Origin of the sequence: Prevotella melaninogenica, from assembly GCF_018127925.1 — a bacterium.
In the GTDB taxonomy this organism is placed as follows: Bacteria; Bacteroidota; Bacteroidia; order Bacteroidales; family Bacteroidaceae; genus Prevotella; species Prevotella melaninogenica_C.
On sequence record NZ_CP072348.1, the window covers coordinates 295,858 to 353,528 of the forward strand.

A 57,671-nucleotide genomic window follows, 5' to 3' on the forward strand; every position below is an offset into this window, starting at 1 on the left:
AGAAGGCGATTATGAAGGTATCGGCTTCTGTATTCTTGGTTACGCAGCAAAGGAAGGCAAGACCTTATCACGCAAGGAAAATCGTATTTTCTATGTGAAGTAAGGAGTTGAATCAGTGCTACCTGATAAACATAGGTTGTTCTGTCTTAAGACATTCCCTTGAAGCGTATGTCTTTCTGCATTCTGTCTTCATTCTTTGAAAAGTTATTCAAAGACCCTACCAAAAAGTTCGCGAACTTTTTTTGATTTATTCTTGATTAAAGCTAATCCTTTCCCATAAATAATTTGTGGAGAGAGGAGAAGCCTCTCAACTCCCCCGAACGAGGAAGAGCCCCATTTGCAGAATATTCGCCATAAGGCTTACATTATAAGGTTTACGCTAAAAATCTTTGCTGTATGCCGTTTGGTTTATCATCCACAATAATGCATTCAAACATGTGGGGGTATCTCGGTGTTCACTCCCCTCTCCAATAGGAGAGGGGTTGGGGGTGAGGCTGCTTCCTACTCTGGCACTGGTCCAGGATTCTTTCCACTTCCCTCGTCTTTATGAGAAGGTTTTGGACTGGACTTTTCCTCCTTCACTGTTTCATACGAGTTATTACGCAGCGCAGCTTTCAGTTCTACACCTGGCGTAAACGTTACACGTGGCTTAATCGTCTCGGTCTTAAAAGCCTTTTCCGTCGCAGTTCCCTCGCTTGATAATGTCAGGCGCATCGTGCCAAACTCGCCCAACTGCACGCTAAAGCCGTCACGAAGATAATGAGGCAGGCAATCCATAAAGTTTGCCAGCACGTTCTCAATGTCACCACGTGTCAGCGAAGAACGCCCCGCAATGTCATGCGCAATATCTCGCAGGGTCTTTTTCCCTACGTTCACAGGACTTGCATAAAACTTACCCGGTCCAGTCTTTGTACCCGGCTTTCTTCTTTCAATCAATTTGATTTTCATTGTGTTTAAGATTTTATTAGTTATTACTTACTTGTGCTGCACATTGCAGCAACACGTTTTTCATTAGTTTCTTTCTTTTACCCAGTTTGATAGGCTCAATCAAAGCGTGTTTGTTCACTATTCAAAAGAAATAAAAACCTCCGCAAAGCTTTGAAAATCCGCACGATGCAAAGGTTTAAAACGCATATTTGGTCAGAGTAAAATTTCTAACGGGTCGGAAGAAAATTTCTAACGGGTTAGAAATTTACGGGGAACGTGTTAGCGAGAAATTTCTAACGGGTTAGAAATTTTCTTGCAACCCGTTAGATTTTCTCTTATCTCTCATCCTCCCTTTATCCAGTTAGGCGCCCTCCCCTTTCGGGGAGGGTCGGGGTGGGGCTTTTAGGACTACTCAAACCCGCCGACCCTCATCCCGTAGTCGCGGGTGAAGCCGTTCACGCTGACGTTGCCACTGCCGAAGCCCAGGAAGTATGCGAGGGTGCGGCTCCCTGGGAAAGCACTTGACGACCAATAGTTGCCGCCGTCACGAATGTAGTACAGCTCACCAGAGTAGTAGTAACCCAAGGCAGGAAGGTAGAAGTAATTACCTGCATCGGCGGCGGAAGGGATGCCAGAGTTGTTGATACTATTGCTGCCGTTGATGTAGTACTTCCATGTTGTACGCAAGTCGGTTGAACCGTCGGCAGATTTCTCGGTGTCGTAATGATGCTCTGTCAGTAGAACAGACTTCTTCTTAAACCACATACCACCTTTATATAAATGACCCATAGTTGTCCATAATTCATCTGTATCCCAACGTGGATCGCCGTACATGCAATACCAAGACAGCTCGTTAGCGTTTGGAAGGTCTTTGCATGATGCGTGAGTGGCATCGAAGCGACCTGAACCGCCGCCCTCGTGGTAGTAACGAGAGTCAGTGTTGCTCTTGGGGTAGTTTGGATTAGCTGGCTGTGTCGTAAGTGTTGGCTGCCATGGAGCTGCGCTATTCCATTCATGACCTGCCCAATAATTCTGCTGAGCATCCCACATGTAATACTTTGTTCCGTCGTAATCACGTACATTAAGGTTTGCAGTGATATTATAATATTTGTTTTGGTCGTAGGTAGCTGATGATAATATCTTGGTTATAGTTCCCTCTACGTTTGTTGCAATGTCCTTCACCCAATAACGTATCTTGAGTGTATGGGTGCCTGGCTTTATAACTACGTAAGAACCATTGGTAGCGGCGCTTGTGGAGTTGTTAGTTAAAGGGAAACCGTTAGGGTATGCTCCGCTACCACCTGTTGAAACAATAATTTGCTTACCTGTACCTGTGCCTGTGAGTTTGCCTGTTGTTGGGTCAAGGGTGTAAGTATCGGTAATATCATTGTCTGAATTTACCTCTACTTTGGTTAGGTAACAATTATGCAAAATAGTGTTGCTCGTGCGTGGCAAGAGGAGGAGATATGCAGCCTTATGGTCAAGGGTAAAAGCGAACTGCTGTTTTCCTGATACTTTAGTTGCTGTTGCCATACCGCAATCGCCTGCTGCACCGAAGTGAGATGTAGTGTTTGGCTCTGCTTGACTTTGAGAAGCAGTGATAACAGCTTGGTCATTGCTACCGCCTTGACCTGGATAGTAAACCTCGTATGACGTGTGGGCTGTGTAAATGCCAGGCACTTTGAACTTAAAGTTATCTGTCTTACCTGTTGGTGAGTTACTACTTGCGTGCCATGCACCGTTATCGTCCTTTACATAAATCTTGTCGCCTGCTTCCCAAAAGAACTTGCCGTCGCTCTGCATTGAGGTGCGCGTTGAGGGGTCACCCGCTGTGAAGGTCGTCAGGTTCTTGTCGTTATCTGTGTTGTTTGGGTTCTGCACTACGTCTTCATTAGCACAGGATGCAAACGCGAATGTGAGCCCGCAGAAAGCTGCGAATGAAAGCAAGCGGGTCTTGAATAATTTCTTTTTCATTGTCTGTTTCTTCTTTTTGTGTGATTTTGTTTTCTTTACTTGGTTAATAACTCTCTCTGTTAGTCTTCCCATGAAGAATGCTCTGTCTCTTCTTCACTTTCTGTCATCCAGTTTGGAGCCTGCTTGGCATCACCAAAACTTCCGCCTGGCTGGGCTGGATTGTGCTGACCGGGGTAAGACGTGTCCATCAAATAAGTGGTTTCGCTTACTTGGATTATCATGCAACGTGGTGCAGAATAATCCTTCTTTTCTTGTTTCTTTCTCATTGCTTTTTTGATTTGATTAAAAATAGTTGCTATCTACTCTCTATGTGGCTTCGTTGCTCACCTTTTATTATATACATCCTGATAACCTTATTATCTATTCCTCCTAACCGCTTGCCTTCCCCCTCTACAGGCAGACAGCGTATCACTGCTGCCTACCCGAGAAATCAACGAGAGAAAACAAACTATTATCAGAGAATTACAATTATTTGTTACGGTAATTTCAGTGCTTAAAACGTTCTTATTTTGCTTTCTTGACAGCTCGCAAACGGGCACAAAAAAGCGAACAAAGGAAACTCCGTGAAGTCCTTTGTTTACAAGGGTTACGGCACGCTTCGCGCGCGCGTAGGATGGAAGAAAAAAAGTATGATTAAACGCTAGGTGCGCCTGTGTGTGTGTGTGTGTGTTAGCAAAATATCTGAGACTACCAAATATAAAGCTCTAAAAAAGGCAAAGAAATCAAAGTTTCTTTGCTGTGCTGGATTGGTCTGATATGTCATTGCTAATTGTTTCACGGGTGCAAAGGTAAGACATCTTTTTAGAATTGGCAAGAAAATCTTAAAAAAACATATAAATTAGACAGAATAACCGAGAAAAAGAAAAGGTAACAGAAAGATAAAAAGGAGGCAGAAAGAAGGAAAGAGTAACAAATGAACTCTTTCTCTTTACTTTTAACTGAAATCTATTATTAGAGGCTGAACAGATTTTATTTGGTTTGGTCAGAATGCATAATATGATAAGATTAATAAGATTATTGTGGGATAATAATCGATTTGAACTAAAATTTTATAGCATAGCAATAATAGAGTGCTAAAAGTAAAAGTAGCCTCAATACATAAGAATGCTTGATGGCATTTCAAATGTATTGAGGCTATTTTCTATCTTTCAGAAGATGAAAGACTTTAATCCTCTATGGGATAAAAAGGGCTAATGATTATTCTCCCTCCTCTTCCTTCTTCTTACGAGTTGCTCTACGCTTCTTAGGCTTCTCCTCTGTCTTGTCAACCTTTACACCAGCCAACTCTGGGTCGATAAGAATACGACCACAGTACTCACAAACGATAATCTTCTTGTGAATCTTCACATCCAACTGGCGCTGAGGTGGAATCTTGTTGAAGCAACCACCACAAGCATCACGCTGTACGTAAACAATACCCAAACCATTGCGAGCACCACGACGAATACGCTTGAAGCTACGGAGCAATCCTGGCTCAATCTTAGTCTCAAGCTCTGCAGCCTTCTCTTTGAGCAAACCTTCCTCCTCACGTGTCTCCTGCATAATCTCGTCGAGCTCGTTACGCTTCTCTTCTAAGGCGTGCTGACGATCCTCGAGCAATGCACGGTTGGCTTCCAAGTCCTTACGCTTCTCTTCAACCTTAATCTGAGCCTCTTTAATCTTCTTGTTGCAAAGCTCAATCTCAAGTGTCTGGAACTCGATTTCCTTTGTCAATGTGTCGTACTCACGGTTGTTTGCAACAGAGTCCAACTGCTTGTTGTAACGCTCCAAACTTGCCTGAGCATCAACGATGTTACCCTTCTTCTGGGTAATAGCATTCTGATAATCCTTAATGTCCTGCTCTATCTTCTCAATACGAGTGTGCAGACCTTCCAACTCGTCTTCCAAGTCGCGTACCTCAAGTGGTAACTCACCACGCAATGCACGTTTCTCGTCGATTCCTGACAGGGTTGTCTGTAACAGGAAAAGGGCCTTCAATTTCTCCTCTACTGGTAACTCTTTTGGATCTTTCTTTGCCATAGTTCTTATGTTTGTTTAATTCAAAATTCAGAATTCAAAATTCATAATTATGATTACTGTTGTTTTAGGAGTTTAGGAGTGAGAGGAGTTAAGACAACACCACAGACTCCATTCGTCCAACTTCTTAACAATTAACTTGTTTACTTGTCCAACTTGTCAACTCGTCCACTAAAAATACCCTATAGGATTCGTATTAATCTCAGACAAGTAGCACTTTACGCTTGGGCATTCTCGTTCGATAACGTCACGTAACACCTCAGTGGTGAACTGCTCACTCTGATAATGTCCGATGACACAAATCTGTATCTCTTGCTCATAACCAAAGAACTCATGATAACTCATCTCACCTGTCATAAAGGCATCTGCGCCTGCTGCAATAGCATCCTGCAAGAGGAATGCTCCCGAGCCTCCACAGAGAGCAATGGTACGAATCTCACGACGTAGTAACTCATTGGTTTGAACACACTCTGCATCAAACTTCTTCTTCAATAACAGTATCAAATCGTCTGCTGCTAAAGGCTCCTCAAACTCGCCGATGACACCATCGCCGCCTGTTACGGATTTGCCGGTCTGTGGATTCACCACTTGCTTGTTTCGGCCAAAGAAACGTAGGTTCTTAAGTCCTAACTTCTCTGCTATCTTGTAGTTGACACCGCCCACAGCTGAGTCTAAGTTTGTGTGCATAGCAGCGATGACGATATCGTTCTTAATAGCCTTTATCACTGTGCGCTGCACATAGTTGGCGTCTGTCACTTGTGCTAATTTACGGAAGATGAGTGGATGGTGCGCAACAATCAAGTTACACCCCCGAAGGATAGCTTCGTCTACCACTTTCTCTGTCACGTCAAGACACAATAAAGCCCCTGATACTTCCGCCTCTGTCAATCCAACTTGTAGGCCAGCATTATCATAGCTTTCCTGCAAGGGCAAAGGCGCGAATCGTTCAAGGGCATCAATTACTTCCTTTATTTTCACGCTACGCATAAGTTTTAGGCTGCAAAGATAAGAAAATTATTCGATTTTCACAACCTTTGCAGCCTAATTTATTTTCTTTCTATTTCAAAGTAGATTTACTCTTGGATGATCAGATAGCGCGACACATTCCAAAACTTCTCTGGGTCTGTAATGGTGAGTGTTGTCGTTCTGTCTTCATTCTGCGTGAGTGTATAACTACCTTTTGGGTTCTGGGATAAGAGCTTTGGACTCGATGAGTTAATTGTCAGTGTCTTCAGTTCTTTGCTGTTAGCCTCTGTAAACAGATCTTTTGTTACATTGTTATTATCCACTTTCTTAGAGAAAAGTGATGTCTTCAAAAGACCTTTCTCCTTCAGAGTTTCTTTGTTAGCAATGATATAGTAGACTTTGTCTGACTCCTTATCTTCTTTAATTCTTTGCTTCTCTTTAGTTTTCAGTTGAGCATATTCGCGCTCCAAAGCTGCCATGTTGAACCTGTAACGCATTGCATCAACGCTGTTAGCTTGGTTCATAACGATGTATTTAAGCTGGTCTACAGTGACATCCTTGCGACTTGCAACCTGCTCTAATTGGGTTACACGATCCCCTTTCTCCTTCAGCTGTGATGAAAGGAACTCTATTACCTTGTAAAGGTTTTCTACAGTGGGATTAGACTCTGCTGGTGCATCCACTTTTTTTACCTTCTCGTTCAGCAGTTTATCAATCTGGTTTTGCTTCTCTCTAAGCAGTGAACCAAGTCCCCTAATCTGCTGAATAATCTTCGATTTCTTGTCCGTATGCTCAGTAGTCTTGCAGAGCATTGCCTCTTGAGAAGAGATGGCGTCAAGGTTAGCTGAAATCTCATCTATTGATGCTGTCAGCTGACTTATAGCCTCTGCCTCTCTTGACGGAGGAGTTACATTGATACGTTCTCTGACAGGAGTCGGACGCTTCACATCCTCACAAGATGTGAAAGCTACAACACCTACAAATGCTATCAGAGCTGTTAATTTATTACGTTTCATCTGTATAATCATCGAATGACAGTGCAAAGATACTCTAATTATGCGAAGAAACGTCATATTAAATATTAAAAATACTAATAAAAGGAGAAACTTATGCTGCTCCTTCTTTTGTTATGCTATTTCTTTGATAAACAGTTGAATTTTATCTTATAATAACCTTATGTGTTTTGCCATTCGTTTCCTTGATTATATTCACACCATGTTGTATATTTTCAAGACGTTTACCAGATAGGTCATAAATCGTTTTTGTGCCTTCCTTCTGCTGCTTATAAACGCTAATACCTGTTGGGTTGTCTTCTTCCCAAATAAACGTTGTTGTCACTCCTTCCTCTCCTGACTGTATGTCCTTTTCTACGACACCACTTGCATTCTGGTTATACGTAATTGTGAAATTATCATCACTTGTCCAGCCAAAATAGTCTTTATCTATCTCCGTATAGCGCACAGCAGTCACTGGATGCTGGAATACTTTACCAAAGTATCCTGCTAAAAGTTGTCCGTATGGTGAGATACCTTCATAATTGGCAATTGAGGTAATTGGATTAACAATTAGAGATAGATATTTGTTGGTGATGCTTTTGTTGTATTCATAAGCTACCTGTCCTACTTTTTTATTATCTCGGAAATGCTCTACAAGTGTTATATCTCCGTCGATCCATGTCAATTTATACTCTGTGCCTGTACGTTCATTGTTTGTTATTACAATCTTTGTCAGTTCCCCAGCTGTATTATATGTGTAGTTATAGTCTGCCCAATATTCAGGCTCTCCTTCATACGGAATTAAGTTTATTTTTTCTGAAACAACTCTATTATTCTGGAGAACAGTTGTTCGGATATCTTTATTTTTGATATTTTCATTCTCATAGAATGTTTGAACGACCTTGTCATTACTATACGTATACTTGCTACTACGTTTTAAGTGGTCATCAGCAATATATTCAACAGACTCTATAAGTCTTCCTTTTTCATCATACTTTAATTCAAAGTAAGAATTGTCATCGGTCATCTTCAACAATTTCTTATCGTTCTGTGCACTTATGGTCTGACCAAACACAATGATGGTAATAAGTAATAAGTAGATTCTCTTCATATACAATATATTTAAAATTTATAAATAGTCATTCTTTTATCAACTGCAAAATTAATGAAAAAACGTTAAATAAGAATCTATTACCTATTAAATTAAAACCAATAGAGATTTAATGTTTCTTGTAGTATCCAATGATCCTAACTTATCTGATAGTTATGCTCCTTGAAGTAGGGGGCAAAACAAGTATTGCAAAGCTTCTTTTGCTTTCCTAATTCTGTTGAAGAATTACCGAATTTACCTATGTCTGCGATTTTTTATCGTGAGAGGAAATATTTTTCTTCATGAAAAGAAATATTTTCTTTCATGAACATAAATATTTCTTTTCATGAAAATAATTTGGTGTTGTTTGTCTTTTGATTTATCACAATTGCTTTATAGGCTTCGTGTCTATATACAATTCAGGCTTATTAGTCCAATAACTTAATCGAGTAATGAGGGCTAATAAGCTTGAAGGGGTTTATCCTAATGCAAGGATACGTTCTAAGTCTTTTTCTTCACCTACTACCCATAGGACGTCACCTGTCTGCAGACAGCGGGAAGGAGTGATGAGTGTGAGGTTCTTCTGGCCTTCATCAACACCCACAACCATGCAGTTGTATTCATCACGAATACCGCTGTCTTTAAGCGTCTTACCAATGAAAGGACTTGTTTTAGAGATAGTGAAACTGCGGAGTTTCATTTCATGTTTCTCTATGTCCGTAATCGTTGGCTGTAGTTCAGCTTTCATTGCTTTTGAAAGTTTTGTAAGCTGTTCGTCATCACCAATGGCTTGCAGTTTGTCGCCAGGGAAGAGAATCGTACCACCATTCGGAATATTGATACGTTGAGAACCACGAAGAATACTACTGATATGTACACCAAAGCGGTTACGTAGCTTTAGGCTATACAATGTCTTACCTGCCCATAGAGAATCATCAGGCAGTTCAAGATTGGCGATATGAATATCTCGGTCTATCAGATGGTCGGCAAAGAGTGGTTTCTTCTTTCCTTGTATCTGTGCCTCTATATCACGACTTCGGAGGTTCTGGATAAAGAGACGTTCCAAAGTAATACTTCGTTTCTTGAGCCAACGAGATAGTAGTATCAATATCAATAAGCCCACCGCAACAGCAATCATCAATGCATTCTTAAAACGTGTGAGATAGTTACATACGTAGAAGATGAAACTAAGTGCAATGAGTACACGTGCAAGAATGGTTGCAGTGAGAGGTAGACGATTGATACGGCGGTCTGTCCAAAGTGCTTTAAACGCTTCTGAATGATTCTGTTTCATTACAATAGAACGTAGGAATGGTGCGATGAAGAGGATTGTAAGGAATCCACACACAGCATTTCCAATCCAGTGACTGCCTGTCCATTTTATGGATAAGTTTCTACAGATAGGTAGGGCAGCAGAGAACATGATAGCGATGACAGCTGCAGAGAGAATACCATAAATAAGGGTGTTGAATATCATCTTCTTCATTAGAACCTTCCATAGATTATTAGTCGACGCACTCTCTCCTGCACTATTTGTTTGGATATGGGTAAGACGACGTACCCATTTTTTTGGAAGATGCTTAACGAGGACGTTATAGCATGGTTCTGCCGCACGAATCATATACGGAGTGAGGAAGGTTGTGATAACTGATACGGCTACGACAACCGGATAAAGGAATTCGCTGATAACACCTAAGGACTTTCCTAATGTTGCAATAATAAAGGCAAACTCGCCAACTTGTGCCATTGAGAATCCACAGCGCATAGCATTCTTGAGGGTCTGTCCACCGAGAAGATAGCCTAAGGTTCCAAACAGCGCCTGTCCGACGAGGATTGTTATGACAAGTAAGAGAATTGGTATAGCATATTCTACAATAATTTGAGGCTTTACCAACATACCAACAGAGACGAAGAAAATCGCTCCAAAGAGATTCTTTACAGGATCTACAAGTCGGATGATTTTATCAGCCTCAACCGTCTCTGCTAAGATACTTCCCATGACGAAAGCACCAAAGGCTGCACTGAAACCTACCTGTGTTGATATAACAGCCATAAGACAACAGAAGCCTAATGACACAATAAGCAAGGTCTCGCTGTTAAGGATTTTGCGGACAGAACGAAGGAAGAGTGGAATGGCAAAAAGTCCAACAACAAACCATAAAACGAGGAAGAAACCAATCTTCATGATGCTTCCAAGAAGTTGTACGCCGTCAGGGCTGTTACCACTGGCAACAGTACTGAGCATCACCATCATCACAATGGCAAGGATATCCTCTAAGATAAGCACACTCATCACGGTAGAGGCGAAGCCTTGCTGTGTGAGTCCCATATCTGAGAAGGCTTTGTATATAATGGTTGTGGAACTCATTGCGACCATACCTCCGAGGAAGATACAGTCCATCTCTTTCCATCCGAAGCTGTGTCCTACAATGACACCTAAGACCATCATACTGAAGATGATAGTACAGGCTGCGATGATGGGGGAGGCTCCCATCTTGAGAATCTTCTTAATAGAGAAGTCTAATCCCAATGAGAACAATAAGAAGATGACACCAATGTCTGCCCATGTTTGTATATCGTCTTTGTCGACAACGCTCATGGTATAAGACATGTGGGGTGATACAAGAAAACCTGCTACAATGTATCCTAATACCAATGGTTGCTTGAGTTTCTTGAATAGAAGTGTTACAAATCCTGCTACAACGAGAATAAGGGCAAGGTCTTGGACCAATTCGGGTAGTTCTGACATAAATCTTTTATGGAGTTAGAGGAGTTAGTGGGGTAGTTGGATGTTAAACCAATACCTTATTATGAGTAATCTTGTATGTGTTGTTTGTGGGAGAGGTTAGCTATAATTGAAAATCTCATAGTTAAAAGAAAAGGAGTTAAACCAACATAAATATATAGTTCATAAAAGTGTTGGTTTAACTCCGGTACGATATCTTTAACTAATTGATTTTCTGTAGTTAATCATTAAACTCAGCCGTTAGGCGGCAGATGTTAATGATAACCTGCATCGCTTTCTCCATTACCTGAACTGAAACAAATTCGTATGGTCCATGGAAGTTTACGCCACCTGCAAAGATGTTTGGACAGGGAAGACCCTTGAATGAAAGCTGTGCACCGTCCGTACCGCCACGGATAGGCTGTACCTTTGGAGCTACATTTGCCTGCTGCATAGCCTGCAGAACTAACTCAATAACATGCATGTTAGGATCAATCTTCTCCTTCATGTTATAGTACTGGTCGTTCATCTTCAGTTCAACAGTTCCTTCACCATACTTCTCATTCATCTTCTTCACGCAGTTCTCCATGAAGCGCTTGCGGTCTTCGAAATGCTCACGGTCGTGGTCACGGATGATATAGCTGAGTTTAGCTTCTTCACAGCGACTCTCAATACCTATGAGGTGATAGAAACCTTGATAACCTTCAGTCTCTTCTGGAATCTCTGTCTCTGGAATCATGTTATTGAACTCACATGCTAAACGACTGGCGTTTACCATCTTCCCCTTAGCATAACCTGTATGAACGCTTACGCCATGGATAAATACCTTAGCACCAGCAGCATTGAAGTTCTCATATTCAAGCTCACCGAGGTCGCCACCATCAATGGTATAGCCCCATTCGCAACCAAACTTCTCTACATCAAAGTGATGTGCACCCATACCAATCTCTTCGTCTGGGTTGAAAGCTATACGGATGTCACCATGTTCAATCTCGTCATGGTCGCGGAGGAAGCACATAGCCTGTACAATCTCTGCAATACCTGCTTTATCATCGGCACCCAATAGGGTTGTACCGTCTGTTACGATGAGATCTTCTCCCTTATGCTCTAAAAGCTCAGGGAACATGCGTGGAGAGCTGACCATGTTAGGGTTAAGTTGTATGTCACCACCGTCATAGTTCTCTACAACACGTGCTTTGATATTAGCGCCACTGGCATCAAGTGCTGTGTCGTAGTGGGAAATGAAACCGATGGTTGGAATCTTCTTCTTTGTATTGGCTGGGAGAGTGGCATAGATATAGCCCATCTCGTCCATTTCTACATCTTTCAATCCTTCACGCTCAAGTTCCTCCTTGAGATATTTCGCAAAGATGAGTTGCTTCGGTGTACTTGGCACTGTCTCTGAATCTTCAGCCGACTGTGTGTCAAACTTGGTGTAGTTGATAAATCTTTCTACTATTTCCATGATGTTACGGATATTTAGTTGTATATCTTTTTGCTGTGTCAGTGCTGCTAATTGCAGTCTGTCATCTGCAAAGATACTATTTAATTTTGAGAATGCCTAATGATAGAACATCTGCTGCTTCTTTTTAGGATTTCTTATTATGCTGAATAGGATATTACTATACATTCCATGAGTTTAGTTTTAATTCCTTTTGCTGTCATTTTAACATTTGGTGTGAACTTGTTGTAAACTAATTAGTTATACCTTTATCACGACTGACAGAAGTGACAGCAACTCTTGTTTATATAGTTTTATATCCTAAACCTCACACGCTATTGAATTTCTTAAGCAAGAACAGATGATTCTTTTTTCTTTCCAAAGAATTTATTGACTGCAAGGGCTATAGCTCCATCGCCTGTTACGTTGCAAGCTGTACCGAAACTGTCCATTGCTATGTACAAGGCAATCATTAATGCCTGTGCCTCTTCGTTAAAGCCTAATATACTTGACAAAGGTGCTAAGGCTGCCATAATTGCTCCACCAGGTACACCAGGAGCTGCTACCATAATAATAGCAAGCATGAGGATAAAGTAAATGAATAGTCCTGGGTCGTGTGGTAGGTCTGTTAACATGCAGATTGTCAAAGCACAAGCTGTGATCTTCATTGCACTACCACTGAGGTGAATTGTTGCACAAAGTGGTACGACAAATCCTGCTACCTCTTCGCTGACGCCATTCTTCACTGTTTGCTTCAGTGTTACAGGAATTGTTGCTGCAGACGAACTTGTACCTAACGCAGTCAGGTAAGCTGGCAACATGTTCCACAGTAGTCTGAAAGGATTATGCTTAATGATAGCACCTGCAATGCAGAACTCATAGATAAGGATGAGAACATGAAGGACGAGGATAACAATGATAATCTGTGAGAATACCAAGAGCACCTGTCGCGCCTGTCCGTTATGGGTCATGCTGAGGAAGACTCCAAAGATATAAAGGGGTAGGAGAGGGATAATAGCCTTCTCTATCACTTTCTCAATAATGGTCTTAAACTCATTAAAGAGGCTCTCCATAGTACGAAGGCCACCGTATGCAATACCCAATCCAGCTATGAATGAGAATACCAAACTACTCATCACATCAACCATGGCAGGAATATTGATAGTAAAGTAAGGGGTAAGTTCTGTTGCCTTGTCGATATGTGGCATTGCTCCTCCTGTGGAAGCAATCATAGAAGGGAATAACCATGTTCCTGTTCCGTAGGACAAGCCACCTGCTACGATGGTGTCTACATAGGCTATCGCTACTGTAGCAAGCAATAACTTACCCGCTTCTTTTCCAATTCCAGCAATAGCAGGCGTTACCAATCCAATGATAATCAGTGGTATCATAAAGCCAAGGAACTGACTGAAGATACTATTGAATGTCAGAAATGCCCTTACTGCTGGGTCTGGGAGATAATAGCCAAGGAATAGGCCAAGTAGTATGGCAATGATAACACGTGGTAGTAGTCCAATTTTGATTTTCTTTTGCATACTCTATTCTTTTAAGATGAATTATTCGATTTCTGAGCTAACGCGGTTGAACAAAAAAAGGATGAACAGTAAACAACCATACATCCTTTGTTACAATCTATGACTCCATCGGGAGTTCTGTTTCTTCTTTTTTGTGACTCCTTTGGGATTCAAACCCAAGATCTTCAGAACATTTTTCTGACCTCATTCGGCTAAATGTCATCAAAGAACCGTCACTTTTCGTGACTCCTTTGGTATTCAAACCCAAGCCCTTCAGAACATTTTTCTGACCTCATTCGGCTAAATGTCATCAAAGAACCGTCACTTTTCGTGACTCCTTTGGTATTCAAACCCAAGCCCTTCAGAACATTTTTCTGACCTCATTTGGCTAAATGTCATCAGATAATCGTCACTTTTTAGTGACTTTATTAGAGAGGTTTGCCACTTTTTCGTGACTCCGTTGGGATTCAAACCCAAGACCTTCAGAACCGGAATCTGACGCTCTATTCAGCTAAGCTACGGAGCCTAATGATTGTGCAAAGATACAGTAAAGTTTGCATAATTCCAAATGAACAGTAAACATTCTTGTTAAAGTTTATGATATAGAAGTGATGTTCTCAGAGCTTAGTAATATTCTTTATAACGAGTGGGAATATCAGATGTAAGCTATCATAAAGTTGTAATTTGTAGAGAAAATATGTTATTTTGTAAGATTAAAGTGGTGTTTGTTTCTCAGTTTGATAATAAATATATACCTTTGTGTGTAATTGCAACTGATAAACTATAAAAAGAAAGGAACAATAATGAGCCAACTGATAAAGCCAGAAGGATATAAAGCAGTACTTGGCAAGCGCCAGACCGAGCAGGGAATCAAACTGATAAAGGAGTTCTTCCAGCAGAATTTAGCTACTGAACTGAGACTAAGTCGTGTTACGGCACCGTTGTTCGTGTTGAAGGGATTAGGTATCAATGATGACTTGAATGGTGTTGAGCGCCCTGTTTCCTTTCCGATTAAGGACTTGGAGGAAGCTGAGGCTGAGGTAGTACACTCTCTGGCAAAGTGGAAACGATTGACGTTGGCTGATTATGACATTCAACCAGGCTATGGTATCTATACAGATATGAATGCTATTCGAGCCGATGAGGAGTTAGATAATCTTCATTCACTTTATGTTGACCAGTGGGATTGGGAGGTGGTTATCACCGAAGGCGATAGAACACGTAGTTTTTTAGAGAATGTCGTTCGTCGTATTTATGCTGCTATTCTTCGTACAGAGTTCCTTGCTTGTGAGACCTATCCTCAGTTGGAACCTTTCCTTCCACAGACGATTCATTTTATTCATGCACAAGATTTGTTGGATATGTATCCTACACTGACAGCCAAGGAGCGTGAAGATGAGGTTTGCAAGAAGTATGGTGCTGTATTTATTGAGGGTATCGGTTGCAGATTAAGTAATGGCGAGAAGCATGATGGTCGTGCTGCCGATTACGATGATTGGTCAACTGTTGCAGAAGATGGTAAGACTGGCTTGAATGGTGATATCCTCATTTGGTATCCTATCTTAGGTCGTAGCATTGAACTTTCGTCTATGGGTGTTCGTGTGGATAAGACAGCCTTACTCCGTCAGTTGACGATAGAGAAGCAAGAAGAACGTGAGCAACTCTTCTTTCATCAACAGTTACTCTCTGATAAGCTGCCGTTATGTATTGGTGGTGGTATCGGACAGAGCCGTCTTTGTATGATAATGTTGCACAAGGCGCATATTGGTGAGATACAAGCAAGTATCTGGTCAGCAGAAATGAGAAGAGAGTGCGAAGAGGCTGGAATGCCGTTGATCTAACGCCTCACCTCCTCGACTCCTCTCCTGAATCAGTGGTCACTGAACGAAGGGTAGTAATGGGAGAATTATCTGTTTTGTAGGAAAAGAAGATCAAACCAACAATGGGCGTTATAAGCGACTAATCATATTGATAAAGCAAAAAGAGCCATATCAAACTCTAAAAACGAGTTTGGTATGGCTCTTTGGGTATCATAATGCAACGCTCAATCCATATCTAGCCTATGTGTTGGTGCTCAGCACGTGTGGTGCTCATGGTCAACACCAATGGTGCGGATGGCATATTAAGTTCTAATATCTTATTGGATAGGCTCTATTTATTATCATATTCCGTATGGAAGGAGGTATGTTTAAGTCCTATCGAGCAGTAATCATTAATAAAGAGAGAATCTCTTATTCTGTTAGGACTCCCTTTTCCATTACTTCCCTTAGGTCAATGACCGTTGGTTTAGGAGAGGGGTAGGGGGGATTCCCCTCCTTTGGAGGGGTTAGGGGAGGTTTTTAGTCGATAAACCTTTTAGTTATTTCCCCATACTCATCAATTCTTCTGTCACGTAGGAAAGGCCACCAACGGCGTACATTCTCGCTATGGTCGAGGTTGATGCTGAGAATAACACTATCCTCATCGTTGTCACAAGCGCGATAGAGTAGTTCTCCCTGTGGTCCAGCAACAAAACTGCTTCCCCAGAACTGTATGCCTTGAGTTTGCTCACTTGGGTCAGGTTCGTGACCGACACGGTTTACAGCGATTACTGGTAAACTGTTGGCAACGGCATGACCTCGCATGACTGTTGTCCATGCCTCACGCTGACGCTGTTTTTCCTCGTCAGTATCACTACTTTCATAGCCAATAGCTGTAGGGTAGATAAGCATATCTGCACCTTGCAATGCCATAAGGCGGGCTGCTTCAGGATACCACTGATCCCAGCAAACAAGTACACCAAGACGTCCTACGCTTGTGTCAATTGGGTGGAATCCGAGATCGCCTGGTGTGAAGTAGAACTTCTCATAGTAAGCTGGATCATCTGGAATATGCATCTTACGATATTTACCAGCAATACTACCATCCTTCTCTATCACTACGGCAGTGTTATGATAAAGTCCTGGTGCACGTTTCTCAAAAAGTGATGTCACAATGACAATACCCAGTTCGCGTGCCAACTCACCATAAAAGCCAGTAGAGGGACCCGGTATCGTCTCAGCCAAGTCAAACTTGTTTACGTCCTCTGTCTGACAGAAGTAAAGTGAATTGTGCAGTTCTTGGAGGATAACAAGTTCCGCACCACGTTGTGCTAAGTTTGTAATCCCCTCAGCCAATCGCTCTATATTGTTTTTGATGTCCTCAACATTATGTTGTTGTAGGAAGCCTATCTTAAGTTCTCTCATAATAAAGGTGTTAGCCCTGTTTATGTTTATTGTTCTGTGTTCTTTTATTACTATTCCATCTTTTATCAACTCAAAAGATGGGTGGTTTTATCTGTTTAATGGTAGCTGCATCGTCAGACAGTGTATAGAACCATGCTGTCTGATAATAGTGCGGCTGTCAATACCTATGATTTCACGATCAGGGAAAGCCTCTTGAATTGTGTCCAAAGCTACTTTGTCCTTTTCGGGCTGGTTGTAGGTTGGGACAAGTACAGCTCCATTGATGATAAGGAAGTTTGCATGTGTTGCAGGCAAACGTTCGTCATCATCATAGATAGCATCAGGCATAGGGAGACGAAGTAGGCGGTAAGGCTCACCGTCCATTGTGCGGAGCTGTTTTAGCTGTTCCTCTAAGAGTCGGAAATCCTCATAATGCTCATCTTCCTTATCGTCACACCCTATATATAATAAGGTGTTATTAGGTGCGATACGTACGATAGTATCAATATGTCCGTCTGTATCATCGCCTGCTAACTGACCATAATCTAACCATATAACTCGCTCTACATTTGGGAAGAATAGGCGCAATTGTTTGTCTATATCCTCTTGTGTGAGAGGCTGATTACGATGTGGTGCTATCAGACAACTCGTTGTTGTAAAGAGTGTACGGTCTCCATCGCTCTCTATTGAACCACCCTCCAATACAAAATCCTTGTGGTTTTCTAATACTCCTTGGAGGAGTCCTGCCTCGTGAAGCTGACGGTTGATTCTATTATCCTTTTCTGCTCCAAACTTCTCACCCCATCCGTTGAAACAGCAGTCAAGTAGACGAAGGGACTGGGAACTATCCTTCGATGCTTTGTTTGCTATGAGCGAAATCGGTGCAACGTCTCGTGCCCAAGTGTCATTATTGTCACAAGTGAAGAGCGTTATACGTTTCATCTGTTCCTCTGTCAGCCTTTCTTTCAGTAAGGAACCTACCATTTCTGTATCACGTGCTGTGATAAGCAATGCTTCGTATCGGGTAATAGCATCTGCCATCTGGAGATAAACCTCAGTAATCTCCTCAAGATAAGGACGCCAGTCTGTATCTTCGTGTGGCCATATCAGTATAACTCCGCTTTGTGGTTCCCACTCTGCAGGTAATCGAAAGCTATGATTTTCCTTTGTGTTCATAGTGCAAAGATAAGAAAAGAAAATGTGATACTTGTCTTTCTGGCTTCTTTTTTATTATAATATATTCGTTTAGAGGATGTTGATATAAAGGCACGCATGGGTTGATATATGTCAAATAGCGGGATTGATACGTGTCAATCTTATTGACGCAGGTCAAAATTTAATGGAAAAACGATGTGAAAGTGTAGGTTTCCTTTGTTAGATTTTGGAAAGTGTACTAACTTTGCAAGCACAAAACAACACAAACGGCACCTCAATAGGATAACAAAGAGGTAGCCACTGAAAGGGCTTCAATCTTAATAGGAGCATAGGTAAAAGATTGTATAACTCAATAGAGGAAAGGAAACGTTATGAAAGAGAAAGTAAAGAATATGAGTGTTATGCGTAAGATGTTTCATTATATGACAAATGTCATCCGTGAATACAATATAGGTCGTGTAAACTGTTTGGCATAAATCAGAAACAGACTTATTCTTGCGCGATTCGCATGTAGTTAAGAAAGAATAATTGAGAGAATATAAAAAAGAATCGGGTTAGAGTCAATAGACTTTAATCCGATTATTGTTTATGGAAGTTTCTCGGTTTATTTGACTTTGTTTATGAACTTAGGGAAGAATGTATAAAGTTTTGTGATTGTTTTAACATGTTAAAGATTCCCTATTGTTTTTGCGGATAGATGAACTAATATAGGTTTACTCGCTTTTCTTGGTTTATTTGTAAATGTTATATTTGTTTAAAATGTAATGTTTTTGTTTGTGATAGAAAGAAAAGTTTTTCTTTAGCTTGTATATTTAATCTAAATTACTTAAATTTGTCCTCGGTTAAGTAATAGCTGAAAACAATAACCCGTTTGTGAAGAGGTGTCACTTAAGACTTCCCCACCATAGTAGCAACGTGGTTCAAATAATAAAACAAAAAAAATGCCATGGGGAGTCGGCTCAAAAAAAGTTATGGAAGAGATGAATACTCCTAAGCCAAATAACAATTTGGCTCTTGCGATTTTCACAACTGTTTGTTGCTGTTTGCCAGCAGGTATCTATGCAATCATTCGTGCAATGAAGGTGAACGAGTTCTACATGATGAAGCAATACGATGAAGCTGTTTTAGCTGCTAATGACGCTAAGAAGTGGAGTCTTATTGGTATTGTTGCAGGTGTGATTGGCACTATCCTTTACCTTGTTTGCTGTGGTGGTTTTGCTGCATTGAGCGCAATGACAGGAGCTAACTAAGCCCTTGAAACGTACTATAAAGAATATAGGTTGGCTCTGTTTGGTAGCCTTTCTATTAATTCTATATTATTTCTATAACCCTGTTACGACTTTATGGGCGTCTAAATGTCTCCTTAAGGGCGTAACAGGGTTTCAATGTCCTGGTTGTGGCATTCAACGTGCGTTGCATGCTTTATTGCAAGGGCGGTTTTCAGAAGCAATTCACTATAATTATTTTCTTCTATTTTCTGGACCATACATCTTATCATTTGGAGTACGCGCCTTACTTCCTAAAGGGAAGGCTAAGGACAGTCTCACAAAGGTAATAGAAGATAAGCGGCTTATATGGTTGTATATAATTCTCTTTTTCATTTGGTTTATTGTGAGAAATATCCTAAAGATATAGTGGATATGGGTTTGGGGAACATGTAAAGTTATATAAATTATTAAACCTAAGGTAATCATTATGGAATCAGATAAGGTGAATCATATATTGATGATGCTTTCATCAAAAATCCCTGCAGGAAGTATTCCGAGTGTTCGTACAAGATTAGAGAACACTGATATTAGTGAGTCAGAGATATTAGCTCTCCACTCTCAGATGAAAGATCCTTTGCTATCAATTCTTTTGTCAATATTTATCGGGACACTCGGTGTTGACCGTTTTTATATTGGTGATGTTGGTTTAGGTATTGGTAAGTTGTTGACAGCTGGTGGTTGTGGTATCTGGTGGCTTATAGATATCTTCTTGATAGTAGATGCTACTAAGCAAAAGAACTTGGAACTGTTGTCATACTATCTTCGCTAAGAAAGATTAAACCTGCTGGGTTAAATAAGATATCCTTGTATAGTTATTTCTTGCTGGAATAACTATACAAGGATGTTGTGCAATTTAATGTTTCATTATGTAGGCTTACAATAAGTCTACAGTTTCTATCTTAACATCTTCTGTTGGACGGTCGTTGCGGTCTGTATTGCAGTTTTGTATACGTTCAACGATATCAAGACCTTCCTCCACCTCGCCGAAGACGGTGTACTGATTATCGAGGAAAGGAGTACCACCAACATTAGTATAAACTTCTATTTGTTCTTCTGTAAAGGTAGGCTTACCTTGTTGCTTACAAATTGTTTTTGTTTGTTCTATCAGTTTGTCTTGTAGTTCTTGTAGTCCTACACGGTCACGATTACGTCTTAAATTCATTATCTCCTCGTGATGTTCTCTTGTAAGCTGATTGAATACCTGCTGCTCTTGTTGCATTGCCATCTGATGCTCCATTTGCTTCAGTTCTGCAGGCTTAAAGGTCTTTCCCCATACAATGTAAAACTGACTACCACTGCTTTCTCTCTCAGGGTTAACTTCATCACCAGTACGGGCTGCACTCAAGGCACCACGTTTGTGGAAGTATTGTGGATAAACAAACTCTGCAGGAATGGTATAGTCTGGTCCACCTGTACCTAACATCTTACCCTTCGGAGCATTCTTACTATCGGGTTCTCCACCTTGTATCATAAAATCCTTTATTACTCGGTGGAAGAGTGTACCATTGAAATACCCTTCCTTTGCGAGTTTTAGAAAGTTATCACGATGTTTTGGGGTCTCGTCATAAAGGCGAATAATGATATCACCTTCTGTTGTTTTTATTTTAAGTCTTGTTGCCATAGCACAATTTATGAATGTTTCTTAATAAAGATATTTGTTGTGAATTTATTAGCAATTACTTGTCAATTATAAACCTGTCCACTTCCCTCACAGTCCTCTTGCCTTATAGATTCTTTCTTTGGCATCGTTAATCTCCTGGAACTTCTTTTCAGCAGCCTTTCGGATATCGTCTCCAAGCGTAGAAACACGATCAGGATGATGTTTTAAAGCCATCTTGCGGTAAGCAGCCTTGACTTCATCATCAGTTGCTGATGGAGATATGCCTAACACCTTATAAGCATCTTCAATGTTGCTACTTGCTTTTGCTCCACTTTCTAAGTTGAGCATGGACTCAACGTCTTGCGCAGAAAGTCCAAGATATAAGGCAATCTCTTTTAGTGCAACAACTTCTTCTGGACTTACTATGCTATCTGCTTTTGCTATGATGACAAGGTAATTTAGTAATTGTAGTCGTTGACTATCACTCGTATGAAAACGTATCTCTGTGCAGCTCTTACGGATTGTTTCTTTAAATTGGTAAGGTCCTTGTTGCTTCTGTAAGTCAAATAACTTTAGCAGAATTGATTCTCCTTGGCTTACAGCCTGTTCACCGAAGTTATGACGAAGGAATTGGCGTACATATTCCATCTCAGAGTGCATTATCTTTCCATCGGCTTTTATAATGTAGGAGGAAAGGACAAGCATAGAGAATAAAAAGGAGTTGCGGTCTTCTTCAAACGGACGCGTGCCTCCAAAATGACTTTGCTCGCCATATCCGCTCTGTCTATTACCATCTCTATTATCGCCTGCAAATGCTTCGTCAAGCATTGTTCCTATACAATAGCCAACTAAACCACCCAGCATACTTCCGCTAAGTATCCAGCCTAATGCGCCACCAATCCATTTTCCTATTGCCATATCATCTTCTATTTATATGAAATAACACCTGTTTTTAGTTTCATACTGACCTATAGACAAAGATAGTGCCAAAGTATGTTGGCTTATTGATTGTAAAGATTAATTAGAAGGCTATATGAGGATTATACAACTGTATTATTAAATGTTTTGATAGTCTGGAATTGTCTCAAGGAAAGCGTATGTTTGATTCTCATAATCCATTTTACAGATATAAGTATCTAAGCCATTTGATACAATCAGATAATCAACATGGAGTAGGAGGTTGTAAACAGATATCTGTTCAAATACTTTCTGTGTTAATGGTATGGTTGGTGCTTTGTATTCAATAATCATTCTCGGACGAAGCTGATTATCGTAAAGCACACTATCAGCACGGACTTTCTTCTCGCCAACTTGTAGTGGAACCTCGTTAGCAAGTAGGGTAACAGGGTAGCTCTTGTGTTCGATGAGGTAATGAATAAAGTGCTGGCGCACCCATTCCTCTGGAGTGAGTGCTATATACTTCCTGCGGAGTACATCAAAAATCTGCTTTCGTCCGTTTACCTCTCTTACTCTAATCTGATAAGGAGGGAGGTTAAGCTGCATCATATCTAAATATCTTATATATAATAAGGTGTAAGGTGTATAGTGAAAGTCAAATGAAAATTTTGTTTTCTATCTCTTTTCTATTAACTTTGCATGAAAGACCATACTGCAAGATATAGGGAGGTATGTTTCCTAAGATAGTTTTCTATCAATATAGGACTTATAACCTCAGTATTCTTGCCTCTATATATGGTTTATCTTTTATGCAAAGTTAATAAAAAAGTAAATGCCAGCAAAGCAAGGACCAACATTTCAGAGTATTATGCAGGATCTGAAGAATAAGAAGTTTGCTCCCATCTATATGCTGATGGGGGAAGAGTCTTATTATATCGATCAGATTTCTGGCTATATAGCAGAGCATGTTCTTTCTCCAGAAGAACGAGATTTTAATCAGACTATCTGTTTTGGATCAGATGTTACAGCTGTACAGGTAGCTGATATGGCACGACGTTATCCTATGATGGCGGAGTATCAGGTGATAATAGTCAAAGAGGCGCAGAATATTCGTTCCTTGGAAGCATTGGAGAAGTATCTCAAAAATCCCGTAAAATCAACCATCCTTGTATGGTGTCATAAAAACGGGAAAATTGACGCACGTAAAAAAGCTGTAGGATTGGCACAGGCTGTCGGTGTCGTTTTTGAGAGTAAGAAGTTGCGCGACTATCAGCTACCTGATTTTATCCAAAGTTATTTGAAGGAGAGAAAAGTTAGTATCGACCCAAAGGCCTGTCAGATAATAGCTGATCATATTGGTGCGGATTTAAGTCGCCTCACTTCTGAGTTGGATAAGGTGCTTATCTCTCTTCCTGCAGATAATCTTCGTGTCACCCCAGAAGTTGTGGAGAAGGAGATAGGTGTCAGTAAAGACTTCAATGCATTTGAACTTAGAAATGCGGTTGTACAGAAGGATTGTTTTAAAGCAAATCAGATTGTGAAATATTTTGACAATAATCCAAAAGCTGGTTCTCTTTATTCTTTCCTTCCATTACTCTTTTCTTATTTCCAAAGTTTGATGATAGTTCATTATTCTCCTCGAAAAAATACGGAACAAGATATCGCCGCTGCTTTAGATTTGCGTAATACATGGGGAGCTAAAGATTTTGTAATAGGGCAAAAGAATTATTCTGCTCGTAAAACGATGGACATAATTTCTAAGATTCGAGACATCGATGGAAAGAGTAAAGGATTAGATAATCCTAATACTGGTACAGGAGATTTGATGAAAGAGCTAATTTTCTACATACTTCACTAAAAAATAGAAGGATTTTTGATGCTTTTGAAGCATAAAAATCTCCTGTTTTTACCAGAAATCATGATTTTTTAAGCTAAAAGGAGCACTCTGAAAAGGGTGCTTTTTTTATGTTTTCTATTGAGTAATAGAGTAGTTAGCTCATTTTACCCTCTTCATTTTTCGCGTATTTTTCGTCTTCTTTATCCTTATTCGTAAATACTTTAAGCACGCAAAAAATGGCACTTTTTCGTAATAACTGATTTATATTTTACATTCTTTTAGTTTTAGCTTTGTGAAATAAAAGATAACCACTTTTTGGTCTTTACATTTGTATATGTTGAATAATAAGGATAATTTTTATATTGAAAAATGCACATACAAAATTATATTTGCAAACTAAAATTAGAATATTTGTATTTACAAATTAATATGTATTTTTATACACCAAGCAGTTTTAATATATAATATATTGTTAATCAGTTTTTTATTATGATTTGTTGATATTTATATTAGCTTAAACTCTTGTTATTTCCTTCTTTGTTGCATATTTGCCTATTTTAGGTTTGTATATGGTAATAAAGGTTGTTTATAGCCAGTATTTTAGAGTTTTCTGCTTATTTATTCCTTTGATATCATATAGGTTTGTATATATCGTTTTGTAAATGTGTATCAGGATTGCACATATTTAGTTCTTTGCGTTTGTAAAATGTAAATATCAAAAGTTAGATATACAAATGAAATATCATTAGTTCATTATTTTGAGATTTAAAATATTATGTTTACCTTTGTAAAGTTATTAGAGAGGTGCCTAATCAGCTTAAAAACTCCTCTATTTGCTAACGAACGATAGAATTTGGATATGAAAGATCGAATCAGACAGCTTATGGAGAGTCAGCATATGACTCAACAAACTTTCTCAGATTTCATAGGAATCTCATCAGCATCTCTCAGTAGTATTTTTACTGGAAGAACTAAACCGACTCTAAATACGGTTGAAGCTATCAAGAGTAAGTTTACAAAGATTAATCTTGATTGGCTTCTGTATGGACAAGGACCTATGTTTAAGGATCAGGTTACTGAACCTAATTCTTCACCTGGAGAAGCCGAGATCGTATCTCCTGGAGTCTCTGAGGGTATGCTTGACTTTCCTTATCCTACTCCATCCTCACAGCCAGAGACGGAACAGATAAGCTCTCCATATAGTGATAATATGTACAAAAGTCCGTCTCGTACAGAGGTAAAATATATTAACAAATCGCAACGTCGTATCACAGAGATTCGTATCTTCTTTGATGACCAAACATGGGAGACTTTTGTTCCAAAGAAGTAAGTCTTTGGAATACGAAATTGATATTCAAAGAATAGCACTCGGAAGTTTGTAAACGTATTCGTTAACTTCCGAGTGCAAAGTTAGATTAGAATCTCCTTAAAACAATTTCTAAGTAGCGTACATTATTCTATAAGAATCTATGTAGCCCTTCTTATAGGTTTTTGTTTTAACCTTGATATATTTGTCTTTGCTATCAGTTAGGCGCTTATAGCCTCCAAATGTACTTAAAAAACACAATGCTCTTTCTCTTATTACTACTATTGGTTCTTATGTTTTTATCATGTTTATCCAGAGTTTTGAAGTGATAAGATAAGCTTTTTTAAGCGATTATATACAAATCTACTTTTAATTTAGTTTGCTGTCATTTTAACATTTAGTACAAACTCCTTATAAACTAATAAGTTAGAAGCTCTATTTGGATGACAGTAGTGACAGGAAAGTATAATTCGAGTAAATCGTTTATTGGAGGTGGACTATTTACATATACTTGATAAAGCTATTGAATAGTGTCTTATCTCTCTTTTCTTACTCTTCGAACTTTATTTTTGTGATAATCTTGTGTTTCATTCTCTTCAGTTGTAAAGTACTACATGTTTTTGGTTGCTTTTCTTCTCTCATAGCGCTACACTGTGATACAGATTGTTTTTTACAATATGAAGAAGTTATAAAACTCCTACGAATATTTAGACTCCACAGGATGTCTTTGCAAGTATGTTGCGGTAATTTGGTATGATTTCTTTCTGTTTTTTTCTTCAATCAGCCTATAATCGGGATATTTTATCTATATTTGCATAGTTTTAAAAAGCAAAGCAAAGATGAAGAAGTATGTCCTCGACTTGAAGGTATCTTCTGTGGAGCGTGTCAATGCAAGGAATGTCCTTATTAAGCTGACAGATGAGAAACCGCTTCCAGAGATGCTGCCTGGTCAGTTTGTAGAGGTGAGAGTGGACGGCTCACCTTCTACCTTTCTTCGCCGTCCTATTTCCATTAATTTCTTTGATAAAGAGCGTAATGAGTTGTGGCTGCTTGTTGCAACTGTAGGAGAAGGTACGCATACGCTTGCACGTCTACATGAAGGCGATATGTTAAATTGCGTGCTTCCTTTGGGTAATACGTTTGCACCTTTGGCAAGTCCGTCAGAAAGTGTATTGCTTGTAGGCGGTGGTGTTGGCGTTGCTCCGCTACTTTATTTCGGCAAGCAGATAAAGGAGGCTGGTGGTACACCTATCTTTTTGTTGGGAGCTCGTACAGCAGCCGACTTAGCAGAGGTATCGCTTTTCGAGAAGTATGGAAAGGTATGTATAACAACAGAGGATGGTTCTGCAGGTGAGAAAGGTTTTGTCACAAATCACTCTATCCTGTCCACAGAGCGTTTTGATCGTATTTCTACATGTGGTCCTAAGCCCATGATGATGGCAGTGGCACGTTATGCTCATAAGGTATCAATTCCTTGCGAAGCATCGTTAGAGAATATGATGGCATGTGGTGTTGGTGCTTGCCTGTGCTGTGTAGAGAAAACGACAGGGGGGAATCTCTGTGTTTGTACAGAGGGTCCAGTCTTCGATACACGTAGATTGATGTGGGGAGAATAAATCAGAAAAGAGTGGTTGAAGCTTAGTTTTCTTTTATTACACCTATTATATTAATAGTGCTAAATAGGAAGAGGAAGCATACAATCACATAGTTTTGTAAAAATAGATGATTATAATATGGCTGATTTAAGTGTAAAGATAAATGACTTACAGCTCAAGAATCCAGTAATGACAGCCAGTGGTACCTTTGGCTATGGTTTGGAGTTTGCTGATTTCGTACCATTGGAGGAAATTGGAGGTATTATCGTCAAGGGTACGACACTGGAACCACGTGAAGGAAATGACTATCCACGTATGGTAGAGACACCTCAGGGAATGCTTAACTGCGTAGGTTTGCAAAATAAGGGAGTAGATTACTTCATCAAACATATCTATCCTCAGATAAAAGATATCGACACGAATATGATTGTCAATGTCAGTGGTAATTCGCCCGAGACGTATGCAGAGACCGCAGAGAAACTTGACGCATTGGATGGGATTCCAGCTATCGAGGTGAATATCTCATGTCCTAACGTGAAAGAAGGTGGAATGTCGTTCGGTGTCACTTGCTCTGGAGCAGGTTCTATAGTGAAGGCTGTTCGCCAGCATTACCACAAGACCATGATTGTAAAGCTCTCTCCTAATGTCACCGATATAGCCAGTATAGCACGTGCTTGCGAAGATGAGGGTGCTGATTCAGTATCACTGATTAATACGTTGATGGGAATGGCGATTGATATAGAGCGTCGTCGTCCAAAGTTGAGTATCCGTACGGGCGGCTTGAGTGGCCCAGCTGTAAAGCCTGTAGCGGTCAGAATGGTCAATGATGTGGCAAAGGCTGTGAAGATACCAGTCATCGGTTTGGGTGGTATTTCTACTGCTGAAGATGCTATTGAGTTCCTTATGGCAGGCGCTACAGCAATCCAGATAGGAACTGCGAATTTCCTTGATCCACAGGTTACGATAAAGGTGCGTGATGGCATTAATGACTGGCTCGACCGTCATGGCTGTAAGTCTGTAACGGAAATCATCAACTGTCTTGTATAGACTTTTAAAGCAAGAATGGGTAAGAGAAAGTTTTATTTTTTCGACTTGGTTTACTTTGTTGGAGAGCGGTTACATCAGCTTTTCCCAGGGCGTCGTAGTATTGATGGAGTGTTACTAATACCTTTAGGGATTATGTTCCTTTTGGGGTATTGCTTAAATTTGCTGAATATCACACTGCTTCATTTTACTGGATGGAAAGAAAAAACTGTAATCAGTGTACCTATACTTTTATCGTATATCATTGTATATTATATATATCAGGTGCGAGGACATCATAGTCGTGTAATGACTCATTATCGGGGATCTATTTATGATAGTCCGCCTACGCTTTTGTTTGTTTTCTTTGCTTGGATGATTATTCCTAATATATTGTTATTGCTGCTCATAAATGTTGTAGAATAAACAAGGTTTTATGAATTCAGTATTTTGATTAATAGGGAAGTGCCGACATCGTTTTCCTCTTTTCAGAGAGTGATGTCGGCACTTCTTTTTTGTTTCCTGTTTGGAAAAATGTTTACATCTTTAAGGCTTCTTATCCTTCAATAAAGGCATATAAATAGTTGTTTTTAGCGCGCTTGTAACTGTTATTATATCAGTTAGTTATAAAGCTGTGCAAGAAAAGGTGCTTAGTAAGGGCTCAAAAGGGCGTTAGTAAGCCGCCAAAAGGGCACCTTTTGCAAGCTTATTGGGCGTCTTTTAGAAGCGAAAAGAGCATCAATAAAAATTGAGTTTATGAAAAATAATTCTGTGTTTTGATAAAAGTACTAACAAACCTTAAACACTTTCAAAGTATGCCTCATAGTCATCAGAGAGTGTATAGATGCTGTCCCTCTGCCCCATAATCTCTCCCAATTTCATCATCATCAACCATGCGGGAGAGTAATATTCGAGTTCAAGCTGATGCTGGATCTCCTTAGCCGACAGTACCTGCTTGATGGATGTCATCATGTGCGCAGTAGAGAACCAATCATACAGCGGTAGTTTGCTATGTTCCATAACGGTACCCTTTGTCAACGAGATTCTGTTGCCACAGTTCTCACATTGAAAGGATTTCCTTCCAGGCAGCCATTTATACTTTGTAGCTCCACACTTAGGACACACAACACCTATTTCCTCTCGAACAGCTCTAAGGTAGTTCTCGCAGCTATCCTCATCAGGGAACATCTGGAAGAAGTCTTTCAATAACATAGGTCTCATATTTGTGACAAATATAATTGATTTTCAGATTTTTACAATGGAGCTATATTGAAATTAACATACCTTAGTACTTTTATCAAAACACAGAAAAAAATAAGAACAAAGTGGAGTAAGGCTTAATCTCTCCTTGCACGAGGAGTGAATAGTTCTACCTTATTTATTAAGTCTTTTGAATGGATCTTCAGGATTTTGAAGTGATAAGGTTTTCCACTTAAGGTTAGGTTTTTAACAAAATGTCACACGGAGAAAAGGAGAGGACGGAGGATTATTAAAACAAAACAATGGAAGTCACGGAGGCACCGTCGGTGCACAGAGCGACGGAGCTTGTTTGCCAATACTATTAGCAATTTATATACAAAGCGTTTACCCCAAAATAGTTATCAAGAATCTGTACGCTATACCTCCGTCGCTCTTTGTGCCGTCGGCACCTCCGTGACATTGCGTTTACCTCCGTCCCCTCCGTGACTCCGTGTGCCTATTATATAAGACTTTTAGTTTAACACTCCATATTTCGGAAGAACCTCTTTTTTGTTATGTCTTACGTTCTCTCCTCGCTCTAAGTGAAAAAACAGGGGTTTAGCATGATTTGTTTTACATTTTTTTGCACAAAGTCTATTTATATGCGCATTATTATAAGGTGTGTGTTTTAAAATACATTAAAATAGGGGTCGTTCGCTTGCGGTATTATTTTCCTTTTTATTATCTTTGTAAGATAGAAATAAGAATATATAAGTTTACTTTTAAAAGCAATGTTTGAAAATTTAAGTGATCGTCTTGAACGCTCCTTTAAGATTCTCAAGGGAGAGGGAAAGATAACAGAGATAAATGTAGCAGAAACCCTGAAGGACGTGCGCAGAGCGCTTCTTGATGCCGATGTTAACTATAAAGTTGCAAAAACCTTTACTGATACCGTAAAGCAAAAGGCATTAGGTATGAATGTACTCACAGCCGTTAAGCCTGGACAACTCATGGTTAAGATTGTACATGATGAGTTGGCTGAGTTGATGGGTGGTGAGGCTGTTGGCCTGAATTTATCAGGTCGTCCTTCTATCATTCTTATGAGTGGTTTACAAGGTTCTGGTAAGACAACATTCTCTGGTAAACTGGCAAACATGCTCAAGACAAAGGAGCATAAGAATCCTTTGTTGGTTGCTTGTGACGTCTATCGTCCTGCAGCTATCGACCAGTTGAAGGTTGTTGGTGAACAGGTAGGTGTAGCTGTCTATAGCGAGCCTGAGAACAAGAATGTGAATGAGATTGCTGATCACGCACTTGCTGAGGCAAAGGCAAAGGGGCACGATGTTGTCATCATCGATACCGCTGGTCGTCTGGCTGTTGATGAGGAGATGATGAACGAGATTGAGAGTCTCAAGAATCATGTTCATCCTGATGAGACACTGTTTGTTGTTGACTCAATGACAGGTCAGGACGCAGTGAATACAGCCAAGGAGTTCAATGATCGTTTGGATTTCAATGGTGTTGTTCTCACAAAACTTGATGGTGATACACGTGGTGGTGCGGCATTGTCTATCCGTACAGTCGTTACAAAGCCTATTAAATTCATTGGTACGGGCGAGAAGATGGAGGCTATTGATGTGTTCCATCCAGGTCGTATGGCAGACCGTATCTTGGGTATGGGTGACGTTGTTTCGCTTGTTGAGCGTGCACAGGAGCAATTCGACGAGGAAGAAGCAAAGCGTCTGCAGAAGAAGATTCAGAAGAACCAGTTTGATTTCAACGATTTTTATAATCAGATACAGCAAATCAAGAAGATGGGTAACTTAAAGGACCTCGCTTCTATGATTCCTGGAGTAGGCAAGGCTATCCGTGATGTCGATATTGACGATAATGCTTTCAAGGGTATTGAGGCAATTATCCAGAGTATGACACCAAAGGAACGCACGAATCCAGAACTGCTCAATAACTCTCGTCGTCAGCGCATTGCTAAGGGTTCTGGTACCAATATACAAGAGGTAAACCGACTCATTAAGCAGTTTGACCAGACTCGTAAAATGATGAAGATGGTTACTGGCTCGAAGATGGCTGGTATGATGAGCAAGATGAAGGGTATGCCAGGAATGCCAAATATGCCGAAGATATAAAAGACACATATTTATCAAATAATATCATTACTATGGAATATCAGTTAATAGACGGAAAGGCAACTGCAACCGCAATAAAGCAGGAGATTGCCGAAGAAGTGAAGGCGATTGTTGCCGCAGGTGGTAAACAACCTCATTTAGCTGCCGTTTTGGTGGGACATGATGGGGGAAGTGAAACCTATGTTAAGAATAAGGTAATTGCTTGTGAGCAATGTGGATTCAAGTCTACGCTCATTCGTTTTGAGGCTGATGTGACAGAAGAAGAGCTTTTGGCTTGTGTGGATAAGCTGAATAAGGATGAAGACGTTGATGGCTTCATTGTTCAGCTTCCTTTGCCAAAGCATATCGATGAGCAGAAGATTATTATGGCTGTTGACTATCGCAAGGACGTGGATGGTTTCCATCCTATCAATGTGGGTCGTATGGCTATTGGTCTTCCTTGCTTTATCTCTGCTACGCCATTGGGTATTCTTACCTTATTGCAGCATTATCATATTGAGACTTCTGGTAAGAAGTGTGTTATCTTAGGTCGTAGCAATATTGTTGGTAAGCCTATGGCACAGTTGATGATGCAAAAACAGTATGGCGATTCAACTGTAACCGTGTGTCACTCTCGTTCAAAGGATTTGAAGAAAGAGTGTCAGGAGGCAGATATCATTATCGCTGCTATTGGCAGACCAGAGTTTGTAACAGCTGATATGGTGAAGCCAGGTGCAGTGGTTATTGACGTCGGTACGACACGTGTTGAAGACAAGGCACGTAAGAGTGGCTTCAGACTATGTGGTGACGTGAAATTTGATGAGGTTGCTCCTCTCTGCTCTTTCATTACGCCTGTCCCAGGTGGTGTTGGTCCAATGACCATCTGTTTACTGATGAAAAATACACTTGCAGCAGGCAAGAAAGAATATTATAAGTAGATGACAGCAGAAGAATATTTCCAACGAGGTAATGAGTGCCGACAGAGAGGCGACTGGCAAGAGGCCTTAGCTAATTATATGGAGGCTATCGAGTTGGACCCTAATTCTCCAGCAGTAATCGCAAAAGAGATGGTGGAGAATATTCTCAACTTCTATAACAAGGATGCGTATAATCCTTAAAATACAAAAACTATGAGCAAGATGAAAGGTGCCATTGTAGTAAACACAGATCGATGCAAAGGATGCCAGTTGTGTATCGTTGCGTGTCCGAAAGATGTTATTGCATTGGCTCAGAAAAAGGTAAATGTCCACGGCTATCCGTATACAGAGTCTGCACGACCAGATGATTGTATTGGTTGTGCTGCTTGTGCTACGGTTTGTCCTGATGGCTGTATCACAGTCTATCGTAAAAAAGTGGAGGAATAATTATGGTAGAACAAGATGTAAAACTAATGAAGGGTAATGAGGCTATCGCTCATGCAGCTATATGCTGCGGTACCGATGGCTATTTCGGTTACCCTATCACTCCTCAGAGTGAGATAATTGAGACACTTGCAGCATTGAAGCCTTGGGAGACAACGGGTATGGTTGTTCTTCAGGCTGAGAGCGAGGTGGCTTCTATCAATATGATTTATGGTGGTGCTGGTGCTGGTAAGCGTGTGCTGACAAGTTCCTCATCACCTGGTGTAGCTTTGATGCAGGAGGGTATCAGCTATATGGCTGGTGCAGAACTCCCAGGCGTCTTCGTTAACGTTCAGCGTGGTGGTCCAGGTCTTGGAACTATCCAGCCAAGTCAGAGTGACTACTTCCAAGCAACACGTGGAGGTGGTAATGGCGATTACAATGTGATTGTATTGGCGCCAAATTCTGTACAGGAGATGGCTGACTTTGTTGACTTGGCTTTCGAGTTGGCATTCAAGTATCGTAATCCTGCAATGATACTTTCTGACGGTGTGATTGGTCAGATGATGGAGAAGGTTGTCCTTCCTCCACAGAAACCACGTCGTACAGAGGAGGAAATCCGTAAGGAGTGTCCTTGGGCTTCAATGGGTCGTACAGCTGATCGTAATCCTAATATCATTACCTCTTTGGAATTGAAGCCAGAGATAATGGAAGAAAGAAACCTCCACTTACAGGAGAAGTATCGTCAGATTCGTGAGAATGAGGTACGCTTTGAGACCCAGCAGTGCGAAGATGCAGATTATATTATCGTTAGTTTCGGTAGTGCTGCACGTATCGGAGAGAAGGCTGTTGAGTTAGCTCGTGAGGCAGGATTAAAGGTCGGTTTGTTCCGTCCAATCACTTTATGGCCTTTCCCAAGCAAGCAACTTGCAGAGCTGTGCATGGGTAAGAAGGGTGTATTGGTAAGCGAAATCAATGCTGGTCAGATGGTACAAGACGTGCGCTTGGCTATCAACGGAGCTTTACCAGTAGAACACTTTGGTCGCTTAGGTGGTATCGTTCCTGATCCTGAAGAGATTGTTAAGGCACTCAAGGAAAAGTTAGTAAAGTAAGAAGGGAGGACGTATATTATGGCAAATGATATCATTTCACCTGAGAATCTGGTGTATAAGAAGCCTACTTTGATGAACGATACGACAATGCACTATTGTCCGGGTTGTTCACATGGTGTGGTTCATAAATTAGTTGCAGAAGTAATCGAAGAGATGGGAATGAGTGATAAGGCGATTGGTGTATGCCCTGTTGGCTGTGCCGTGTTTGCTTATCGCTATCTTGATATCGACTGGCAGGAGGCTCCTCATGGTCGTGCTCCGGCTGTAGCAACGGGTATTAAGCGCCTTTGGGAAGACCGTTTGGTCTTCACTTATCAAGGTGATGGCGACCTTGCTTGTATTGGTACAGCAGAGACAATCCATGCTTTGAACCGTGGTGAGAATATTTCTATCATCTTTATTAATAACGCCATTTATGGTATGACAGGTGGACAGATGGCGCCTACAACGCTTATGGGTCAGAAGACAGCAACTTGTCCATACGGTCGTGAGCCAGAACTGCATGGCTATAATCTGAACATTACGGAGTTAGCAAGTCACTTGAAAGGAACCTGCTATGTAACTCGTCAGAGTGTTGACACCGTTGCTTCAATCAATAAAGCAAAGCGTGCTATTCGCAAAGCGTTTGAAGCAAGTATGCAAGGAAAGGGAAGCTCGTTAGTAGAGATTGTTGCAACCTGTAATAGTGGTTGGAAACTTACTCCTGTAAAAGCCAACGAGTGGATGCGCGAGAATATGTTCCCTGAATATGAAAAGGGAGATTTGAAAGACACTACAGGTCTTTAAGTCGTCTCCCATATAAATTAAGGTGTAATATGAAAAAAGAGATAATAATTAGTGGCTTCGGTGGTCAGGGCGTACTCTCTATGGGTAAGATTCTGGCATATTCGGGACTAATGGAAGATAAGGAGATAACATGGATGCCAGCTTATGGTCCAGAACAGCGTGGTGGTACAGCCAACGTTACTGTTATTATAAGCGATGACCGTATCTCTTCTCCTATTCTCAGCAAGTATGATGTAGCGATTGTTTTGAATCAGCCTTCATTGGATAAGTTCGAACCAAAGGTTAAGCCAGGCGGTTTACTTATCTATGATGGTTATGGAGTCTTCAATCCACCTACTCGTAAGGACATCACAGTCTATCGCATCAATGCAATGGATAAGGCTGCTGAGATGAAGAATGCAAAGGTGTTTAATATGATTGTCTTAGGTGGTCTGCTCAAGGTTTGTCCTGTTGTCAGCACCGATGGACTCAAGAAGGCGCTCTTCAAGAGTCTGCCAGAACGCCACCATAAACTCATTCCGCTGAATATGGAAGCAGTGGAGGAGGGTATGAAGATTATTGCTCAGCAGTAATCGAATTCGTACTACCGCAGAATCCTCTGTGGTAATGATGAAAGTGAACCTGATTTTTTATAACTCTCTAATTTGTTAAAGGGACCTAAGCAGTGATGCTACGGGTCCCTTTTTTCTTTGCTTATAGGTAATAGCATGTCATTCTAAATTGGTTCTATCCAGTGAATATCTTCCATAGTAAGTTAATCATAAGTCGCTTGCTATAATATAATGAAGTATAAAGATTCTCTTTGACTATATTTATGGTTCTTCCGTTAAATGCGTAGATTGTTAATAGAATGAGATTAATTCACATACATGGTATGATTGCCCCCAATTAGGTGGTTTTACAAGGGAGAATAAACTACATAATAAACGTAATTAGGTGCGATGTCTATTTGTCTTCTACAAACAACTTATTCCCTTATTAGTTGAGATTTGTAAACTATTTTTTCTGTGTTTTGATAAAAGTACTAAGATATGTTAATTTCAATATAGCTCCATTGTAAAAATCTGAAAATCAATTATATTTGTCACAAATATGAGACCTATGTTATTGAAAGACTTCTTCCAGATGTTCCCTGATGAGGATAGCTGCGAGAACTACCTTAGAGCTGTTCGAGAGGAGATAGGTGTTGTGTGTCCTAAGTGTGGAGCTACAAAGTATAAATGGCTGCCTGGAAGGAAATCCTTTCAATGTGAGAACTGTGGCAACAGAATCTCGTTGACAAAGGGTACCGTTATGGAACATAGCAAACTACCGCTGTATGATTGGTTCTTTACTGCGCACATGATGACGTCCATCAAGCAGGTACTGTCGGCTAAGGAGATCCAGCATCAGCTTGAACTCGAATATTACTCTCCCGCATGGTTGATGATGATGAAATTGCGAGAGATTATGGGGCAGAGGGACAGCATCTATACACTCTCTGACCAGATAGAGCTCGACTTGTCATATTTCTCAACTTCCTTCATTTCAGAGGAGTGCGGAGAAAAGGTCCTTAAGAGTAAGAAAACTCCTGTGTTGGTAATTGCACAGAGTAAAGATGCAGGTTCAATCCTAAACGAATACCTATCAGACAATACTGACACAGAACGATTTAACAAAGCCTCTAAACTTATGAAGCAAGCTAACAGAAGCAAAGTGAAGAAAGCTGTCCGTTATATCAAAATGTATGCATTGCCTGATAGTAAATACAAGACACTGGCGCCTTATGCTCAGAAGTCTGTGAATCAGGATTCAAAGATACATTCTGACGGAGGACATAATCTCATGGGGTTGAAGAAGACTCTGACAGGTCTTGTTCAGCATATTGAGACTGAGAGCACCCCTCACGAGGTTGTTACCAAAGTCTTGCCATGGGTTCACATCGTTACAGGAGAATGCCGTAGTGGTATTGATGCGATTCACAAAGAAATCGATGAGCATTTTCTCCAATTATACTTGAATGAGTATTGTTGGAAATTTAATCGTCGTTGGTTTAGGGATAGTAAAAAGCCAGAATATGACTTGTTCAGACATCTGATGAAGATAGCAGTACAATATAAATCCAGCATAAAATGACATGACTATGAGGCATACTTTGAAAGTGTTTAAGGTTTGTTAGTACTTTTATCAAAACACGTAAACTATTTTTATGCGGTACAAAACTAATACATGCTCTTTTGACTTCTAAAAGACGCTTAATAGGCTTGCAAAAGGTGCCCTTTAAGACGCTTACTAACGCCCTTTTGAAGTCCAATGAAGCATCTTTTATTTTACTACTTTATAACTAATTGACTTCCTTATGGTTACAAGCCTGCTCCTTGTATGTGTTTTTGCCGTTATTTATAGATGTCTTATTTGAAAATATGTAATGATATTTCAAGCTCTTGTATGTAGATTTTCGAAGTCTTAAAATGAAAAGGTTTTCTGTGTCAGAGGCTGATGATAGGATAGATAGTTGACTGTCTTAGCTATGGTTTTGTTTAATGAGTAACTTCGGTTCTTCCGTTAAAGCAATACGAAAAGCGTCCACGCATTTAACGGAAGAACCATATTTATTCTATGTATTATATCTCCGCACGTATTGTGCTATTGCTCCGCACATGTTGTGTTGTTGGTCAACACTAATGGTGTTGAGCATTAATTAACTTGCAATATAAAATAGAGGGAAGTCTTATTTGTTTTTATTGAAAATCGGTGTAAGGTTCGTAACAAATAAGTCAACTTATATGATATGTTTACTTACGCTTACAAAAGACTATAGAATGTTCTCCTTTTCCAAAACTGTTCCTTAACGAGAGAGAATATGTAATTTAAGTTTTATAGGATAATAATAACTTTATAAAAATTTTGGGAGAAAGCCCCTACAAGGTGCAGTTTTGCTTTATTTCCTTATTTATTTTTGTATTATAAAGACGAAAAAAATATAAACATTGTTCTTTATTTCCTCCTTAGTGGTTGTTTTTGCTCATTATATAGGGGACTGTGCAGATTTTTCCCCTAAAAAATTTGGTTGTTTCATTATTTTTTTATTACTTTGCACCGAGTTTAAAACATTGACATTATACATTTTACAAATATTAATTAATTCAGAGAAACAATGAAAAAGTTAGTTTTAATGTTAGCTGCAGCTTCTATGGCAGCATCTGTTTCTGCTCAGACTGTAGCAGAAAGCAAGACATTTGATAACATCTACGTTGGTATTAACGGTGGTGTTGCAACAAAGACAACTGGTCATAAGTGGTTGAGCGACCTCGATCCAAACGCTGGTATCCGTGTTGGTCGTTACTTCACTCCAGTATTCGGTCTTGCTGTAGAGGGTAACGCATACTTCTCAAACAAGCCTTGGGGTTCTACAGGTACAGTAGTTCGTGCTACTAATGCAAGCTTGCTCGGTACTGTAAACCTTAGCAATTGGTTCGGTGGTTACAAGGGTGAGCCACGTACATTCGAGGTTAGCGCACTCTATGGTCTTGGTTGGATGCACATCTTCTCAAACAACAAGGAGTTCAAGGCTGCTACATCTGAGAATCGTAACCGTATGACTTCTAAGGCTGCTCTTGACTTCGCTTTCAACTTCGGTTCAGCAAAGCAGTTCCAGTTCTATGTAGAGCCTTCTATCAACTTCGCATTCTTGGGTCAGTCTAACTCACACAACGTATCTGTTAGTCCATCAGGTCCTGTTTACACAGAGGTTCATGCAGACTATCGTCACAAGGCAACTGGTCAGGCAGGTCAGCCAGCTTACAACATCAACAACTCATTCGTTCAGTTGAACGCTGGTTTCATCTACAAGTTTGCTAACTCTAACGGTACACACAACTTCACAATCGTTACTCCACGTGACCAGGCTGAGATCGATGCTTTGAACGCTCAGATCAACGAGCTCCGCAACCGTAAGCCAGAGGTTATCACTAAGGAGGTTGTTAAGGAAGTTCCTTCTGTTAAGGTTAAGGAGTTCACTGTATCTGACCTCGTATTCGTAACATTCGCTCAGGGTAAGTCTGCTCTTACAAACGACGCTAAGGCTGCTCTTAACAACGTTAAGGAGGGTGTTCACGTTCAGGTTGTTGGTACAGCTTCTCCAGAGGGTTCTAAGGAACTTAACGATCGTCTCTCACAGGCTCGTGCTGACGTAGTTGCTAACTACCTCAAAGGTCGTGGTGTTATCGTTGACGAGGCAACTGGTAAGGGTGTACAGGGTGTAACTTCTAACCGTCTTGCAGTTGTTTACGTAAAGTAATCTAACCGAATAGGTTAAGAAGGGTTATCCTTCGAACAATAAATATTGGGGATGCATCTTTTAGGTGCATCCTCTTTTGTTTTCTTTCTATGTGTAGTTTTTCTTAATAAGGTTTATTAATAAGGATGACATTTTAGTTTTCCTTGCAAATAATAGAATAATCTCACAGATTCTCCGTTATATATAGAATAAGCCAAGTGGTATAACTGCTTGTAATAACTTGTTAGTGTAAAAAGAGTTATATGGAAAAGTTATCAAAGATAGGTAGATATGAGTTTTTGGCGGAGCCGTTTCATTGCGACTTCTCCAATTATTTGTTTATGGGGAATTTAGGCAATCATATGTTGAATGCTGCCGATTTCCATAGCAATGACCGCGGTTATGGTATGAACTATCTCAATACAGTTAATAAGACATGGGTGTTGAGCCGATTGGCTATTGAGATGGAAGAGATGCCGAAGGCATATGATAAGTTTTTTGTAGAGACTTGGGTCGATAGTGCTTTGAAATCCTTTACAAGCCGTAACTTTAAAGTTGTCAGTGAGTCTGGTCATGTTTATGGCTATGGTAAGAGTGTCTGGGCAATGATAGACCTTGACACACGTCAGCCTGCAGACATTCTTGCTGTTCGTGGTGGTTTGATAACTGAGTATATAGAAACAGAGTATTCTTGTCCAATAGAGAAGTCTTCACGTGTGAAGATGTCAGCTGATGCCACTCCTGTACGTTCAATAGACACTTATTATAATGATGTTGATATCAATGGACATATTAACTCAGTCAAATACATAGAGCATGTGTTAGACCTGTGGGACGTGGCTTGGTATAAGCAACATCGTATTAAACGTTTTGAGATAGCTTATGTTGCAGAATCACATCAAGGTGATAAGCTTCACTTCTATCGGGAGCAGCGAGAAACGGAGACAGACTTCAATGTAAGAATAACGAAGAGTAATGTGGAAGGAGAAGAGATGGAAGTGTGTCGTTGTAGGGTACAGTTTGGTTAATTCAAATCAGTTGTTAGTAAACAATACCTATAATACAGCATTATACGTATTGTAATCTTAATAAAATTTGGGTTTAAGAGTTGCTGTCACTCGTGTCACTTATTATAGATGTATAATTACTTGTTTTATAATGAGTTATCTCTATATGTTAAAATGACAGCAAACGTAATTTAAAATAAACTTGTTAGAAGTGTAGCGATTCTGTTCTTGTTTTAAGCCTGATCAGTTCAAACTTTAATGAGTTGATGAAGATTTTAGTAGCCTTTATATCTGTCTCTGAAAGAAAAAATAGTTTAGGGTAGAAGTAAGAAACTTCCATCCATAAGGATTTCCTCTTCCAAAACCATTTCTCGCATTACTTGTTGTACAAGATCCCAATCGTCATTTAACTGTCGAATCTCTGTTATAGGGTGCTTTTGACCATCTGCTAAGAAAGTTAGTAGCTGTTCTCTGATAAGCTCTTTCTCGTCCGTATCATCCTCTTGGGTATGTGAAAGGCAGACATCACATTGCTCACAGTCTTTTGACTTCGTTTCCCCGAAGTAAGATAGTAGTTGTCTGCTGCGACATACTCGTTCATTCTGTGCATAATTAACAACAGAATTGATACGCTTTATGAATTGCTCCTTTCTGTCCTCATACACACTCTTGTTAAGGATAACGTCAACGCCATCAACACGGTCTTGTGTGTAGCTGATTAGTGGTGTGTTCTTACGTGGAATGAAGTTGATAATACGCTTCTTGCTTAGATTAACCAATACCATATAGGTTTGGTTTCTGTCAAGTCCAGCTTCTTGTGCGATATAGCTTTCATCAATATATCCACTGTCAGAGAATAAACCACCATAGTTGCGGAGTAGGGCAGTGACGACATCATTCTCTTTGTCGGTAAGTGAGTCCAGTCGGTAGAGATCGTCTCTATTCAACAGGAAACGGACACGTGCCTTAGTGTCTGGATTCTGCTCATAATCAATATAGCCAGCTCGTTGAAGAATTGTTAGCGCTGCATTTACACGAATGGGAAAATGTTTGAAGGTGTTGCAAAACTTGTCAATAGGAAACTCAAAGATACATCCATAGCCACTTCCAACACCTATCTGATAGAAGTAAGCTAAGTGTTCGTATACTGTCTGGATATAGTCTTTAGGAGGGAAGGTATCTTCAATGCGTTTCTGCAGCGTACGGTTGTCGTGCCCATTGTAAAGGAGTACAGCATATGCCTTATTGCCATCACGTCCCGCACGTCCCGCCTCTTGAAAGTAAGCCTCCAAGGAACTTGGACTATCGATATGAATAACCACACGTACGTTAGGTTTGTCAATGCCCATACCAAAAGCATTTGTAGCAACCATAACGCGTATCTTATCGTTCTGCCAGTCGTTCTGCCGTTGGTCTTTAACGCCAGGTTCTAAGCCTGCATGATACCATGTAGCTGAAATCCCATGTTCTGTGAGTATTTGTGCAATCTCCTTCGTGCGTTTTCTGCTACGGCAATAGACGATAGCCGTCTTAGGTATAGATTGCAGGATATGCACCATCTCTGCATCTTTATCCTCAGTCTGACGCACGACATAAGCTAAGTTCTTACGCTCAAAGCTCATTCGAAAGACATTCTTCTCTTTAAAATCTAAACGGTCTTGGATGTCATCAACAACTTCTGGTGTGGCAGTTGCAGTTAAAGCGAGGATAGGTGCATCGGGAACTAACTTTCGAATGTCTGCAATCTGCAGGTAAGAAGGCCGAAAGTCATAGCCCCATTGGCTGATACAATGGGCTTCATCAACAGTGATGAAACTTACTTTTATGTGTCTTAATTTAGCCTGAAAGATATCAGAACCTATACGCTCAGGAGAAATATAAAGAAGTTTTATCCCTCCAAAGGTACAGTTCTCTAAGGTAGTAATGATGTCATTATGGCGCATACCTGAATAAATCGCAGCAGCCGTGATACCTTGATGACGAAGATGGTCTACCTGATCCTTCATTAGTGCAATAAGAGGAGTAATGACTAAGCATACTCCCTCTTGGGCTAATGCTGGCACTTGGAAGGTGAGAGACTTTCCTCCTCCTGTTGGCATTAGTCCTAAGGTATCCTTTCCTGAACCGATACTTTCGATAATATCTTTCTGTATACCACGAAAGTCAGGATAGCCCCAATATTGATGAAGAATGTCAAGGTAGGACATTTGAACTTTGAACTTTGAGGTTTGAACTTTGATGTTTGAACTTTAGGGGTTTGAAGGAAGCCTATTCGTTCGAGTACTAATAAAATTCAATCAATTGTCAAGACTCCTCAGTTGGTCTAATATCCTCTATCTGTAATTGGACTGCTCCACGCTTAAAGACATTATCCTCAATGGTGTAAGCTATGTCAAATGAGCGCTTTGACTTGATATAGCGGGCAGATGCACTCTGTCCAAAGGCTATACCATTCATTACGTTATTGGATTTAGAATCGACCAGTTCTAATTTGATATGCTCTTGCTCACGTCCAACAACCTTGCTGGTTCCGAAATCGTAGACATCTAACGTACAGAAGAGAGGTTTTGGGTTTCCTGGACCAAATGGTGCGAAGCGTTTCAAATCAGTATGCAGTTTCTTTGTGATATCCTTAAAGTCGATAACAGCATCAATATCCAAGATTGCTTCACGTTGTTCTGGTTCAATATGCTCTTCCACATATACTTGGAATCGTTTACGAAACTCCTTTACATCTGCCCATTTCATGGTTAGTCCTGCGGCATAAGTGTGTCCACCGAAGTTTAATAAGAGGTCACGACAACTCTTAATAGCTGCATATACGTCAAATCCTGCTACACTACGTGCAGAGCCTGTTGCAAGGTTCTCGTCACGTGTCAAGACTACTGTTGGACGGAAATAGATTTCTGTCAGACGAGAGGCTACGATTCCTATGACACCTTTTTTCCAATGCTCATCATAGAGAACAATGCTCGACTGATGCTTCTGACTTTCCAAGCGAGCCACAATCTGGTTAGCTTCTTCTGTCATCTGACGGTCTACATCCTTTCGCTGTTCGTTGTATTCGTCAATATGCTTTGCTTGATCAAGAGCCAGACTGTATTCTCTTTCAACAAGTAAGTCAACACTCTTCTTACCATTCTCCATACGTCCGCTGGCGTTGATACGTGGTCCAATCTTGAAGATAATATCGCTCATTGACAACTCACGACCATTCAGACCGCAAATATCTACAATAGCTTTCAGTCCAAGGCTTGGATTTTGATTCAACTGCTTTAGTCCGTGGAAGGCAAGGATACGGTTCTCATCCACGACAGGAACCAAATCCGCTGCTATGCTGACAGCACAGAAGTCGAGTAGGGGAACGAGACGAGAGAACGGAATATTATTGTTCTTTGCAAATGCCTGCATGAACTTAAAGCCTACACCGCATCCGCAAAGATTTTTGAAAGGATAAGAGTCATCTGGTCGTTTAGGGTTAAGGATTGCCACAGCGGGCGGCATTACCTCGTCAGGAACATGATGGTCACAGATGATGAAGTCTATTCCTTGCTCTTTAGCATAGGTTATCTCTTCAATTGCTTTGATTCCACAATCGAGGATGATGATAAGTTTTACTCCTGTCTCTTTAGCAAAGTCTATCCCTTTCTTACTAACTCCATATCCTTCGTCATAACGATCGGGAATGTAGTAGTCGATATTTGAATAGAACTGACGTAAGAATTTATACACCAACGCTACAGCCGTACAGCCGTCTACGTCATAATCTCCGTAGACAAGAATGCGCTCCTTATGGCCCATTGCATCATTGAGGCGATCAACAGCAGCATCCATATCCTTCATTAGGAAAGGATTGATGAGGTCTGCTAATTGTGGGCGGAAGAACCGTTTAGCCGCACTCTCCGTTGTTATACCACGACGAATGAGCAGCGAAGCGAGAATGGGACTAATCCCCAATTTCTCCCCTAAGTCTTTATCCGCATTGACCTGAGTATCTGCAGGTGGAGTGTAGTTCCATTTAAATTGCATTTTAAATTGTTTTTATTTCTGTCCGTAAAGGTACAAAAAAAATGGCAAATGAGAATGTTATGTGGCGTATTATTTGGTTCTGTGTTTTTATGATATTAGCCCTATTAGGCTAATTAGCCCAATTGATAACAACAATCCCGCTCCAAATCATTAGAGCGGGATTGATTATGATTTATAGATTGTTGAAATGATGATATCAGAAATGCTTGTTCTTTATTATCAATTCAACTTGTCTTATTCTTTTAGAGACCCATCTTCTTGCGGATGTCCTTAGGAATAGCGTTCTTGTTTACCATGTAGTCCATGGTGTTAGCTGCAATAAAGTTCTTGGTCATGTACCAGATACCCTTGTAGTCACCAGTCTCACCCCATGAGTTCTTTACCATATAGTACTCCTTACCATTCTGGTCTTTAGCGATACCGAAGATAAGCATACCATGGTCATCAGTAAGCTCCCAGTTGTCGAAGCGCTCCTGACGCTGCTGCTGTGTAGGAATAACCTCTGGTACGTTTACACCGAGTGAATCGATGATGTCTTTCTTCTTTGCAGCAGAAAGACCAAGCCAGTGAGCCATATCACTACCCTTCATGCTTTCAACCTTCTTACCATCAACCATATAAGCCAAACCCTTACGAGTGAAACCTGGCTCACTAACGTCGCCACCCCATGCTACAGTGTAGCCGTTCATGATAGCGTTATCAATGATACGCATCATCTCATCCATTGGGAGGTTATAAGACAATGGGAAGCGCCAGTTGTCCTGTACCTCAACGGCAAACTGTGAGTACAATGGGTGATGTGTGTAAGAAGTAATGGTTACATAGTCACTCCAGTTCAAACCAAGGCTTGCAGCGAAGCTCTTTGGAGTGTACTGCTTGCCTTCGTAAGTGAATGTCTCTGGACACTTGCCAAGATAAGCATCGAGGATACCCTGTAAGCCCTTCTTCCACTGACCAGAAATCTTGTTTGCCTTGTTGCGTGCAATACCATTTACGTATGGCTCTAACAAAGAGAAGAACTCATTGAAGTTGTTCAATGAATCGCCATAGAGTGAGCCTGGGAATGGCATAGCACTCTCTGGACAAATACCATGAGTCTCAAGGGTGTGCAATACATCGTATGCAGAACCACCTTGAGCAAACTGGCAATCACCATGGAAACGAACGACCTGAATAGCACGCTCCATATATGTCTTGTTAGCAACGAAACTCTCACAAAGGTCGTATGTCTTACCAGTCTTCTTCAAAATCTCAGCCTCGAAGTAGCTAAGAGTTGAGTAGTCCCAGCATGTACCTGAACGATTCTGGTCCTTAATACTTGTAATTGGAATCTGCTTTACTACAGTAAAAACAGGCTTGTTAGAGGTTGCACCCTCTTTCTTGTCTGCGGCATTAGCACCTATCGCAAGCAAAGCGAATAATGCTACTACTAAAGTTTTTTTCATAAGTTTTTCTTATAAATGGGGTTGCCGTTGTGAGTGATACTCTTGCGGCAACCTTGATGTAAATATTAATTATTAAAAAGTTCTATTATTTATCGGTTTGCGGCAATGAAGTCTTCAACATCCTGTGGATGATAAGGGATAATATCTTTACCTATGAATCGGCAACCATCCTTGGTGATGAGAAGATCGTCTTCAAGACGGATACCTCCGAAGTTCTTGTACTCATCTAACTTATCGAAGTTGAGGAAGTCGGCACAATGTTTCTTTGCACGCCACTCGTCAATCAATGCTGGGATAAAATAGATACCCGGTTCATCAGTAACAACAAAGCCCTCTTCCAAGCGACGACCCATACGTAAGCAGTTAGTACCAAACTGTTCAAGATTAGGACGTGTCTCTTCATCGAAGCCAACATTAATTTGATCGAAAGACTCCATATCGTGAACATCCATACCCATCATATGGCCAAGGCCATGAGGCAGGAACATAGCATGTGCACCTGCAGCTACAGCTGCATCAGTGTCGCCCTTTGCCAATCCGAGTTCTTTCATACGATCAAAGATAATACGGCAAATGGCAAAGTGTACGTCCATATACTTAACACCTGGCTTAGAAAGCTTTAGTGCTGCATCGTGGCACTCTTCTACGACCTTATAAATCTCCAATTGTTTCTGAGTGAATTTACCACTTACAGGAAATGTACGGGTATTATCAGAACAGTAGTGATTGACAGTCTCAGCACCACAGTCACAGAGAGCAAGGCGACCAGCCTCCAATACTGCCATCGAAGGATTGCCATGCATAATCTCACCATGCTGAGAGAAGATGGTTGGGAATGATACCATTGAACCATATGAGTTAGCGATACCGCTAACCTGACCACCAACGAACTGCTCTGTTACACCTGGCTTACCCAATATCATAGCAGTTGTGTGCATCTTGTAGCCGATAACAGCAGCACGCTCCAACTCCTCAATTTCTTCCTGTGTCTTTACAGAACGCATCTTGACAACCGCACGGATAAGTTCCATACTTGCTGACTCCTTCTGTTGATTAGGATGAATACCAAAGAGGTCGAATATTTGAATCTTAATATCAGCACGATAAGGAGGTAGGAAATGAATCTTACGATGCTCACGCAAGGCATTGTTACAAATGGTCTTTAGACCCTTCATGTTGACAGTATTGGCTACCCCAACAGCATCAGCCATATCTTTTACAGAGTCAACGCTACCGTACCATACAATGTCGTCGATATCAATGTCATCACCAACAAGTGTTTCTGTGTCATTGTCAATGTCAATAACACCAACTAATCCGTCACGTTTCTGACCAAAATAGTAGAGGAATGATGAATCCTGACGGAAAGGATAATATCCATTCGCAGGGAAGTTTGCAGGCGACTCATTGTTGCCAAAGAGAATAATAATACCCTCTCCAACAAGCTTCTTAAGCTCTGCACGGCGCTTTACATAGGTTTCTTTGTTAAACATATTTCAATTATTAGTTGGTTTGAATGCAAAGATAGTTATTTTTGTTTGAAAGTTATTAACTTTGCAGTTGTTTTTTAACGAGATTTTATGCAAATAGATGGGAATACGGGTTTAGTGTTAGAAGGTGGAGGGATGCGTGGTGTATTTACCTCTGGTGTTTTGGATGCTTTTATGAAATATAAGCTCTATTTTCATTACATTGTTGCAGTATCTGCAGGAGCGTGTAATGGTTTGTCGTATGCCAGTCGTCAACCACGTCGTGCTCGTATTTCCAATATTGATATGCTTGCCAAATATGATTACATAGGCTTGCGCCATCTCGTTACGCAGGGATGTATTTTCGACCCAGATTTACTTTATCATCGTTTCCCTTATGAGCTTATTCCTTTTGATTATGAAGAGTATTTCCATAATTGTAGGAATGGAGATATCTTTGAGATGGTGGTAACAAACTGTCAGACTGGTTTTGCAGAATATCTCTCAGAATCGTCAGGTGATACGCATCGTCTTAATGCATTGGCACGTGCATCTTCAAGTCTTCCTTATGTTAGTAAGATTGTCGAGGTGGATGGTAAAGAATTATTGGATGGTGGTATTGTCGACTCTATTCCTATACTGCGTTCTATAGAGACTGGACACGAGACAAATGTGGTCATCAGTACGCGTAATAAAGGTTGGAGAGATTCTGGGCGTGACCATAAACAACCCAAGTTTATCTATCGTAACTATCCACGTTTACGTGTTGCATTGAGTCGTAGAATAGAAGCATATAATCGTCAGCTTGACTTAGTGGATGAACTGGAAGAGCAAGGGAAGATTCTTGTTATTCGTCCAGAAGAACCTATTGTTGTAGGACGAATGGAGAAAGATGTTGATAAGCTTGAGCATCTCTATGAGGAAGGCTTCCGATTAGGCGAACGATTTGTGAAGGAGCACCTTCCTTATCTTCTCTAAAAATGACGTAAATATCTATTGTACAAATGAATATTTAGAAGAATGGGGACTGTCTATAGTTTTGGTAGATAGTTCTCATTTCTTATTGTTATTTTGCTTATTCCTTCTTTTGCAATCATAATCGTATCCTCCATTATATCCTTTTTAATACTCGAAAAGTCACCGACAACGCCTTGAAAAATCATTACATAATTTCAAATAAAACATTCATAAATAACGCCAAAAGTATAAACAAGTGGTAGTTTTGTAACAATCAGATAATCAAACAGTTATAGAACTACAACATAAAAGGTGCTTAATTGGACTTCAAAAGGGCGTTAGTAAGGGTCTTAAAGGGCACCTTTTGCAAGCCAATAAGGCATCTTTTAGAAGCCAAAAGAGTATGTATTGGTTTTGAGTTATGTGAAAATAGTTTACAAATAGCTAATGATAGAGGCATAAGTTATTTATAGATTACGAATAGCGATAATATCTATTTGTCTTTTATAGTGCAGTTATCCTCCTTTGTGAGACCAACTAATTTGAGATAGTAATACCCTACAAGAGTATAACTCTTTATTCTATTTCTAATCTATGCATTTAACCGAAGAACCAGAAAAATAGGGAATCTAAGTGATAAAACTACCACAAAGATTCTTTTTACAACCTACCTTAATATATTTTCTTACTTCTTATTTTCCCTTTCTAAATACTTTTTCTTATCTTTGCACAACATATTAAAATAAGAAAACGAATGAAGAAGATAAATTTTCTCCTTGTTGTGTTAGCTGCAATGTTGGCGTTTAGTTCATGTAATAAGACTGAGACTTATGCTGATCAGTTGGAGAGAGAGACAGAAGCGATTAACTCTTTTATAGTCAAGAAAGGTATAAAAGTAATTAGCGAAGAGCAGTTTGCAAAACAAGGGAATACTACAGATACAACGAAGAATCAGTATGTTCTTTTCCCAAATACTGGTGTTTACATGCAGATTGTTGAGAAAGGAACTGGCGAAGTAATTAAGAAAGGAGAGACTGCTACTGTTCTTTGTCGTTTCACAGAACGTAACCTTCTCAGAGACACTTTGCAGTTGTCTAATCAGTTCCTTATCTTTGGTCCTAAGGTAGATAAGATGTCGGTTACAAACACAAGTGGAACATACACCGCCTCATTTGACCCTACTTCCAGTGTGATGGCTGACATCTACAAGAGTACTTCTGTTCCAGCAGGTTGGTTGGTTCCAATGCCTTATATTGCTCTTGGTAGACTGGTAAATGCTTCATCTAAGTTGTCACACGTGAGACTTATCGTTCCTTCACAGCAGGGACAGCTTAATGCTTCAAAGGCAGTCTATCCTTGCTATTATGACCTTACTTTCCAGAGAGGTCTTTAATGAATGGTGAAGAAGGAAGAAGTAAAAGAGTAGATCGAGAAAAATCAATAACGCAAGAGAACAATAAGGGGAATACCCTTCAAACATATTTTAAGTATGACGCTTATTAAATCTATTTCCGGCATCCGTGGAACTATCGGAGGTCGTGCGGGGGATACACTGAACCCGCTGGATATTGTTAAATTCGTTTCAGCATACGCTACTTTCATTGCACGTAAGCACCCTGGAAAGAAGCTAAAAATTGTTGTTGGACGTGATGCACGTATCTCTGGTCCAATGGTTAAGAATGTTGTATGCGGTACGCTGATGGGTATTGGTGCAGATGTTGTGAACATTGGTTTGGCTACAACACCTACAACAGAGTTAGCTGTACGTATGAGTGGTGCAGATGGTGGTATCATTATCACTGCTTCTCACAACCCACGCCATTGGAATGCTTTAAAACTTCTGAATGAGGAGGGCGAGTTCCTTACAGCAGCTGATGGTGCTGAGGTCTTGGATATCGCAGAGCGTGAGGACTTCGTTTATGCAGATGTAGATGGTTTGGGTAGTTATACTGATGACGATTCATTTGATGAGCGCCATATAGAAGAGGTGATGAACCTTGAATTGCTCGACCTTGAGGCTGTTAAGAGGCGTAAGTTCCGTGTCGTAGTTGATTCTATCAATTCTGTTGGTGGTGTTATCCTGCCTAAGCTTCTCGATCGTTTAGGGGTTGAATATAAGTTCTTGAATGGAGAAGCAACAGGCGACTTTGCTCACAATCCAGAGCCAATCGCAGCAAACCTCACAGGTATCATGGACGAGGTTGCCAAGGGTGGTTACGATTTGGGTATCGTTGTTGACCCTGATGTAGACCGTTTGGCATTCATTCAGGAGGATGGTAAGATGTATGGTGAGGAGTACACACTCGTCACAGTGGCAGATTATATCCTCGAGCATGTGAAGGGTAATACTGTTAGCAACCTCTCTTCAACTCGTGCTTTGCGTGATGTAACAGAGAAGCATGGCGGTAAGTATTATGCTTCTGCTGTTGGTGAAGTGAATGTTACCACAAAGATGAAGGAGGTAAGTGCTGTTATCGGTGGTGAAGGCAATGGTGGTGTAATCTATCCAGAAAGCCATTATGGCCGTGATGCCCTTGTTGGTATTGCGCTCTTCCTTAGCTCTTTGGCACAAAAAGGACTGAAGGCAAGCGAACTTCGCAAGACTTTCCCAGAGTATTTCATAGCAAAGAATCGTATCGACCTTACTCCTGATACAGACGTTGATGCAATCCTTGTGCGTGTGAAAGAACTTTATGGACAGGAGAAGGATGTACAGGTAACTGATATTGATGGCGTTAAGCTCGACTTCCCTGATGCTTGGGTTCACCTCCGCAAGTCAAATACAGAGCCAATTATCCGTGTTTACAGCGAGGCAAACACAATGGAGGCTGCTGATGCATTAGGCAAGAAATTAATGCAGGTAGTTTACGATATGCAGTAAACTTAACCTTGTAATATATAGAAGAAGAGGATACTTTGGAAATGTTCCGAAGCATCCTCTTTTTCGTTGATAGCCGTTTTATGTAATATTTCATCACCACCTTATATCTGTCTTTCTGTTGACTTATAAGGTATAGGAGAATTCTGTTCTATACCTCTGTATACGCTCTTTCAATTTTGTGTTAAGGTGCAGCATGAAATGTGTTTACTATCAGCTGATCCCGTGCGAAGCTATTGCATGAAAAGAAAAAGTATAGATTTGCAATTGGAAGAGGGGCTTATAGTCATTTATTCGGAATATTATATGTATCTTTGCGGTATCATCCATTAAAAGAGAAGGAGACGATTATGAAATATCCTATCGGTATACAGAGTTTTGAAAGTTTAAGAAAAGAAAACTATGTGTATGTTGACAAGACGGAGATGGTATATGAACTGGCTGAAAGAGGAAAGTATTACTTTCTTAGCCGCCCACGTCGTTTTGGCAAGAGTCTACTCGTTTCCACGATTGAAGCCTATTTCTCAGGACGGAAGGACTTGTTTAAAGGCTTGGCAATAGATGAACTGGAAAAAGACTGGGAATGTCATCCTATCTTACATCTTGACCTAAATACAGAACGTTATAATACAGTTGACTCCTTGACAGACAAGTTGGAAGCCAACCTTAATGACTGGGAGCAGTTGTATGGTAAGAACCCAGTCGCAAAGTCTTTTGCTACTCGTTTTGAGTATGTCATTCGATATGCTTATGAAAAGACAGGCCACCCTGTGGTAATTCTTGTTGATGAGTATGATAAGCCAATGTTGCAAGCTATTGGTAATGAAGAGCTGCAAAACGAATATCGTGGGATTTTAAAAGGATTTTATGGTGCCCTGAAGTCGCAGGATCGTTATATACGTTTTGCTCTACTCACGGGTGTTACGAAGTTCGGAAAAGTGAGTGTATTCAGTGATTTGAATAATCTGCAGGACCTCTCAATGGATGCGAGATATCAAGCACTATGTGGTATGACAGAGGGCGAGGTTGTACATTATTTTGGCGAACCAATCCGTGCATTGGCTATCAAGAACAAACTGAGTGAAGAAGAAACGCTTGCCAGATTGAAGAAACGTTATGATGGTTATCATTTTGTTGAGAACGGTATCGGTATCTATAATCCTTTTAGTCTGTTAAATACTTTTGAACGATTACAGTTTGGTAGTTACTGGTTTGAGACAGGAACACCATCTTATCTTGTTGAACTGTTGAAGCGTGATGACTATGTTCTGCCACATCTGACAGAAGAAGTTTCTACGGCTGACGTTTTGAATAGTATTGATGTCGTTTCTAATAATCCAATCTCTGTGCTCTATCAGAGTGGCTATCTTACAATCAAGGATTACAATGCTGAATTCGGGGAATATAGATTGGGCTTTCCTAATGAGGAGGTAGAAGAAGGGTTCCTACGCTATCTTCTTCCTTATTATACTGGTTTGCACGATGTGACAACTCCCTTCTCCATGAGCCAGTTCATTGGTGATCTCCGATCTGGTCGTCCAGAACAGTTTATGCAACGAATAGCATCCCTCTTCTCAGATACAGACTATAAGATTGTTGGTAATTCTGAACTCTATTTTCAGAATGCTTTTTATCTTGTCGCTAAGATGATGGGCTTCTACACAAAGGTGGAACGGACGACGAGTAATGGTCGGATGGATCTAACGATAGAAACTAAGGATTATGTTTATATCGTGGAGTTTAAGTTAGATGGGTCGGCTGATGTAGCCTTGCAGCAGATTAATGAAAAGGGCTATGATAAACCATTCTTGATGGATGAACGTCACCTCTATAAGATTGGTGTGAATTTCTCTTTGGAGAAACGTTGTATTGATGCGTGGAGGATAGAACCTGCTCCGTAAGTGGGAGCTTACAATAAACAGTAGACAATTATTCTGCACCTCACGTCTATATGCCATCATTCTCAGTCTATTGTAGAATGTAATTAGAGCAAAAAATATTACTTTTCAATAGCATTTGTCAACTTTTTACTTGCTTTTTTCCTATTTATTTTCTTACTTTGTAGTGATAGTTATAAAGCCTAAAGCATAATGTCATATATGCTTGTATACGACTGAAAAATAGCAGTAAGATGGATAGAAGGAAGATAATTTGTGTGGTCTTTGGTGTGATGACACTTCCTGCTGTTGCACAGACTGATTCTGTATCAAAGAATGTTCAGCTGAAGGAGGTGGTTGTTGCAGGTGATATGGCGAAACGAGAGGTGGATCATATCGACTGTATTCCTACTCCGAAACAGCGGAAGCATGCTCATTCTGGATTTGAGCTTATAAGGAATATGATGTTGGCTGGTGTCAATGTGGATATTGAGAATGGTGTTATAACAACGCCAGCGGGTACGGCAACGCTGTATATCAACGGCAGGAAGGCTTCTGTGAGAGAGGTAACTTCGTTACGTCCAAAGGATATCCTGCGTGTAGAATATTATGATATGCCTACGGGAAAGTATGCTAACGACAAGGCTGTGATAAACTATATTGTTAAGACTTATACTTCAGGTGGTTATACACAAGTGGATGCTTTGCAGGGAGTAGGCTATCTGAGGGGTGATTACAACCTTACCTCAAAGTATAGTCTTGGGTATTATAATGTTAATCTATGGGCAGGTAGCAGTGTACAGAACCCTAAGGTTTATGGTGAAACTACGACAGATTATCTGCTGGATAACCCTATTCACAAGCAAGAGACAGCGTATGATACTGATATGAAGAGTATAGGTCGTTACGTTAATGCCAGTCTTAGTCGGAGGACGGAGCGTACAACGTGGATGATTAGAAGCGGTGTTGAAGTCAGTACAAGGCGTGATGATGTCTTGAATGGTAGTTTGATATATACGGGCTATACCGTTCCTTTGTCGTTTATGAATAATGTTCTTGAGCATGATAAGACTGTAAAACCCACCCTTTCTCTTTACTTTAATCGTATTTTCAAGGGTGGAAAGAGTCTTGAATGTTCGTTGGATGGTTATTATGCACGTAATACTTATAAGCGTAAAAGCCTTGAAGACAGAGCTTTCTTGAGTGATGTGAAAGAAGATTATACGTATCTAAACTTTAATTCAAGCTATGTGATGCCCCTTCCCAAGGGACATAATCTAACGTTTAGTCTGATTGAATTCTTGAAGATAAGTCAAGATGAGTATAGAGGTAGTTCTCCGAGTCTGCAGCATCTGCGGTCTTCTGAATCCTTGTTTTTTGTTGATTATGCGAAGCGGTGGGGGAGAAAGGTAATGTTGGTGGCTCGTCCTGGTGTGTCTTACCTTGCTTACAAGTTGCGTGGAGAGAAGGAGGTGACACATCTGGCACCACGTTTTTACTCAATGTTTTCGTGGAGTCCAAATCAGCATCAGGCTTTACAACTGTTCTTTGCTTTAGGAAATACGTTCCCGACACTGAATACTGTGAATGCTGCAGAGCAACAGGTAGATCGTGTCTTGGTGCGTCGTGGTAACCCTACGATGGATAATTCCACGCTACTTGGTCCTGCTTTGACTTATTCACTCACCTTTAAGAAGTGGTCTGCCTTACTCTCTGCCAACTATGAATATATGAGTAATGCTATTGCCAATGTTTTTCTAAAAGATAATAACAGACTGATAAATACTTATTCGAGCGATACACGCTATCATCAATACCAACTGTTGCTCTCTGCAACGTGGAAGGCTATGAGTGATTTTAATGTGAAATGGGAAGGTGGATATGATTATTACCGTGTAAGCGGAGCTGCCGACGAACGTTTAGGATGCTGCTATGCACGTATGGAAACTCATTATTACTTGGGCGATTTCTCGCTCTCAGCATCCGCACAGACTGCTCACAAGGATTTAATAGGCTGCCAAGAGCGTGTACACCTACCATTCCTCTATGATTTATCAGTAGAATGGAGTCACGCAAATCTGGCAGTAGTTGTTACAGCACGGAATCTCTTTATGCAAGGAAATGAGCGTACACGAAGTTTATTAGCCTCTAACTACCAGTGTTATGGGCGTGATGTTAGCGAACGGGACAATTCTTTTGCTTCTGTAAAAGTAGCCTATTCTCTTGACTATGGTAAGAAGGTTAACCATTCTCCTAAGTATGAATCGAAGGCTGCAGAAAGCTCAATATTGAAGTGATGAGTGTTCATAGCGTAGATTACTTGTCTGCTTAATCTCCTTTTTGGAGTTTAGTAGACCACAATTTGTAGTGCTTTTCTGAAAAAGATAGTCCATGACGCTCGATCCTTGTAATATATGGGTTTAATATTTCTCTTCCTTTATACGTGAGTTATTTGCGTATTAATATATGCAAGAATCAAGTCAATAAGAAGTTTATTTTTCATCTCCATTCATTTTGTTGATGCTCCGCACATGTGGTGTTGATGCTCCGCACCATTGGTGCGAGGCGTTAGCACCAATGGTGCGGAGCACTAAACACAATGCTATGGATAGCCTTTTTGGCTATGCTTTACCATAGATAGAGTTATTAGGAATAGGTTATAACGCTATTCTCGTTTAATCCATTTCAGAATTGTTGGGTCTTTTAACTTGTTATCTTCAGCAAGGAGTACCATTTTAGAAACAATCTCCACGGTTTGGGGGTCTTCATCCATAAATGGGAGATAGAGCTTCCCACGGTGCTGACTGTGTACAGGAATGATAGGAATCTCTACGCCACCAACCTGACGCACATTGCCAGAACCGAGGTGAATAGTATAGTCGGCAAGTGAGCCTTTAACATGAATAAAGTTGTCTGAAACTGTTACATTCTTCAATTTCATTAGCTCGGCAGTACATTTGATAATTGCTGCACGCAGTTCCTTCGTTGAGTTTCCAGTCTCTGGGTCGACACCACCGACGAAGGCAATGCTAACCGTCATGTCTACATCACGCATCACTTCGCTGTAGAGAATTGGGTCAATATCCGCAATCTTCAGTCGATTGTAAGTGCGTGTAGATGAGAAGTATACATACTCAATGGCTGGTGCTTCTATATCAGCAGGAGTAAACCAGTTGGCTTGTGCATAGAGTTCAACCGAGATTCCTTGGCGATAGAATACCTTGCGCAGACCTCCTTCATAGTCTGCACTCCATCCACGGCTACGCAGTGCAGCTGCTGCCTGCTTCACCTGAATCTGATACCCACTGTAACGAAGTGACTCGTTTTGTTCAGCTTCATCAGGTGTCGGGATGTAAATCTCACGGAATATCTGTTTGAAAGGTTGTACAATCTTCTTGTTGAAGACGAAGTTTTGCCACGCTGACCACGTGCCGTCGGCATAGAGTTGCTGGGCGTGGGTAATGATAATGGGCTCGTCTGCTTTTATCTTCTGGACGCCATTGAGTGTTTCCAGTCCCTCGTTGGTATAGAAACCTGTGGTTGTTCCTTGCCGGAGGAGCAGTAGGCGGAACATCGGACTGACGATAGGATTCTCAGCAATCACCTTTACATCTTGTGGACGTAATGGTGTCTGGCGTATCATCATATCCTCCATCATCGTGCGGGCACGCTTTCTCTGCTTTGTCCACTCCTTGCCCATAGCGGCAATATTGAGGTAGTCAGGGTGCTTCTTAATCTTTGCAGGTACCGTTTTCAGCACCTTCTCACCTTGTTGAATGATGAGTTTGTTGGTGCCATCCTCTGCTAACTGTAGCTTCAAAGAGTATCCCTCCACGTTGATTCCTTGCAGGAAAGCAGCGTTGTCAGTCACCTGCTGGCTCTCCATACGCCACGTTAGCTGTATCGGGTCAGCATATCCGGCACCGCGTGAGAGGTTGAGTAAGGCAATCTCGCATACTCTCTTCTCTGATGCCTGACGCTGTGCGCCATACTGCTTAGACTCTTTCAGAAAGGCTTGTATAAGCTGATAGCGTCGTTGCAAAGCCTTGTCGCTCTTGTCTGGAATCAGTCCTAATGAACATACGGCATCCTTGTTGCGCTTGGAGTGTATCTGTTCTGTGATGGTTTCTTCGTCTATCTTGCCGAGAGCCGTGTCTGCAAAGCGACGTGCCCGACTGTGATAGTTGCTGTTTCCGATGTATCGTGCAGCCTTGTAGAACAGGTCGAAACGCTTTTCTCCAACCACGGTATAAGCCTCGTGGAAGAGTTTTTCGTCAAAGGCTCCATCGGCAAGATCAGCTGGGTCAAGGTCGGTGAAGAGTGCCGTTGCTGCCCTCTTCTCGTCTTCACCCATCTCCTTTGTATGTGCAATGAAGTAGTAATAGGCAAGATCGAAGCCTTCCCAGTTGAGATACGCTTTGATAAGTGGAACCCACTGCGGTGCAAAATACGCCAACTCTAAGAGTCTGTCGTCTTTAATCGTCTTGAGTATTTCTGGCGTATCTGTTTCGAGTGGGAAGGTACGCTCAATGATATCGGTCAGCACTGCACGCTTTTCAGTTCCGTAGCTACTTGCTATCAGGTGGTCTTTGCCTAATGCTTTCATTGCCGTAACCATATACTCAGCACCCTGAAGCACCATTGCGTTACTTATACGGATGATGATATTAGAGGCTGTTGTCGGTGCATTGAGGCGGGTCATCTCAATCTTGAAGAGGTGTTGAGCTATCTTGTTGATGATTCTCTCCAGGTTCTTGTAAGTCTCTTTGCCATAACGTGCGTCAACGTTCTTCTCATCTTCATATAGTAAAGTAAGTCGGTGGCCTCGTGTGTTATAGATATAATCTCCTGCATTACGTAGTTCTTCTCCTTCGTCATTCAGCAGTAACTCCATAAAGGCATCGTCAGACAGCTTGCCTTGAAGATTGTAACGCGACAATATGAGTGCATCAATCGTATAGTATGAATAGTATAGGTTCTTGTCCATTCGGGCTATTGGCGCATACTTCCCATACATTGCCATTGTCATATCTGCGAGGAGTTTGAAATCTTCGTCTGTCCTCCAGTTTTTTTCTGCGAACCTCATTGCCATGTGAAAGAGCCTGCTATGGAACACGTGTCCATCATCGTTTGAACCATAACGGAAATTTCTTATGTACTTATTAGTCGGACAGTAGAAGAATATCAGTGCGAGAAGGGTATAGGCTTGACGGAAGATCAGGGAAGGGTTCTTCTTTCCTAAATCATCGAGCAAAGTCTGTATGATAAGCTGGAAATGGCTGGTATACTTCCAACTTTCTATGTCTTTCACATTCTTGAATGGATAGTTGTCTGCATCCAGTTCCACAATTTCCCTGCTATAGCTGTCATCAAGTACAGAAAGCATTATATCGATACCTAACAGGTCCTCGTCTTTGAGGGGATGAGCCGCAAGAAAACCTTTCCAAAGTTCAGGATAAGGAAGTGTGTCAAGGGTATGCTCGTCAGACGTAAAGGAAAGATAACTGTCACCAATGGTTTGGGTTCCTCCCCAATAGCTCTTATACTCTTTGTCAGCATTGTCCTCTATAATCTTTTCCAGTTCGGTGTATAGCTTGTGAAGTTCGTCAATGGTGTAGGTAAAGACAGAGCTTGCATCTGCACGCTTTTTGCCGGTAATCTTATTGAATACCTTACTAA

General features: G+C 40.7%; 45 protein-coding genes, 1 tRNA gene and 1 pseudogene (2 of these 47 only partly in view). 25 read left to right on the forward strand and 22 right to left on the reverse strand.

Annotated elements, in window-relative coordinates:
• A protein-coding gene (locus J4861_RS06690; RefSeq protein ID WP_211817350.1) for a nitroreductase crosses the window boundary here: on the forward strand, window positions 1–103 show its 3' end. Its footprint begins 413 nt before the window's first position; 103 of the gene's 516 nt are visible here — the last part of the coding sequence; its start codon lies off the left edge, out of view; it ends in the stop codon at window positions 101–103.
• A 398-nt stretch (window positions 104–501) separates the two neighbouring features.
• On the opposite strand, the gene J4861_RS06695 is transcribed toward J4861_RS06690, so the two are convergent.
• From J4861_RS06695 to J4861_RS06745, 11 genes are all read right to left on the reverse strand, one after another.
• A complete protein-coding gene (locus J4861_RS06695; RefSeq protein ID WP_211817351.1) occupies window positions 502–948 on the reverse strand; it encodes an HU family DNA-binding protein in 447 nt (148 codons plus the stop codon).
• 387 nt (window positions 949–1,335) lie between these two features.
• Window positions 1,336–2,901 carry a hypothetical protein gene (locus J4861_RS06700; protein ID WP_211817352.1) on the reverse strand — a complete coding sequence of 522 codons (1,566 nt, stop codon included), beginning with the start codon at window positions 2,899–2,901 and terminating at the stop codon, window positions 1,336–1,338.
• Between the two features lie 59 nt (window positions 2,902–2,960).
• Window positions 2,961–3,167 carry a hypothetical protein gene (locus J4861_RS06705; protein ID WP_249110897.1) on the reverse strand — a complete coding sequence of 69 codons (207 nt, stop codon included), beginning with the start codon at window positions 3,165–3,167 and terminating at the stop codon, window positions 2,961–2,963.
• A gap of 931 nt (window positions 3,168–4,098) precedes the next feature.
• On the reverse strand, window positions 4,099–4,920 hold the full coding sequence (locus J4861_RS06710) for a zinc ribbon domain-containing protein (RefSeq protein WP_211817353.1): 822 nt from the start codon (window positions 4,918–4,920) through the stop codon (window positions 4,099–4,101).
• A gap of 168 nt (window positions 4,921–5,088) precedes the next feature.
• Entirely contained in the window at window positions 5,089–5,904 is an 816-nt protein-coding gene (locus tag J4861_RS06715) for a Nif3-like dinuclear metal center hexameric protein (protein ID WP_211817354.1), read from the reverse strand.
• Window positions 5,905–5,990: 86 nt separating this feature from the next.
• Window positions 5,991–6,899, reverse strand: a complete 909-nt coding sequence (locus tag J4861_RS06720) for a Cbp1 family collagen-binding glycoprotein adhesin (RefSeq protein ID WP_249110898.1) — start codon at window positions 6,897–6,899, stop codon at window positions 5,991–5,993.
• A 142-nt stretch (window positions 6,900–7,041) separates the two neighbouring features.
• Window positions 7,042–7,989 (reverse strand): DUF4595 domain-containing protein, encoded by a 948-nt coding sequence (locus tag J4861_RS06725; protein WP_211817356.1) that lies wholly within the window; start codon window positions 7,987–7,989, stop codon window positions 7,042–7,044.
• A gap of 457 nt (window positions 7,990–8,446) precedes the next feature.
• Window positions 8,447–10,717, reverse strand: a complete 2,271-nt coding sequence (locus J4861_RS06730; protein WP_211817357.1) for a cation:proton antiporter — start codon at window positions 10,715–10,717, stop codon at window positions 8,447–8,449.
• Between the two features lie 217 nt (window positions 10,718–10,934).
• Entirely contained in the window at window positions 10,935–12,158 is a 1,224-nt protein-coding gene (gene pepT, locus J4861_RS06735; RefSeq protein ID WP_211817358.1) for a peptidase T, read from the reverse strand.
• A 323-nt stretch (window positions 12,159–12,481) separates the two neighbouring features.
• On the reverse strand, window positions 12,482–13,669 hold the full coding sequence (locus tag J4861_RS06740) for a dicarboxylate/amino acid:cation symporter (protein WP_211817359.1): 1,188 nt from the start codon (window positions 13,667–13,669) through the stop codon (window positions 12,482–12,484).
• 431 nt (window positions 13,670–14,100) lie between these two features.
• Window positions 14,101–14,174, reverse strand: a tRNA-Arg gene (locus J4861_RS06745).
• 277 nt (window positions 14,175–14,451) lie between these two features.
• Here J4861_RS06745 and asnA point away from each other — a divergent pair.
• On the forward strand, window positions 14,452–15,489 hold the full coding sequence (gene asnA, locus J4861_RS06750; protein WP_211817360.1) for an aspartate--ammonia ligase: 1,038 nt from the start codon (window positions 14,452–14,454) through the stop codon (window positions 15,487–15,489).
• Window positions 15,490–15,987: 498 nt separating this feature from the next.
• Here the strand turns inward: asnA and J4861_RS06755 are convergent, their stop codons facing one another.
• A complete protein-coding gene (locus J4861_RS06755; protein WP_211817361.1) occupies window positions 15,988–16,872 on the reverse strand; it encodes a carbon-nitrogen hydrolase in 885 nt (294 codons plus the stop codon).
• 87 nt (window positions 16,873–16,959) lie between these two features.
• The gene (locus J4861_RS06760) at window positions 16,960–18,027 is read right to left on the reverse strand and encodes an agmatine deiminase family protein (RefSeq protein WP_211817362.1); all 1,068 of its coding nucleotides are present in this window, start codon (window positions 18,025–18,027) and stop codon (window positions 16,960–16,962) included.
• A gap of 950 nt (window positions 18,028–18,977) precedes the next feature.
• Between J4861_RS06760 and J4861_RS06765 the strand changes: the two genes are divergently transcribed.
• Genes J4861_RS06765 through J4861_RS06775 form a run of 3 tightly spaced genes read left to right on the forward strand, consistent with a single transcriptional unit; the run spans window position 18,978 to window position 20,043 of the window.
• A complete protein-coding gene (locus J4861_RS06765; protein ID WP_211817363.1) occupies window positions 18,978–19,256 on the forward strand; it encodes a CD225/dispanin family protein in 279 nt (92 codons plus the stop codon).
• Window positions 19,257–19,296: 40 nt separating this feature from the next.
• Window positions 19,297–19,641 (forward strand): DUF2752 domain-containing protein, encoded by a 345-nt coding sequence (locus J4861_RS13475; RefSeq protein WP_282958354.1) that lies wholly within the window; start codon window positions 19,297–19,299, stop codon window positions 19,639–19,641.
• A 60-nt stretch (window positions 19,642–19,701) separates the two neighbouring features.
• Window positions 19,702–20,043 carry a TM2 domain-containing protein gene (locus J4861_RS06775; protein ID WP_211817364.1) on the forward strand — a complete coding sequence of 114 codons (342 nt, stop codon included), beginning with the start codon at window positions 19,702–19,704 and terminating at the stop codon, window positions 20,041–20,043.
• 105 nt (window positions 20,044–20,148) lie between these two features.
• Here the strand turns inward: J4861_RS06775 and J4861_RS06780 are convergent, their stop codons facing one another.
• The 3 genes from J4861_RS06780 to J4861_RS06790 form a co-directional block, all read right to left on the reverse strand.
• Window positions 20,149–20,895 carry a peptidylprolyl isomerase gene (locus J4861_RS06780; protein ID WP_211817365.1) on the reverse strand — a complete coding sequence of 249 codons (747 nt, stop codon included), beginning with the start codon at window positions 20,893–20,895 and terminating at the stop codon, window positions 20,149–20,151.
• Between the two features lie 87 nt (window positions 20,896–20,982).
• On the reverse strand, window positions 20,983–21,792 hold the full coding sequence (locus tag J4861_RS06785; RefSeq protein WP_211817366.1) for a DnaJ domain-containing protein: 810 nt from the start codon (window positions 21,790–21,792) through the stop codon (window positions 20,983–20,985).
• Between the two features lie 138 nt (window positions 21,793–21,930).
• Window positions 21,931–22,380, reverse strand: coding sequence for a type I restriction enzyme HsdR N-terminal domain-containing protein (locus J4861_RS06790; RefSeq protein WP_036863472.1), 450 nt, complete (start codon window positions 22,378–22,380; stop codon window positions 21,931–21,933).
• A gap of 223 nt (window positions 22,381–22,603) precedes the next feature.
• On the opposite strand from J4861_RS06790, the gene holA reads away from it, so the two are divergent.
• The 5 genes from holA to J4861_RS06815 all read left to right on the forward strand — a co-directional run bounded on the left by holA (window position 22,604) and on the right by J4861_RS06815 (window position 27,958).
• Entirely contained in the window at window positions 22,604–23,629 is a 1,026-nt protein-coding gene (gene holA, locus J4861_RS06795; protein WP_211817367.1) for a DNA polymerase III subunit delta, read from the forward strand.
• An 838-nt stretch (window positions 23,630–24,467) separates the two neighbouring features.
• On the forward strand, window positions 24,468–24,938 hold the full coding sequence (locus tag J4861_RS06800) for a helix-turn-helix domain-containing protein (protein ID WP_211817368.1): 471 nt from the start codon (window positions 24,468–24,470) through the stop codon (window positions 24,936–24,938).
• 815 nt (window positions 24,939–25,753) lie between these two features.
• A complete protein-coding gene (locus J4861_RS06805; RefSeq protein ID WP_211817369.1) occupies window positions 25,754–26,530 on the forward strand; it encodes a dihydroorotate dehydrogenase electron transfer subunit in 777 nt (258 codons plus the stop codon).
• A 117-nt stretch (window positions 26,531–26,647) separates the two neighbouring features.
• Window positions 26,648–27,556 carry a dihydroorotate dehydrogenase gene (locus J4861_RS06810; RefSeq protein WP_211817370.1) on the forward strand — a complete coding sequence of 303 codons (909 nt, stop codon included), beginning with the start codon at window positions 26,648–26,650 and terminating at the stop codon, window positions 27,554–27,556.
• A gap of 15 nt (window positions 27,557–27,571) precedes the next feature.
• On the forward strand, window positions 27,572–27,958 hold the full coding sequence (locus J4861_RS06815) for a hypothetical protein (RefSeq protein WP_036886200.1): 387 nt from the start codon (window positions 27,572–27,574) through the stop codon (window positions 27,956–27,958).
• 378 nt (window positions 27,959–28,336) lie between these two features.
• On the opposite strand, the pseudogene J4861_RS06820 reads toward J4861_RS06815, so the two are convergent.
• Window positions 28,337–28,744, reverse strand: a pseudogene (locus tag J4861_RS06820) (transposase); the annotation flags it as partial.
• Between the two features lie 758 nt (window positions 28,745–29,502).
• On the opposite strand from J4861_RS06820, the gene ffh reads away from it, so the two are divergent.
• From ffh to J4861_RS06870, 10 genes are all read left to right on the forward strand, one after another.
• On the forward strand, window positions 29,503–30,855 hold the full coding sequence (gene ffh / locus J4861_RS06825; RefSeq protein WP_211817371.1) for a signal recognition particle protein: 1,353 nt from the start codon (window positions 29,503–29,505) through the stop codon (window positions 30,853–30,855).
• A 32-nt stretch (window positions 30,856–30,887) separates the two neighbouring features.
• The gene (gene folD, locus J4861_RS06830; protein ID WP_211817372.1) at window positions 30,888–31,772 is read left to right on the forward strand and encodes a bifunctional methylenetetrahydrofolate dehydrogenase/methenyltetrahydrofolate cyclohydrolase FolD; all 885 of its coding nucleotides are present in this window, start codon (window positions 30,888–30,890) and stop codon (window positions 31,770–31,772) included.
• Window positions 31,773–31,952, forward strand: coding sequence for a tetratricopeptide repeat protein (locus tag J4861_RS06835; protein ID WP_004360124.1), 180 nt, complete (start codon window positions 31,773–31,775; stop codon window positions 31,950–31,952).
• A 12-nt stretch (window positions 31,953–31,964) separates the two neighbouring features.
• Entirely contained in the window at window positions 31,965–32,198 is a 234-nt protein-coding gene (locus J4861_RS06840; RefSeq protein WP_004360126.1) for a 4Fe-4S dicluster domain-containing protein, read from the forward strand.
• Between the two features lie 2 nt (window positions 32,199–32,200).
• Window positions 32,201–33,286, forward strand: coding sequence for a 3-methyl-2-oxobutanoate dehydrogenase subunit VorB (locus J4861_RS06845; protein ID WP_211817373.1), 1,086 nt, complete (start codon window positions 32,201–32,203; stop codon window positions 33,284–33,286).
• 18 nt (window positions 33,287–33,304) lie between these two features.
• Complete coding sequence (locus J4861_RS06850; RefSeq protein ID WP_004360138.1) at window positions 33,305–34,072, forward strand: thiamine pyrophosphate-dependent enzyme; 768 nt, start codon at window positions 33,305–33,307, stop codon at window positions 34,070–34,072.
• A 29-nt stretch (window positions 34,073–34,101) separates the two neighbouring features.
• On the forward strand, window positions 34,102–34,644 hold the full coding sequence (locus J4861_RS06855) for a 2-oxoacid:ferredoxin oxidoreductase subunit gamma family protein (RefSeq protein WP_004360144.1): 543 nt from the start codon (window positions 34,102–34,104) through the stop codon (window positions 34,642–34,644).
• A 529-nt stretch (window positions 34,645–35,173) separates the two neighbouring features.
• Window positions 35,174–36,187 carry an IS1595 family transposase gene (locus J4861_RS06860; RefSeq protein WP_211816608.1) on the forward strand — a complete coding sequence of 338 codons (1,014 nt, stop codon included), beginning with the start codon at window positions 35,174–35,176 and terminating at the stop codon, window positions 36,185–36,187.
• Window positions 36,188–37,208: 1,021 nt separating this feature from the next.
• Entirely contained in the window at window positions 37,209–38,351 is a 1,143-nt protein-coding gene (locus tag J4861_RS06865; protein WP_211817374.1) for an OmpA family protein, read from the forward strand.
• A gap of 242 nt (window positions 38,352–38,593) precedes the next feature.
• Entirely contained in the window at window positions 38,594–39,358 is a 765-nt protein-coding gene (locus tag J4861_RS06870; RefSeq protein WP_211817375.1) for an acyl-[acyl-carrier-protein] thioesterase, read from the forward strand.
• Window positions 39,359–39,651: 293 nt separating this feature from the next.
• Here the strand turns inward: J4861_RS06870 and J4861_RS06875 are convergent, their stop codons facing one another.
• The 4 genes from J4861_RS06875 to J4861_RS06890 form a co-directional block, all read right to left on the reverse strand.
• A complete protein-coding gene (locus J4861_RS06875; RefSeq protein ID WP_211817376.1) occupies window positions 39,652–41,544 on the reverse strand; it encodes a RecQ family ATP-dependent DNA helicase in 1,893 nt (630 codons plus the stop codon).
• A gap of 97 nt (window positions 41,545–41,641) precedes the next feature.
• On the reverse strand, window positions 41,642–43,366 hold the full coding sequence (gene recJ / locus J4861_RS06880) for a single-stranded-DNA-specific exonuclease RecJ (protein ID WP_211817377.1): 1,725 nt from the start codon (window positions 43,364–43,366) through the stop codon (window positions 41,642–41,644).
• Window positions 43,367–43,608: 242 nt separating this feature from the next.
• Window positions 43,609–44,811, reverse strand: a complete 1,203-nt coding sequence (locus J4861_RS06885) for a C1 family peptidase (RefSeq protein ID WP_211817378.1) — start codon at window positions 44,809–44,811, stop codon at window positions 43,609–43,611.
• 89 nt (window positions 44,812–44,900) lie between these two features.
• Window positions 44,901–46,304 carry an aminopeptidase P family protein gene (locus tag J4861_RS06890; RefSeq protein ID WP_211817379.1) on the reverse strand — a complete coding sequence of 468 codons (1,404 nt, stop codon included), beginning with the start codon at window positions 46,302–46,304 and terminating at the stop codon, window positions 44,901–44,903.
• Between the two features lie 87 nt (window positions 46,305–46,391).
• Here J4861_RS06890 and J4861_RS06895 point away from each other — a divergent pair, with 87 nt between their 5' ends.
• From J4861_RS06895 to J4861_RS06915, 5 genes are all read left to right on the forward strand, one after another.
• Window positions 46,392–47,258 carry a patatin-like phospholipase family protein gene (locus J4861_RS06895; RefSeq protein ID WP_211817380.1) on the forward strand — a complete coding sequence of 289 codons (867 nt, stop codon included), beginning with the start codon at window positions 46,392–46,394 and terminating at the stop codon, window positions 47,256–47,258.
• 733 nt (window positions 47,259–47,991) lie between these two features.
• A complete protein-coding gene (gene bamK / locus J4861_RS06900; RefSeq protein WP_211794157.1) occupies window positions 47,992–48,630 on the forward strand; it encodes a BamK family beta-barrel-assembly machinery protein in 639 nt (212 codons plus the stop codon).
• Between the two features lie 96 nt (window positions 48,631–48,726).
• Window positions 48,727–50,118: a phosphoglucosamine mutase gene (glmM, locus tag J4861_RS06905; protein ID WP_211817381.1), complete on the forward strand. Its 1,392-nt coding sequence runs from the start codon at window positions 48,727–48,729 to the stop codon at window positions 50,116–50,118.
• Window positions 50,119–50,465: 347 nt separating this feature from the next.
• Entirely contained in the window at window positions 50,466–52,016 is a 1,551-nt protein-coding gene (locus tag J4861_RS06910; protein ID WP_211817382.1) for an ATP-binding protein, read from the forward strand.
• Window positions 52,017–52,246: 230 nt separating this feature from the next.
• Complete coding sequence (locus tag J4861_RS06915; RefSeq protein WP_211817383.1) at window positions 52,247–54,289, forward strand: TonB-dependent receptor; 2,043 nt, start codon at window positions 52,247–52,249, stop codon at window positions 54,287–54,289.
• A gap of 368 nt (window positions 54,290–54,657) precedes the next feature.
• On the opposite strand, the gene J4861_RS06920 is transcribed toward J4861_RS06915, so the two are convergent.
• Window positions 54,658–57,671, reverse strand: partial view of a DUF4132 domain-containing protein gene (locus J4861_RS06920; protein WP_211817384.1) — the 3' portion only. The gene runs 1,927 nt beyond the window's last position; the window shows 3,014 of its 4,941 coding nt (coding positions 1,928–4,941); its start codon lies beyond the right edge, outside the window; the stop codon is at window positions 54,658–54,660.

Bases quoted from the DNA above. Each gene is read 5' to 3' on its own strand.
- J4861_RS06850 (WP_004360138.1), top strand. From the start codon at position 33,305: ATGGCAAATGATATCATTTCACCTGAGAATCTGGTGTATAAGAAGCCT.
- J4861_RS06740 (WP_211817359.1), bottom strand. From the start codon at position 13,669: ATGCAAAAGAAAATCAAAATTGGACTACTACCACGTGTTATCATTGCC.
- J4861_RS06855 (WP_004360144.1), top strand. From the start codon at position 34,102: ATGAAAAAAGAGATAATAATTAGTGGCTTCGGTGGTCAGGGCGTACTC.
- J4861_RS06910 (WP_211817382.1), top strand. From the start codon at position 50,466: ATGAAATATCCTATCGGTATACAGAGTTTTGAAAGTTTAAGAAAAGAA.
- recJ (WP_211817377.1), bottom strand. From the start codon at position 43,366: ATGCAATTTAAATGGAACTACACTCCACCTGCAGATACTCAGGTCAAT.
- folD (WP_211817372.1), top strand. From the start codon at position 30,888: ATGGAATATCAGTTAATAGACGGAAAGGCAACTGCAACCGCAATAAAG.
- J4861_RS06865 (WP_211817374.1), top strand. From the start codon at position 37,209: ATGAAAAAGTTAGTTTTAATGTTAGCTGCAGCTTCTATGGCAGCATCT.
- J4861_RS06705 (WP_249110897.1), bottom strand. From the start codon at position 3,167: ATGAGAAAGAAACAAGAAAAGAAGGATTATTCTGCACCACGTTGCATG.
- J4861_RS06885 (WP_211817378.1), bottom strand. From the start codon at position 44,811: ATGAAAAAAACTTTAGTAGTAGCATTATTCGCTTTGCTTGCGATAGGT.
- J4861_RS06835 (WP_004360124.1), top strand. From the start codon at position 31,773: ATGACAGCAGAAGAATATTTCCAACGAGGTAATGAGTGCCGACAGAGA.
- holA (WP_211817367.1), top strand. From the start codon at position 22,604: ATGCCAGCAAAGCAAGGACCAACATTTCAGAGTATTATGCAGGATCTG.
- J4861_RS06700 (WP_211817352.1), bottom strand. From the start codon at position 2,901: ATGAAAAAGAAATTATTCAAGACCCGCTTGCTTTCATTCGCAGCTTTC.
- J4861_RS06775 (WP_211817364.1), top strand. From the start codon at position 19,702: ATGGAATCAGATAAGGTGAATCATATATTGATGATGCTTTCATCAAAA.
- J4861_RS06760 (WP_211817362.1), bottom strand. From the start codon at position 18,027: ATGAACACAAAGGAAAATCATAGCTTTCGATTACCTGCAGAGTGGGAA.
- J4861_RS06800 (WP_211817368.1), top strand. From the start codon at position 24,468: ATGAAAGATCGAATCAGACAGCTTATGGAGAGTCAGCATATGACTCAA.
- J4861_RS06890 (WP_211817379.1), bottom strand. From the start codon at position 46,304: ATGTTTAACAAAGAAACCTATGTAAAGCGCCGTGCAGAGCTTAAGAAG.
- J4861_RS06915 (WP_211817383.1), top strand. From the start codon at position 52,247: ATGGATAGAAGGAAGATAATTTGTGTGGTCTTTGGTGTGATGACACTT.
- asnA (WP_211817360.1), top strand. From the start codon at position 14,452: ATGAGCCAACTGATAAAGCCAGAAGGATATAAAGCAGTACTTGGCAAG.
- J4861_RS06710 (WP_211817353.1), bottom strand. From the start codon at position 4,920: ATGGCAAAGAAAGATCCAAAAGAGTTACCAGTAGAGGAGAAATTGAAG.
- J4861_RS06805 (WP_211817369.1), top strand. From the start codon at position 25,754: ATGAAGAAGTATGTCCTCGACTTGAAGGTATCTTCTGTGGAGCGTGTC.
- J4861_RS06845 (WP_211817373.1), top strand. From the start codon at position 32,201: ATGGTAGAACAAGATGTAAAACTAATGAAGGGTAATGAGGCTATCGCT.
- J4861_RS06875 (WP_211817376.1), bottom strand. From the start codon at position 41,544: ATGTCCTACCTTGACATTCTTCATCAATATTGGGGCTATCCTGACTTT.
- J4861_RS06785 (WP_211817366.1), bottom strand. From the start codon at position 21,792: ATGGCAATAGGAAAATGGATTGGTGGCGCATTAGGCTGGATACTTAGC.
- J4861_RS06730 (WP_211817357.1), bottom strand. From the start codon at position 10,717: ATGTCAGAACTACCCGAATTGGTCCAAGACCTTGCCCTTATTCTCGTT.
- J4861_RS06860 (WP_211816608.1), top strand. From the start codon at position 35,174: ATGTTATTGAAAGACTTCTTCCAGATGTTCCCTGATGAGGATAGCTGC.
- J4861_RS06755 (WP_211817361.1), bottom strand. From the start codon at position 16,872: ATGAGAGAACTTAAGATAGGCTTCCTACAACAACATAATGTTGAGGAC.
- bamK (WP_211794157.1), top strand. From the start codon at position 47,992: ATGAAGAAGATAAATTTTCTCCTTGTTGTGTTAGCTGCAATGTTGGCG.
- J4861_RS06715 (WP_211817354.1), bottom strand. From the start codon at position 5,904: ATGCGTAGCGTGAAAATAAAGGAAGTAATTGATGCCCTTGAACGATTC.
- ffh (WP_211817371.1), top strand. From the start codon at position 29,503: ATGTTTGAAAATTTAAGTGATCGTCTTGAACGCTCCTTTAAGATTCTC.
- J4861_RS06815 (WP_036886200.1), top strand. From the start codon at position 27,572: ATGGGTAAGAGAAAGTTTTATTTTTTCGACTTGGTTTACTTTGTTGGA.
- J4861_RS06790 (WP_036863472.1), bottom strand. From the start codon at position 22,380: ATGATGCAGCTTAACCTCCCTCCTTATCAGATTAGAGTAAGAGAGGTA.
- pepT (WP_211817358.1), bottom strand. From the start codon at position 12,158: ATGGAAATAGTAGAAAGATTTATCAACTACACCAAGTTTGACACACAG.
- J4861_RS06780 (WP_211817365.1), bottom strand. From the start codon at position 20,895: ATGGCAACAAGACTTAAAATAAAAACAACAGAAGGTGATATCATTATT.
- J4861_RS06725 (WP_211817356.1), bottom strand. From the start codon at position 7,989: ATGAAGAGAATCTACTTATTACTTATTACCATCATTGTGTTTGGTCAG.
- glmM (WP_211817381.1), top strand. From the start codon at position 48,727: ATGACGCTTATTAAATCTATTTCCGGCATCCGTGGAACTATCGGAGGT.
- J4861_RS06810 (WP_211817370.1), top strand. From the start codon at position 26,648: ATGGCTGATTTAAGTGTAAAGATAAATGACTTACAGCTCAAGAATCCA.
- J4861_RS06765 (WP_211817363.1), top strand. From the start codon at position 18,978: ATGGAAGAGATGAATACTCCTAAGCCAAATAACAATTTGGCTCTTGCG.
- J4861_RS06895 (WP_211817380.1), top strand. From the start codon at position 46,392: ATGCAAATAGATGGGAATACGGGTTTAGTGTTAGAAGGTGGAGGGATG.
- J4861_RS06840 (WP_004360126.1), top strand. From the start codon at position 31,965: ATGAGCAAGATGAAAGGTGCCATTGTAGTAAACACAGATCGATGCAAA.
- J4861_RS06695 (WP_211817351.1), bottom strand. From the start codon at position 948: ATGAAAATCAAATTGATTGAAAGAAGAAAGCCGGGTACAAAGACTGGA.
- J4861_RS06720 (WP_249110898.1), bottom strand. From the start codon at position 6,899: ATGAAACGTAATAAATTAACAGCTCTGATAGCATTTGTAGGTGTTGTA.
- J4861_RS06870 (WP_211817375.1), top strand. From the start codon at position 38,594: ATGGAAAAGTTATCAAAGATAGGTAGATATGAGTTTTTGGCGGAGCCG.